The sequence below is a fragment of the Acinetobacter piscicola genome, assembly GCF_002233755.1.
GTDB lineage: Bacteria > Pseudomonadota > Gammaproteobacteria > Pseudomonadales > Moraxellaceae > Acinetobacter > Acinetobacter piscicola.
Map to the genome: position 1 here is coordinate 1 of NZ_KZ268705.1, position 57,671 is coordinate 57,671.

Here is a 57,671-nt window from a genome sequence, read left to right on the forward strand (position 1 = left end):
AAAATGGTGCAATAAAAATTCCAGCAATAAGCTGGTTTTTTTATGCCTAAAATTTATAGCTCCTATTCAGCTAAAATAATATTGAATGGACTTTTTAGCAACCATTATTTTACTGAATTTTCAACCAATTAGATTGACTATCGATCGAATATCTGCGTATTCCCCTTCCAAATCTTTCAGCAATAATTCAATGTATTATGCCAATAATATAAGCACTCACCTGAAATTTTAATGTGCGATAAATTTTGATCACAGATTCAAAAAATAAAGTAAATATCCATAGAAATTAGACTCGAAACTTTCAAGTAAAACATCACATAATGAATTCAATTGAATGAAGTATCTTTTGCTTGGAACAATAGATTTTTTTATTTGAACCACTCAAACACATTTTTATTTTTTAATTACGAAAGGTAAAAGAAGTCTTTTTATCATTTATCTATTTTATCTTTGCTTTCTATAATAATTGCGACTTCGCATATTTTTTAGATAAAAAAAGACCACGTTTTGGAACGTGGTCTATAAAAATGGTGGCTATGACGAGACTTGAACTTGTGACCCCCGCATTATGAGTGCGGTGCTCTAACCAACTGAGCTACATAGCCGAAAAACTGTGGGCGCATTATGTGATGTTATGTTTAGTACGTCAAGTACTTAATGCGCTTAATTGATCAAAATTTGTTGAAGTGAGCCGATAAGCCGGGTTCTGTCGAGAACGATCATTCCTCTAGGCGTACAATCACTCATACGCTCCAGCAACCTACCCGGATCCAGCATGGGCCATGCCTAAAGGATCCCTATTTGGTCTTGCTTCCGGTGGGGTTTACCATGCCATGAACTGTTACCAGCCATGCGGTGCGCTCTTACCGCACCCTTTCACCCTTACCTTCTATTTCTCCGAAAAGAAACGATATTGAAGGCGGTCTACTCTCTGCTGCACTTTCCGTCGGTTCACACCGCCCAGGCGTTACCTGGCACCTTGCCCGTTGAAGCCCGGACTTTCCTCCCCTGCTTCAATCACGGAGATTTCCACAGCAGCGATCGTCTAGCTCACTTCGGGGCGTATCCTAACAAATTTTACAGCTAATTGCTTGTGCTTTTTTGAGCAATCAGTTTTTTATACTTTTCCATCAACTCATCTTGGCTTTCCACATGATTGGGATCAAGCGGAATACAGTCGACTGGACAGAAAAGTGAGCATTGTGGTTGATCATGATGTCCAACACATTCCGTACATAGGTTTGGATTAATTTCATAAATCTCCTCACCCATATAAATAGCATCGTTTGGACATACAGGTTCACACACATCACAATTGATGCATTCATCGGTAATGATTAAAGACACGCTACCAACCTTGTTGATGTTTACGATCAAAGGCTTCCACAACACATTGCGGAACAAATTTAGTCACTTCACCATTTAATCGTGCAATTTCCCGAACCATCGTTGAGGAAATAAATGAAAATTGCTCTGAAGGTGTTAAGAATACTGTTTCAAAATGCTGATCTAATTGACGATTCATATTGGCAAGTTGAAATTCGTATTCAAAATCAGAAACCGCTCTTAAACCACGTAATACTGCCGTTGCATTTTGCTCACGGGCAAAATTAACCAGTAGCCCATCAAAACCAACAAACTCGACATTGGGTAAATGTTTGAGCGAAATTTTAGCTAAATCTACACGCTCTTCCAAACTAAAGACTGGGTTTTTATGATGTCCAATCGCAATTGCGACCACAACCTCATCAAACATTCTGGCGGCACGAGCCACTAAATCGACATGACCATTGGTAATTGGATCAAAAGTCCCCGGATAGATGACACGAGTTTTAGACATCCATTTATACTCTAGTTTATGAAGTAAGCACCTAGTTTAACAAAAACTGAAATATTAGCGAATAACCTCAACTCATTTACAATCAGGTTTTTAATTCTGAAATGACTTCACCTTGACTCAAGTTTGAGGCAAAATAAGACTATTCTTGGAATATTTGTATTATGTCGAAAAACATTGTTGTTAAAAAAAATAATAGTGGGACGATTGCGCTAAATAAACGTGCACGCCACGATTATTTCATTGAAGAAAAATTTGAAGCTGGTCTCTCTTTGCAAGGCTGGGAAGTGAAATCGTTACGTGCTGGACGTATGACGATCACTGAAAGCTATATTACCTTTAAAAATAATGAAGCTTTCCTGTTTGGCGCTCAGATTCAACCTTTACTTTCTGCATCATCACATGTCGTGCCAGAAGCAACACGTACACGTAAATTATTACTTTCCCGTCGTGAACTTGAAAAGTTGATGGGCGCTATTAATCAAAAAGGTTATACCTGTGTGCCTTTAGCCTGTTATTGGAAAGGTCCTCTTGCTAAGCTTGAAATTGCCTTGGTAAAAGGTAAACAGTTACATGATAAACGTGCAACAGAAAAAGATCGTGATTGGCAGCGTGATAAAGCACGCATCATGCATAAGTAATCAACAAAATAATCGATACGTAAAAAAACCTCCGCTTGGAGGTTTTTTACAATTAATCTCAACTCAATAAGTTACTTCATTCGATTCACTTGCAATGCCGTATATTCACCAAACCATATTGCTGTTTCTAAGTCACCTTTAGGGGGCGTGACCTCTACAGGTGCATTATCAGATTGAGTCATTAATCCTAAAAAGCTCGACATGCGATTTAAGTCATTCAATCCACGCCCAGTAGGCATCAGCGGTAAACCGCTCCATAGCATGCCATGTTGCATAGCAAACAGATTGATTTGTTGAAGCACAGCCAATTTATCGCCACTTAAGCCACCGCCATTGGTGAAACCCGCAGCCAATTTCCCTTGCCAAGTACGTGCTAACCAGCGCTTAGATGACTGTTCCATAAATAATTTTAATGCTGAAGTTAGGCTTCCCATATAAGTAGGACAGCCAAAAATAATTGCATCAGCTTGGTCTAATATATCCCAATCTACATGTTCAACATTCATCATATGTACAACAACACCAACTTGCTCTATACCTTGTGCAATAGATTGAGCAACTTTTGCGGTATGCCCATAGGGACTGTGATAAACAATTGCAATCGATTTAGAAGATAGGGACATAGCGATGAATAACAAACAATTTTAGTCAAGTTTAACAGCTTCAAGCCATAAACACGAATGTTGCCATACGGCCTGTTTTGGCATGACGACGATAAGAATAGTAATCTTGTTCTTGACGGTAAGAACATTGATCACCACCTAAAACTGTTGCAACACCCTGTTGATTTAAAATAAAACGCGCAATCGCATAGAGATCTGCATAATATTTGCCTGCTTGCTCACCCTCTTGAAAAGCTGTTGCCAATACAGCATATTTCGAACAAAAAGCATCTTTTACTTCTGTTTCAACTTCAAAGCAAGGCTGACTAATTGCAGCGCCTAACCATGCCCATGTTGGTTTTGAACGCATTTCTGCAATAGTATTTTCAACAATACCACCAGCTAAACCACGCCACCCTGCATGTAAATTAGCAACTTCGCTACCATCTGCATTGCCTAAAACCACAGGCAAGCAATCCGCAGTCATCATCATTAACGCATGACCCTTTTTTTGCGTCACCAAACCATCACCAATAAGTGCTACTAAGGGTATTTCTTCATTGATGGTATGGCAGATTGTGCTATGCGTTTGCGTCATCCAAGTGATTTTATTGACACCAAACTCTGCAAACTCATCTAATAAGGTCATGCGATGGCTTTGGACACGCTGCGGATCATCATTCACATGCAACGCCAAATTAAAACCATCAAGCTCAGATTGCTCCGAAGCCAAAGCTTTAGGATGCTGGATATGTGTCTGTCCGACAAATACACCTTGTGGTAATCCTTGAACAAATTGCATGTGCTTTCTGATCCTTTTATTCAATTCACTTTTTCAATTAATAAGCTTTATTTTCTGAACGTAAAACATCCAATAGATCAATAAAGTCTTGTGGCCACGGCGCTTCAAACATCATTTCTTGCTTAGTTTGCGGATGGATCAAACCTAGTTTTGAAGCGTGTAAAGCTTGACGTTTAAAACCACGTAAAGTGCTCGCTAATTTGTCAGAAGCTCCAGCGGGTACTTTGACACGACTCACATAAATAGGATCACCTACTAAAGGGAAACCAATATAAGTGAAATGAATACGGATTTGATGGGTACGCCCTGTCTCAAGTTGTGCTTGTACGCGAGTGAAATGTTGAAAACGTTCTTTTACATTGTAATGCGTTACAGCATCACGACCGCCCGGCAAAATCGCCATTTTCACACGATCTACAGGATGACGTTTAATCGGTTCATCAATTTTACCACCTGCAATCATCGTCCCATAACAAATTAAGTCATATACACGATAAACCGTTTTTTTAGCCAATTGCTTACTGAGTGAAAATTGTGCTTCTAAATTTTTAGCGACGACTAATAAGCCACTGGTATCTTTATCAATACGATGCACTAAACCTGCACGAGTCAATTCTGCTGATTTTGGATAATGATAAAGCAACGCATTGACCAATGTTCCATTCGGATTACCTGCACCCGGATGAACAACCATACCGACAGGTTTATTGATGACCATGATGTCATCATCTTCATAGATGATATCTAAAGGAATATTTTCAGGCTGTGCCGAAGTTTGAGCTTCAAGCTCAACCTCAAGCGCCAGCATTTCATTGCCTTCGCACTTATACTTTGGTTTGACAATGTTACCATTTACCAACAAATGGCCATCCTTCATCCACTGTTTAAGTTTTTCGCGAGAAAACTCATTCCAAACAGTTGCTGCAACTTGATCTATACGTTGCCCTAAATAGCTGTCATCCAGTTGAAATTGCAACGATAAACGTGTTGCAGTCGGCGCAGAATTATGATTATCTGCATCCTCAGAATCTTCAAGTAAATTGAAATCATTTTCTGAGAGATTAGAATTAGAAGAGTGTGCTGAAGTCATTTGCTCATTCGGACAAAAGTGGTTTAATAGCGCAATTGTAGCCTATTGCCCGTATAAACAGAGGAATTTTTATGTCGCTACCACGTTATAAAGTCACAATGCTTGCTTTAACTGTAGGCTTAGCAACAGCTTTTGTAGGTTGTAGCAGCAATCCTAAGAAAGATGTTGTGGATACAGGCCCTCAATCTAGCGAGCAAATTTATTTCAAAAAAGCGATGAAATCCCTAGATAATGGACAATATGGCGACGCTGCAAAATCTTTAGAGGCAATTGATACTTATTATCCAACTGGGCAATATGCGCAACAAGCTCAACTCGAATTGATTTATACAAAATTTAAGCAAAAAGATTTTGAAGGTACAATCACTCTTGCAGATCGTTTTATTCGTTTAAATCCGCAACATCCAAATTTAGACTATGCCTACTATGTTCGTGGTGTTGCGAATATGGAGCAAAACTATGACAGCATGTTGCGTTATACGTCATTAAAACAAGCGCACCGTGATGTAGGTTATCTGAAAGTTGCTTATCAAAACTTTGTGGATTTAATTCGTCGTTACCCATCGAGCCAATATTCTGTAGATGCAGCGCAACGAATGAAGTTCATTGGTCAAGAATTGGCTGAGAGTGAAATGAATGCAGCTCGCTTTAATATTGAACGTAAAGCGTATTTGGCTGCTGTTGAACGCTCTCAATGGGTAATAGAACATTATCCACAAACACCTCAAGTTCCTGAAGCTTTAGCAACCATGGCTTATGGTTATGAAAAACTAGGGGATAAAGCAACATCACAACAATATGTTGATGTTTTAAAGAAAAATTATCCAAATCTAGTTAAATCAAATGGTGAAGTAAATTTACGCGCTGCACGTAGAGAAGCAAGCTGGGTGAACCGTGCCACTTTAGGTATTTTTGGACGTAGTGACAATGCAGAAATTGCCAAAGAAGCGCCAACACAGGTAACCACTGAGCAAGAAGCAAGTTTATTAAATAAGGTTAGTTTTGGCTTATTGGATCGTCCAAATCGTCAAGTTTCAAGCGAGCCTGCACGTGCAGATGAAAGCTTATATGATGGTCAACGCAAATAACCATATATTAAGCGAACGATATAAACGAACGACAGATTAAGACGGGTTTTTACCCGTCTTTTTTATGCATAGATATTTTTCAATTTCAAACTAAGGTACACTTTGCCTTTGTAATTATGTATTCATTTTGGCTTTTCTATGGCAATTCCTCAACACACTATTGATCAAATTCTCGATCGCACAGACATTGTCGAGCTGATTGGTCAACGTGTGAAATTGAAAAAGACAGGACGCACCTATTCAGGCTGCTGCCCTTTTCATCAGGAAAAATCGCCTTCTTTTCATGTGTATCGTGACAAACAGTATTACCACTGCTTTGGTTGCCAAGCCAATGGTAATGCGATCCGTTTTCTTATGGATATTGATAATCGTAACTTTATCGACGTGATGAAGGAATTATCAAGTCATTCAGGTGTCGAACTTCCAAAAGATAATCACGACAATAAAAAATTGTCTTATAAACGCGAAGTAGTAAAACCTCAACCCAAACCTGAAATAAAAACACAGGATTCTCAGCCATCTAAAATAACCAATGAATCTGTAGTACCTGTCGATATTGATCCTTTTGAAGCATTTCAAAATTATTCAGAATTTGAAAACTTTGACCCGACACAATTCGGTGATGCAGGCTTTGATCAACCTCCCATTGATGGCAATCTCTATGATTTGCTCGAAAATATTGCCCAATTTTACGAGCGACAGTTACCCAACAGTAAAACTGCACAGCACTATTTTAAACATCGTGGATTGGGTAAAGAAACTATTCAATATTGGCGTTTAGGTTATGCGCCTGAAGACTGGCAACACTTAGAAAAAGCCTTTCCACAAGATATTGAAGGTTTAAAACTACTTGGTTTGATTCGTACCAGTGATAGTGGTCGTGATTTTGACCTTTTACGAGATCGAGTCATCTTCCCAATTCGAGACAGCAAAGGACGTGTTGTCGGTTTTGGTGGTCGTGCACTTAATGATGAAATTAAGCCTAAATATATCAACTCACCTGACTCTGAAGTCTTTCATAAAAACCAACTGCTTTATGGTCTATATGAAGGTCGTAAAGATCGAGCACAGAATTGGCTCATGGTTGAAGGATATATGGATGTCATCGCCCTACAACAAAACGGTATTTCAGGTGCTGTGGCAACATTGGGAACAGCCAGTAATGCAGATCATTTAAATATTTTATTTAAACAAAACAGCCAAATCACGATTGCCTTTGATGGCGATGCCGCAGGTCAAAAAGCGGCTCGTCGCACTTTAGAAATCGCCTTGCCTTTACTCAATGATGGTCGTGAGCTGAAGTTCTTTGTCTTACCTAAAGAACACGATCCAGACTCACTCATTCGTAAAGAAGGCTTAGAAATATTCAATCGTTTGTGGCAACAGTCGCCATTATTGTCTGATTTTGTGTTTGCTTTACTCAGTCAAAATTATGAAATTGGTACACCTGAAGGTAAAAGTCAGGTCATGGCAGAGTTGAATCAATTAACTGAATTGCTACCCAAACATGGTTCATATCGCTATTTATTACGTCAATTTTTTAAAGAAAAACTTGGATTCAATAAAAAATGGCAACCTCAAGTCAGTTTGGATGCGACCCTATCATTTAAACAAAATATGGGCAATGAAGAGTTTGCAATCGCAATTTTAATGCAACACCCTTTCCTTTATATCCATTTTGAAGTTTTACGAGCTTTTATCGATTCTAATGAGCTATTGGCACAAATTTTAGCTGTATTTGATCGTATCTTTGATGAATTACCTGATGATCAAGAACTTGCAACCTATTATATTTTAGGGGCTTGTAGTGCATACCATTTAGAATTATCAGACATTATGCAACGTACCAATATTCAAGCATTTACCGAAGCACCTGAAATGGCAGACAAGTTAGCATCTGATTATTCTTTAGCTTTACAAGAGAAATATCTAAAACAAAAACTTAAATCACCGATTTCTTTGAGTGAATCGCGTAATTTACGTAAGCAACTCAATGAGCTCACTCGACAAATCAGTTTAAAGTTAGTGCATAACTAGTGTTGTCTTTAAACTCAGTAGAGTTCTTTTAAGCGGAATTATTTGAAATAAAGTTCTTATAAACAAAGTTATTTAATACTTTTTGGTTTTCTTTCTTGTTCAAAAATATCGTGAATCCTTTCTTTAAGCCATTCAAAATGTGAAGGATCATCTTCCTGAGCAGCTTGGCGGAATATAATTGAAGTCGGATGGAGTAATTTTTGCGTTAAACGATGTGAAAAATCTTCCAAAACATGCTGTGGATCTTCACCTGCCTGAATTCGCTCTAAGGCATCGGCCAATTCAATCTGACTTTGTATTTCACCATGTTCACGAAACTGCTGAATTGTGCTGCCTGCTTGGTGAATTCGTTGATGGGTAATCAATTGAGTAACCAATTGATTGACCATGACTTCAGCTTCGACAGCCGCTTGACGACGATGTGCTAAATTCTCATCGATAACACCTTGTAAATCATCGACGCCATACAGATATACCCCATCCAAACTTTCTACTTTTGGGTCAATATCACGCGGTACAGCTAAATCAACCATAAGCATCTGTTGATAACGACGTTTTTTCAAAGCAGTTTTAACATCTTTATATGCAATCACTTGATGCAAGCTACCCGTGCAGCTTGAAATTACATCAGCACGATATAAATTTTCAGTAAGCTCCGCGAATGGGATAATTTCAACTTCAACACGATGTGCAATTTCTTGTGCTAAATGTTCTGCACGTTCAACGCTTCTGTTGCAAATCAAAATTTTAGCAACACCCATTTCCGCCAAATGTTTAGCAACCAAACTGTTCATTTCACCCGCAGCAACCACCATGACGGTCAGTTGATTGGGTTTACTAAAGACTTGCAACGCGAGCTGAGCAACAGCATAACCCATTGAAACAGCATGACTGCCTACCGCTGTTTCTGAGCGCACACGCTTCGCTGCGTAAAAAACATATTCAAAAATTTGGCTTAAATCTTGAGAAACAATGTCAGCATCTTTTGCTAAAGCTAAAGCTGTTTTAACTTGACCAAGAATTTGAGGTTCACCCAACATCAATGAATCTAAACCACTTGCTACTCGCATGAGATGCGAAACCGCATCGGTATTTTCATAACGATATACATGATTTGACAATTGCTTTACATCAATACCGTTGGTTTGGGCGAGCCAATGCAATACCATATCAGCATTTTCAGCCATGGCATAAACTTCAGTACGATTACAGGTTGAAACCACCACCATATCGTTTAAATTTTGTTGGTCATTTTGCTGAGCAAATAAATCTTTTAATCGTTCTGGATTAAAAGCCACTTGTTCGCGCAGCTCAACTGAAGCTGTTTGATGGTTGACACCCAATGCAAAGAAAGACATATCAGATCATCATTTCGCTAAATTTATGCTATTGTGCAATAACGGTGTCATAGAAAGCATTACTTGGATTCGGAAAAAAATTGCGTCAAATAAACAACCGCTTAAGCGGCTCGACAATTAAGCAATATTCTACCACATTCTTACTTGTAGGTAGCATGGCTTCTAGTGCTCATATTAGAGCATCTGGAGAATTTTATCATACAAAATATAATACTAATGCATTAAAACAAAGCATGATCGCTGAATTTTCACTGGCGTATCACGATAGCGCAACAGCCCTACATAATTATACCGTCCTTGCGATTCGCAGTAATTCAACCACCATTAAACAACGTGCGTTGAATATTGCAATTGAACAAAATGATTTACAAGCAGCTTTAGATATTGCGACACATTGGGTTGTTCAAGAACCTGAAGATGTCCCTGCAAAATTCTATTTAGCGCACATTGCGCTTAAATCGCATGAATATGAACTGGCTGCCGAAACACTCGATAGTATTTTAAATATCGATCAAAATGCTGATCTTGAAAAGATTTTAGAAGGTATTTCTCCTGAATCTGAAGAAGATCGTCAAAACCTACTCAACACATTAACAGCCAGTAAAGAAAAGAATAACCCTTCTGTTTTGATCCTAATCGCTGGTTTAGAAGCCCAAAATGACGAAGTTGAACAAGCTTTAAAAACCGTCAATAAAGCTTTGCGCAAACGTCCTAAAGTTACTGGTTTCATCCTGATGAAAGCCAATTTACTTGAAGCTTTAGGCGACCAAGAAGCAACCTTGGATTGGTATGCACGCAGTAGTAAAAAGAATAAATATAATTTAGATATTCGTTTGGCTGAAGTGAAGTATTTAATCAAAATACAACAGGATGAATTGGCCTTAGAAAAGCTAGAAAAAATCATTGAAAATTGGCCAGATGCAGAAGAAGCCCTATTTATTGCAGGATTGACTGCAATTGATTTAAAGAAACTTGATCAAGCTGAACAATATTTGGTTGAGTTACGTTATTCATCTCGTTATCAAAATGAAGCTTATTTTTACCTTGCTGTAAATGCTGAAAAAAAACAAAATGATGAAACTGCTAAAGCCTACTATCGTTTAGTCGATGGCAATTTATATACCGTCTCACGCCGTAACCTGATTTCGATTTATGAGCGACAAGGTAAAGTAAATGATGCTTTGCGCTTCTTAACACAAGAACGTGTAAATTACCCGCAACATGCAAGCTTTTTATACCAAGCTCAAGCTGAAATTTTAAAACGTATGGACAATAAAAAAGCAGCTTTGCGATTATTGAATGAAGCCGTTAAAAACCTGCCTGATGATCCTGAAATTTTATATTCAGAAGTATTACTGCTTGATCCCTTTGAAGACCGTGATCGTTTGGATAAAGCCTTAAAACAATTGTTAATTTTAGAGCCTAATAGCCCAACGTATTTGAATGCATACGCTTATACATTAGCTTTACAAAACAGACGCTTAAGTGAAGCCAGATCTTATGCTGAACATGCTTTAGAATTTGCTCCTGAACAGGCTTCAATTCTAGATACGCTAGGCTATATCACATTTCTACAAAATGACTTTGAAGCATCTTCGCAAATCTTAGCCAAAGCTTATCATTTGAGTCATAGCATTAATATTGGCGTACGTTATGCAAAATCTTTGTATATGCAAGGTTCTTTAGCGCAATTTAATGAAGTGTTACAACAACTCAAACAAAATCATCCAAATGATCCTCAATTAAATCAATTAGATTCATTAATATTACCGCAACATATTAAAAAGAGTTAATGGCCCTTTATGCGTAACTTCAAACAAATTGCTTTCCCTTTTATCATCATGACGAGTCTGGTATTTACAGGTTGTCAACAAGTGGTTAAACCGACACAGACCACAACCACTGTAGGCGCACCAGCCTCCACAGCAACCGACATCGTGATTGAAAAACCAACGAACCAATTCAGTTTAGAAGGCAAAATTGGTGTAAAAACACCGAAGCAATCGGGTAGCGCATTTTATACATGGGTACAAGACCAACAAGATTTTAATATTCAACTCAATGGAATTTTAGGCATTGGCAAAACCATTATTGAAGGAAAATCAGGTGAAGTGACGCTCAATAGTTCCAAAACAGGTTTAATTTCTGCTGAAAACCCTGAAGAATTGTTGGAAAAAGCAACGGGGTGGATTGCACCTATTACCCATATTGTCGCTTGGGTTCAAGCTGTTCCTGCGACTGAAAATGCAAAAATTTCCCGAGACAATACACAACGAGTTTCACAAATTATTGAAGATGGCTGGACTGTCGATTTTAATTATAAAGATCAGGCTAAATTGCCAAATAAGTTGATTTTAAAACAACAACTTGAAGCAGATCAGGAAAACCGTATTACAATGGTCATTCAAAATCGTTAATTCATTTAAGTTTTCAATCCTATGATTCGAGTCCCCTCACCTGCTAAATTAAATCTTTTTTTGCACATCACAGGGCGTCGTGAAAATGGCTACCATGAATTGCAAAGTATTTTTCAACTGATAGATTTGTTCGATTGGCTTGAATTTACTCAAACGGTAGATTCTGCAATTCACATTGATGGCTTAAATGATGTTGATCTAGAACAAAATTTAATCTACAAAGCGATACAAATTTTAAAGCCTTATGCACAAAACATATCAGGTTTAAAAGTTCGTATTGAAAAAAATATCCCAATGGGTGCAGGCTTAGGTGGCGGTTCATCCAATGCAGCAACGGCTTTAATTGTGGTCAACCAGCTGTGGCAATGTGGTTTAAATACTGAACAATTGGCTGAACTTGGTGTTAAACTGGGCGCAGATGTTCCAATCTTTGTACATGGTCGTAATGCATGGGCAGAAGGGATCGGCGAACACTTAACATTCATAGACTTAGATCAAAAACAATACATTGTGTTAAAACCTGATTGTTTTATCAGCACTCAACTACTTTTTTCGCAAAAAACATTGACAAGAGATACGAAGCCTACTAAATTTTGCGCCTATCAGCTAAAGCCATCTGATTTTAGAAATAACTTTGAGCCACTGGCAAGAAGTTTATATCCTGAAGTCGATGAAGCAATGCAATACTTAGATCAGTTCGGTAAAGCAAAGCTTACAGGTACAGGTGCTTGTGTTTTTGTTGAAGTCACTGAAAAAATGAAGATTGATGATATTTTAAATCATTCACCTTGCAAAGCCTATTTGGTTAGTAGTTTGAATGAATCACCACTTATTCATTTTAAAGTGTAATGATAGGGGCGTCGCCAAGTGGTAAGGCACCGGGTTTTGATCTCGGCATCCGTTGGTTCGAATCCAGCCGCCCCTGCCATTATTTTCATCTGTAGATCGTTGTATTTTAGGGGCGTCGCCAAGTGGTAAGGCACCGGGTTTTGATCTCGGCATCCGTTGGTTCGAATCCAGCCGCCCCTGCCATTATTTACAACATCAAATTAGGGGCGTCGCCAAGTGGTAAGGCACCGGGTTTTGATCTCGGCATCCGTTGGTTCGAATCCAGCCGCCCCTGCCATTTTTAAGTTCAAAAGACAGAATAAATTACTGACTTTTCTGCATTGGTTTTTTGTGAAAAAACCTTGACAGATAACAGTAAAAATATTAAAGTTCTGCCGCATTAGGGGCGTCGCCAAGTGGTAAGGCACCGGGTTTTGATCTCGGCATCCGTTGGTTCGAATCCAGCCGCCCCTGCCATTATTTACATCTGTAGATCGTTGTATTTTAGGGGCGTCGCCAAGTGGTAAGGCACCGGGTTTTGATCTCGGCATCCGTTGGTTCGAATCCAGCCGCCCCTGCCATTATTTACATCTGTAGATCGTTGTATTTTAGGGGCGTCGCCAAGTGGTAAGGCACCGGGTTTTGATCTCGGCATCCGTTGGTTCGAATCCAGCCGCCCCTGCCATTTAATACAACATCAAATTAGGGGCGTCGCCAAGTGGTAAGGCACCGGGTTTTGATCTCGGCATCCGTTGGTTCGAATCCAGCCGCCCCTGCCATTTAATTTTAAATTTCCAACCGCCAAGGGTGCTTCATGCCCAATCTTGTCGTTTTTAGTGGAACTGCACATCCACAATTCGCCCAAAAAGTCGTTAGCCACTTGCACATCCCTTTGGGAGCTGCTGCTGTAGGTAAATTTTCTGATGGTGAAATCACCGTCGAAATTACTGAAAATGTGCGTGGTAAAGACGTATTTATCGTACAGCCTACTTGTGCCCCGACGAATGATAACCTAATGGAAATCTTAGTTATGGCTGATGCTTTGCGTCGTGCAAGTGCTGGTCGTATTACGGCTGTGATTCCTTACTTCGGTTATGCACGCCAAGACCGTCGTCCTCGTTCAACTCGTGTACCAATCACAGCTAAAGTTGTTGCAGATATGCTAACAACTGTTGGGATTGACCGTGTTGTCATGATCGACTTGCATGCAGACCAAATCCAAGGTTTCTTCGATATTCCAGTAGATAACATCTACGGTACGCCTGCTTTGCTTGCTGACTTGCGTCAACAACAACATCATAACTTGATGGTGGTTTCACCTGACGTTGGTGGTGTTGTACGTGCACGTGCTGTTGCAAAACAAATGGGCGATATCGATCTTGCGATTATTGATAAACGCCGTCAAAAAGCGAATGAATCACAAGTGATGCATTTGATTGGTGACGTACGTGATCGTGACTGTGTTATTGTTGATGACATGGTTGATACCGCAGGTACTTTGTGTAAAGCTGCTGACGCATTAAAAACTTTTGGTGCTCGCAAAGTTGTTGCTTATGCAACACATCCAGTACTTTCAGGTAAAGCACTTGAAAATTTAAGCAAATCTGTAATTGATGAATTGGTTGTTACTGACACAATTCCATTATCAGATGAAGCTTTAAAGCTTGGTAAGATTCGCCAAGTTTCTGTAGCAAGTATGGTTGCAGAAACAATTCGTCGTATTAATAACGAAGAATCTATTAGCGCGATGTTCGATTCTTATCTATAATAGCGCAAATTTTCGAAGCCCTGCCCTTTGGTGGGGCTTTCTATCACTGAACTGGTCGAAAGTTCAGTCTAATTAAACTCAATGAGGAAATGTCATCATGGCAAACTTCGTATTAAATGCAGTAGCACGTGAAGAAGCAGTTCAAGGGAAAGGTTCGAGCCGCCGCCTTCGCCTGCAAAATAAAGTTCCAGCGATCATCTACGGTGGTTCTGCTGAACCTGTAGCTGTAACTTTAGAGCTTCGTGAACTTGTTAAAGCTTTAGAAAACAATGCTTTCTTTGAAGAAGTAATTGAAGTAAACATCGACGGTAAAGCTGAAAGCGTTAAAATCCAAGCTTTACAACGTCACCCAGCTAAAAATACTCCTATGCACGCAGATTTCAAACGCGCATAAGTATTTAATGGTGTAAATGAGTGAGTAAACTTTCACTGATTATCGGTTTGGGTAATCCCGGTTCGGAATATGCCCAAACCCGCCATAATGCGGGCTTCTGGTTTGTAGAACGCCTTGCAGAACGATATGGCATCCACTTAAAAACTGATTCAAAGTATAAAGGGATCAGTGGTCGTGGTAATATTGAAGGTCAAGACATTCGTCTGTTGTTGCCGACAACCTTCATGAATCTTTCTGGTCAAAGTGTTGTACCCTTTGCCAAATTCTATCAAATTAAACCTGAAGAAATTCTCATTGCCCATGACGAACTGGATATGGATCCGGGTATCATTCGTCTGAAAACAGGTGGTGGACATGGTGGTCATAATGGTCTACGAGACATTGTCCCACACATTGGTTCTAATTTTCATCGCTTACGTATAGGCATAGGACATCCAGGCGCGAAAGAAAAAGTTTCTGGGCATGTTTTAGGTAAAGCACCAAGCAGTGAACAAATTTTGATGGATGATGCAATTCATCATGCTTTGGGCAGAACAAAATTATTGGTTAATGGCGAGATTCAACAAGCAATGAATCAAATAAATGCTTACAAACCTTAATTTTGGATCCGTAAAAAAATATTCTTTGTTAAACAATTTTCCTTGCCATGATACATTTTTAAGAGCAAAATGCGCTTTCTAATGCATCCTCCCTATTGAAAATTGTTAAATAAACACCAAATAACAATCGTAAGGGCTACTCTGGAGACGCGAATCATGCTATCTCGTTTATTAAAAGCAAAAATCCACCGTTGTGTTGTTACACAAGCTGAACTTCATTATGAAGGTTCTTGCGCAATTGACGGTACTCTTTTGGATTTAGCTGGTATCCGCGAATATGAAGAAATTCACATTTGGAACGTGACTAATGGTAAGCGCTTTACAACTTACGCGATTCGTGGCGAAGAAGGTTCTGGCATCATTTCTGTAAATGGTGGTGCTGCACATCAAGCTGATGTTGGCGATTTATTAATTATTGCAACATTTGGCGATTTCAGCAATGCTGAAGCTGATGCACATAAACCGCGTTTGGTTTATGCAAACCCAAACAATACAGTCAACCACACTGCAAACTGTATTCCTGTTCAAGTTGCTTAATTTAAGTTGCTTATATTGTACAGTCGCAAAAAATCCGCTTAATGCGGATTTTTTATTGTGATAAATTTTTTAATGCCTTGATTAAGCATTGACCTTTATCGTATGAAAGCTTTGAAACCAATCACGTTTCGCTTCACAGCCTAAATCTTGTAGCTGATCACCTTTCAATGCGGTGAGTATAGCATTCCCCTGTTCATCGACCTTAAATTCAGCATATTTGGCTTGTTGATAGCAATCTGCTAAACCTTCTGCAAAAAGAAAACTGTTCGATGCAGGATATAGCATACTGTGCCGATTATTTGGGTTTTGGAGAATCAGTCGGTAAGTGCGAACTTTTTGGGGTAGCTCAAAACGGGTATGTATCACTCGCCTTTGTTGATCTAATTCAACATAAGTCACGATTGAAGACTTATTCTTAATGATTTGATCAAAATAATAACCCGAAAAAATATGATCTTCTGAATTGATATTGGGTTGATCTGTATTTTCAAGAGCTGAATTTTGAGGTGCAAAATACAGTTGATAATTCAAAGCCATATAATCTCCCTGAAGAATCGAACGCGGATCTACAGGTTGTAAACGTACATAGATGCTTTCGCTATTTTTCAAGTGCAGTTCATTTTTAAAAATCATACCTAAAAAAACAACAATACTGAATAATGCTAAACAAAGAGGAATCATTTTCTTCATACGCTTAACTCCTCTTTATTTTTAAATTTATTCAAGACCACAGTCAGTAATAACAATACCAAACCAGACATAAAAATACTTAAACTCTTAATCAGGAATGGGACATCTAATGAATAATATAAAAAACCTAAAATTAAGGCGAAAGTGACCAATGCAAAACTATATACAACTTTGTCTTGTTTCCTTAATGTCCATGAAAGTACAGCTAAGCAAATAAAAATATCGAAATAACCATAAAAAATTAACAAGGCGGCAAAAACAATTAAGATCAATTGCCCAAATAAATTAACCTGTTTCTGAATATGTAAAAATATAAAAAGAATGAGCCATAAGATCGGTAAGCCAAATACTAATATTGGAATATATTCAATTCTTGCCAATTCATATTTCCCAAATAAGGTATGCAAACCCATTGAAAATAAAATTATAACAAGAACGGCCAGTAATAAACTACGTTGATATTCATCTGGTTTAATCCATTTAATCGCAAGGATTACAAAATAGAATATATAGTTCCAAAGCACCAAATAGGCAAAATTTGTAAAAAGATTGATCCAGCTTAGATATGCATTATATTCCCAAATATAAGCAACACCAGCTGCATACAAACTCAAGATTTGGAGAAAGACAAAAAACCAATGTGTTCGCATAAAACAGCTTAAGATCAGCATTCCCAATTGTAACAATACAATAGGAAGTATTTGATCTATTAAATCAGCGGTATGAAAGATAACTGCGATTTGCCCAGCAACCCATATACAATAAGCAAACTGCCTTAAAAACAGACGTTGTGAAACTTTCAAAAGATAAGCTGCGACAGCAACAAAAACTACGCCCATAATCAAAGAAAAATTTCCCCAAAATGTCAGCATGAGCGATGCAAAAAAAGCGCCTGAAATCCAAGCACCAACAGCAAGTGGAATAGCATTAAATCGACTTTGAGGAATGAATTTAATCAACAGATAAGTAATTAAAGCAAACCACGCAAAAACAATCAGGGCTATAAAAAATAATTCAAAAATTTCATTATGACCCCCAAAATTAGCCACCACTTTAACAATAATTAAGGTGAATGTGACCCCCAGTCCAACTGATGAAAGCACACTACACAATGAATCTTTATTTTTATAATAATATGTCAATGAAATACCTAATGGTATGAAAGCCAGAATAAAATAAAGAAAGCCTTTGTGATCATATAAATACATCATCATGTGCCAAACAGAGAGCATGGCAAACCACAATAGGAATATATAACGTAATTTTGAATAGTACTTATTACAAAAATAAAATTGAATGAGCGCAAATAGGTTAATGCAAACTAGAAACAATTCAGGATATTGATCCCCAAAAAAAGTTTGGATAAAAAACATGAAAAGTGCAATCTGACTGACTATACATAATAAAAGGAAAACACCAATATTATGACGATATAGCCACGGTAAAAGTAAAACGGACCAAATCAGAAATAAGAGATAACTGTCAGCACCTGTTTGGTAAGTCTGCCCAATCACGGCCAAACTCAAACCAATCATCAAACCACATATGGTATGAAAACATTGCACTAAGAAATCATACTTTACGACCAGCAAACTACAAATTGCGCTCAGTAATAATAAAACTTGGGGGATAGCAAGCTGAATTATTTGTGGCAACAGCAACCAGTTGGCAGCAACCAAATACAACATACTTACAGCAAGCAATGTAAAACCAAAAACCTGTAAATGTTTGATGAATAATTCTGTATTCCAAGGATAGTACTGTGTTGGTATTTTTATCAATCTTCATTCCTCGCTGTCGTTTTTATTTCAAAAGTCGATATTAAAAACTCATTTCCTATTTAACCTGAGTTCGGGATAAGATATGTTCCCAACTATATGATACGCGGAAACGTCAGTCGCATTGTTTGAGGCAGGGCTGCACCTGTAATATACTGTTTTTGCAATATATTTGGTACTTGATAGTATCTGTCGAGTTGGCGACTGACAAATGGTTTTGCCTACTTTTCCCGAAAGAAAAGTAGGTCGAACCGAAGGTTAATCCTTACATTTGACTTTAAACGATAAGACTCCGCTGTGTATGATCTATCTTTTCAATAACTTACATCAAAGTTTATCCCGAACTGACGTTATTTATATTTGATACAGCAAACATTAATTTTTACACATGAATTCTATTCTAAGTCAAATACACACAAGAGATTGTTTCTGTTTGGCAAAGCTTTAGCAAAAATTGTTCTATACATAAAACTGATCATTCTATAAAACGCTCTACTTTTCTGATTATTTAGGACTATAATCATATGACATCGCTTCAGGGCGGGGCGTAATTCCCCACCGGTGGTAAATTGGTCTGATTTATAATTCCTTAAATCATGCGCCAACAGCCCACGAGCGGATCACTAGAAACAGTGATTCGCAGATTTGGTGAAATGCCAAAGCCGACGGTATAGTCCGGATGAAAGAAGACGACGTCACAGCTAAAGATTTCCAAAATGATCATTTTGGAAATGGTTTTGTAACGCCACTATTTCTCATGTCCTGAAATGTTCAACCGTATAATTTTTTTACGAGAGCGTTTCAATGTCTAGTTTAATTCAACCCGAAATTTTCTTTTCTACCCTTTCCCCTGCGGATCAACGCATCGAACAAGCTTTAGAAGATATGCGCCAAGGCAAACCTGTTTTGGTCATGGACGATTTTGATCGTGAAAATGAAGCAGATTTGATTGTTGCAGCAGAAACTTTAAATGTCGAAACGATGGCACGAATGATTCGTGATGGTTCAGGTATTGTTTGTTTAACCCTCAGCGCTGAACTTGCAGATCATTTAGAATTACCGCCTATGGTGAATGACAACTCCAGCCAATTTAAAACTGCATTTACCGTGACTATCGAGGCTGCGGAAGGTGTAACCACAGGTGTATCTGCAAAAGATCGCACCACAACCATTCACACAGCAATTAAAGATGGTGCTGTAGCGAGCGACCTCAATCGCCCAGGTCATGTCTTTCCACTCCGTGGGCGAGATGGTGGTGTACTCACTCGCCGAGGTCATACCGAAGGTTCTATAGATTTGGCACGTATGGCAGGTTTAAAACCCGCTGGTGTTTTATGTGAAGTCACAAATCCAGATGGAACAATGGCTTCGGGCATACAAGTTTTAGCTTATGCCCAAACCCATCATTTAACCTTAATCACCATTGAAGAAATTGTGCAATATCGTATAAAACACAATATCTAATTCATTTTATTTAAAAAATTGTTTAGCTCCAGTTCAGACCACTGAACTGGAGTTTTTTAATTTTTACTGCGCCACAACGCCAAACCGTAATTGGGCCATTTTTGAGAAGCCTTCACATTATTCACCCAATACGCCACAATCACTAAAGCAATTGATCCTGTGAGCACAGGAAATAGTAAAAATATCCAATCATAATGAATTGTATTTGCCGTCAATAAAATCACTAAAGGATTCGCACCTGCTGGCGGATGTACACAACGGAAATACATCATCAAAGCAATGGCTAAACCCACTGAAACTGCGACACTCAGAATATGGCTGCCAAACCATTTTAAAACACATATTCCGACCAAAGCCGAAATAAAGTGTCCTAAAATTACATTTCTAGGCTGTGCCAACGGAGATTGTGAAACTGCATAAAGAAGCACACAACTTGCGCCAAATGGCGCCATAATAAATGGATTATGCGAAAATTTACTTAATATCAATAAAATAAGAATACTAAGCGTACCTCCAATAAAACTTCTCATGATGTCTTGATTTCTCGCTCTCGGTGCGAGTTTTTCTTTTCCATTAAATAATGACATGGAATACCCTCTTGATTGATTTTTTATGTTTAGCGCGCTAAAATTAAAATAGTACAGATCTGTACTATTTTCAATCACCAATTTTGAGAATAATATAATGTCTAAATCAGCAATAAAAATTTTGACTACTGCGGAAGAACTTTTTAATAAAAATAGTTTTACCAGTGTCGGTGTAGATTTAATCCGTGATGAATCAGGTTGCTCTAAAACAACCATGTATACTTATTTCAAGAATAAACAACAGCTTGTTGCAGAAGTTCTCAAACAACGTGATTTACGATTTAGACAAAGCCTGATGGAATTTGTTGCAGATTCTGAAGGACTTGATGCACTCGAAAAAATTTATGACTGGCATATGCTTTGGTTTCAGCAAGATCATTTTAAAGGTTGTTTATTCGTCCGAGCTGTTGCTGAATCTTCTGTTCAAGATACTGAAATTAAAGAAATTTCAATTGCACATAAAACTTGGTTACGACAATTGATTCATCATTACTCACTACAAGTGAACCCAGATCAATTCATTGCTGATATTTTTTACAACCTGATTGAAGGCTTAATTAGCAGATTTCTCGTTGAAGGGTTTCATTCAGAAATTGCTCAACAGCAAAGAGCAATGATCTTTCAATTAATCGAAAGCTATGCTGGATTACATGTATCTTCCCATAAATGAATACATCTTAAGAAAAAAGGCTTTTCTTAAGATGTTAAAAATCAAGAGGCTAATTTATTTTGTAATGTATTTGAAACCAATTCTGCTGCAATTAAATGCCCCGAATCTTGCGGAAATTTGAATACCGAAAGCTGAATATTTGCCTGAGATAATTCAGGTGCAAGTTCACTGATAAGCTGTTGAATCGTAAAGGGAGTTGCTTTGAAATTTTCCCAATCCCCAACAGCATTGAACTCTGCAAAAGATTTATCCGACCAAACTGGAAACGCTTGAATACCTTGTGCATCATCTAAAAATGAAGCCCATCCTTCACCACATAATCCCCAAATCTCACCATTCTCAAGCACTTGTTCAATAAAAGATGCATATTTCTGTTCAGGTGTTAATTGTTTGCTTGCTTCTAATTGTTCCGGATCAATCATTTTCATTCTCTTTGACACATATTTATTTTGATATAGTTCACATTATATGTAGATTTAAACAACCATTTCAAATGAATTTTTAAATTTTAATATTGAATTGATATTTTCTTATCAACGTTTGTTGGCTTAAATCATGCCATTGTTGCTCAATGAAAGTATTTTCGTAGTCCTTAAAAACACTTTTACAGCACTTATTTTCAATAAAATTAAAGCGCTTCTAAATGTAAAATACTTTGTCGAATTCCGTCTGCTCTTAACCATGCAAAATCATAGCTTGCATTTGCCAATGCCAATACTCTGCGTTCAAATTCATCCCATAAAGGTTTAACTTGCTTAGATTCTATTCCGAGTCCGCTATCATGGGCCAAATTTCGATTTTTTTCACAGATTTTAAGGGCATGATAATACTTTCTACCTTTTGAAGCGGAGTCCAAAACACGTACTCGTTTACTATGAATAAACCCTTCTACGTGCTGTAAATCAGCTAAAGGCAATAAAGGCACAAGGATTTGATCAAGTTGTGCATCTAAACGCTTCCACACAGCCAGCCGCTGTTCAGATGAGTATGTATTCCACTGAATCACTTCATGATTAAAACGACGACAACCTCGACAAACTGAATCACCAAATACCGTTGAACAACGGCCTGCACAAGGCGTTAATGAAGGTATACGACGTTGGCTATTCAAAATAATATCCTCAAACAAACAATGTAGCACACATTTTCAATGCTGATTTTCAATTAAGCCATACTATATATGGTATATAAAAAATGTTAAAGCACTAGATTTAGTATTTAAACCCATAAAAATTGTCTGCCTTAAAAATTCACTACAATGTGTATGGATTTCTCGCATATTCCAATAAATCGCGCTAAAATATGCGCCTTAAATTTTATCCTATTATTATACATTTGGAGTTTTCCATGAACGCTACTGTAGAACAGCTTGCACCTGTAGAACAGCAAGCGACCTCTGGTTGGGTTGTTGCAGCGCTTTATCAATTCAAAGAAGTTCAAGATCCTAGCGATCTTCAACAACGTCTTTTAGACTTGGTAAAAACGATCAACCTTTGTGGGACTCTAATTGTTGCAGGTGAAGGAATTAACGGTACAGTTGCAGGTGATCGACAAGCAATTGACAGCATGAATCAATTCCTTTTAGGTGAAGGTTTCAATGCGATGGAATATAAAGAATCGCATAGTGATGAAAAACCTTTCCGTAAAATGAAAATTAAGCTTAAAACTGAAATTGTAACGCTCGGTGTTGAAGTAAAACCGCGCGATCTTGTGGGGCATTATCTTGACCCTAAAGAGTGGAACGAACTGATTGCACGTGATGACGTGATTTTGATTGATACACGTAATGACTACGAATACAAAGCAGGTACGTTTAAAGGGGCAATTGATCCTAAGACAGAAACGTTCCGTGAGTTTCCAGAATATGTAAAACAAAACCTAGAACAGCACAAAGACAAAAAAATTGCGATGTTCTGTACAGGTGGTATTCGTTGTGAAAAATCAACATCATTATTGCTTCAAGAAGGCTTCAACGAGGTTTATCACTTGAAAGGCGGTATTTTAAAATACCTAGAAGAAACCCCTGCTGAAGAAAGCATGTGGGAAGGCGAATGTTTTGTTTTTGATGGTCGTACAGCCGTTACACATGGCGTAGAAGAAGGTCTAAATACCAAATGCCACGCTTGCGGATGGCCTTTGCTTCCAGAAGAAGTTGAATTAACCAGTTATGAGCATGGCGTTTCATGTAAATACTGTATCGATAAGACTTCAGAAAAACAAAAAGCTGGCTTCCGTATGCGTCAATCTCAAATTGTCGCGGCAAAACGTAAACGTCTTTAATTTAAAAAACCTGAGTTCGGAATAAGATATGTTCCCAACTATATGATACGCGGAAACGTCAGTCGCATTGTTCGAGGCAGGACTACATCTGCAATATACTGTTTTTGCAATATATTTGGTACATGATAGTATCTGTCGAGTTGGCGACTGACAAATGGTTTTGCCTACTTTTCCCGAAAGAAAAGTAGGTCGAACCGAAGGTTAATCCATTCATCTGACTTTAAATGATAAGACTCCGTTGTGCCTGATCTATCTTTTCAACAATTTAAATCAGCGTTTATCCCGAACTGATGTTAAATATCTAATCAATAAAAATCTTTTCGTTGTTGATACTGCAATATTTCAAACCGTAGCCTTAAAACTACGGTTTTTTATTGCCAAATTTAAATCACAAAAAATAAACAAAGTTCACCAATCTTAGTGATTGCTTTTCACCACAACATTGCTAACTTACTTGTATAAACTTAAATAAAATCAGCTTTTTAACGCACCAAAAAAACCGTGACTCACCTATCAGTTGTAATAATTTTAGGAGTACCGCTATGCAAAAAGTGACTTCAAAATATTCACCTCATTTGACTATGACACCTCATCACGCTGTACTGCATAATTTGAATATGTTGCGCAAACGCGTTGATCCATTAAAACTTGAAAAAAGCTTAAATCAACAGCCGCATTTTTTAATCCTGATTTTAGGTTTAGTCACAGGTTCTACCATCGCTATGGCAATCGGATTCGGCCTCAAAGCCAATTTTGCCCTGTCGTTATTACTCATTCTTATTCCCATCGCTTTATGTTATCTACTACGTAAAGTGTATATTTATACCCTGTTGCATTATCAAGATTGATTTTCGCTATTTGCTACAATTTCATACTGTTCATTTATGAAATAAAATCATAGGATGTTTCTAACATCCTATTTTTATTTATAAAATGACCGATTGGATTATTTCTATTATGGAGCAATTGGGGTACTTCGGTATTGCTCTACTCATGTTTTTGGACAATGTCTTCCCGCCCATTCCATCCGAAATTATTATGCCTTCTGCGGGTTTTGCTGCATCACAGGGTCAATTAACCTTATTGGGCGTTATTGTTGCAGGAAGTATCGGTTCTTTAATTGCCGCTGCAGCGCTTTATTGGATTGGCCGTAAAATATCGCACGAAGCCCTTTTCAAATGGATTGATCGATATGGTAAATATCTTTTTATCAAATCTGATGATGTCAAAAAAGCGCTAGATTGGTTTGAGCATTATGGACATCGTGTGGTCTTCTTTGGGCGTATGGTTCCTGCTGTTCGTTCATTGATTAGTATTCCTGCGGGTATGAGTCGTATGCCTTTTTGGAAATTTATGACTTATAGCGCATTAGGAACGATTATTTGGACGACATTCTTGGCATACGTTGGTTTTTATTTTGGAAATAATACCGAACTGATGCAGCAGATTTTCAGCCGTGTGGGTTATGTCATTATTGCAATATGCGTAATCGTTTGTAGTATTTGGCTGTATAAAAAACTTTATAAAACAAAATAGTATATGAAAAAATATACTGTTGTCGCGACATATACCTACTGGATAATATATAAATTATAGGATTGATATGGATTACGAATTTTGGCATCAACGTTGGCAGGAAAATAGAATCGGTTTTCACCTACCTCAACCCAATCCATTATTAGTCAACAATTTGCAGTTCCTTGAGTTGGCGAAAGATGCGCGTATTTTTATTCCACTGAGTGGAAAGTCCTTAGACATTGGCTACTTACTTGTTCAAGGATTCCGTATCGTTGCAATTGAATTAAGTCAAAAAGCAGTCGATGCGCTCATTGATGAATTGCAGCTTGAATTCACGCAGCATCAAGTTGGTGATTTGATTCATTATCAACATGAACGACTCGACTTATTTGTGGGTGATGTTTTTCATCTCAACAAAAATCTACTGGGTCATATCGATGCAATCTATGATCGGGCAGCATTGGTTGCTTTGCCTGAAAAGACACGTATTCAATATGCAGCTCATCTGACTGAATTGGCGCATGTTCCTCAGTTAATCATCAGCTATGAATATGATCAAAATAGTTATGAAGGCCCGCCTTTTTCCGTCACTGAAGCTGAAATTCGTCAACATTATCAAAAGGCTTATCAGATTCTATTACTTGAACAAGTGGATTTATCGGACAGTTTCAAAGGGCAAAATGCGATGGAAAAAGCTTGGTGTTTAAAACCTAAAATTGAGTAATCAAAATACATATTAATCATACATAAAGTTCTTTTAACAAAAATATCATCAATCTACTCTCTAGGGCGGAGCACCGAGATAAACAGATCGAATAAAACCTTATCTATTTGCTCTGAGGGCAGTTATTGTTAAATCTCTTGTTGATTAGAAAGTGCCATAAACTTGGACTGGCTCACTCTCATTTCTTCAATTAACCAATTTTTAAAAAGCATTTTATCTACATCGTCTTCAAAAGGAGCGGTTGAAAGCAAATAGTAAGCAGAACCATCTGGGTCAATTGGTGTAAGCATTTCAAATAATTGAAAATCTAACTCTTTTTCAACCATATAGCCTGACACGACAGTTGCTCCTAAACCTGCTAAACAAGCCTCTATACATAAATAAAAATGCTCTAAAGTCAATTTTTGAAACCCTTTAAACTGACCTTTATATCGATCATTCAGTTGCGTCCATAATTTGGGTCGTGAGCTAGAAACAAAAAGCTGTTGGGTTAAATATGAATCATTTTTTCGTGCAATACAAAGCACATATTCGTCTGCTATTTTTTCACTATAAACAGCCTTCCCCCAATCAAAATCATTGCGTCTTAAAGCCAAATCAATCGCTTGGGTTTCAAAATCAACGTCACCACCATCGGTTAATAAACTGATCTCGATCTGTGGATGACGTTGCTTAAATTGAATTAATCGAGGAATAAGCCACTTCATCGCAATAGTTGGTTCACATGAAAGTGTCAGTGTTTTCTGAGACTGAGATTGTGCTTTTAACTGCGCCAAACACTGATCAATTTGTGGAAAGACCTGCTGACAACAGTCAAACAATACTTCACCATCACTCGTCAGTTGTAATTTCTTCCCCTCACGAATAAATAGTGTAAAACCAAGCACCTCTTCGAGGTTCTTTAATTGCTTACTAACTGCGCCCTGCGTCACAAACAGTTTTTTTGCAGCGATTGTTACGCTGCCATAACGTGCCACATAATAAAAAAACTTCAGGGAATTCAATGATAATCGCTCAATCATTCCAAAAACTCATCAATGAATAAGAATTAAATTCGATTTTAACTATAGCAAATATATGAAAAATATATAAATCCTTTAATTCAACCCAATCAAGGTAAAATGAGTGAATGAAATAATAATGATTGCAACAGTCACCTTACTTGCTGTCATCAGCCCAGGAGCAGACTTCGCATTGGTGAGTCGAAATAGCTATTTATATGGGCGTAAACAAGGCATTTATACCGCCTATGGTATTGCTTGTGCAGTGTGGATTCATATTGGTTATAGTTTGATGGGGCTTAGTTTTTTACAACACGTATTGCCTAGCTTATTGCATATTATTCAATATATTGGTGCGGGCTATTTGATGTATATCGGATACCAAACTTTTACGCAACAACAAATGAATGACAAAGAAAACAGCAGTTTCATTCGTCCGTGGCAGGCATTTAGACAAGGTTTTCTCACCAATAGTTTTAATCCTAAAACGACTTTATTTGTAATGAGTATCTTTGCACAACTTCTTAGCTCTGAAAATCATCTGCCAAAACTGATTGCTTATGGCTTTTTTATATCATTAAGTCATTTGATTTGGTTTTTAGCAATATCTGTATTTTGCTCTACTCCCACAATCAGAAATAAAATTCTAACCAAACAAATCATCATCAATCGTATGATCGGAATTATTCTCAGTACTTTGGGATTCTGTCTCTTTCTAACAAATTGAGAATTAATTTCTTCAATTTTCAGTCTCAATACTAAAACGCAAAACATAAAAAAGCACCTACGAAAGGTGCTTTTCAATACAATCAAATGATTAACTTGCTGTGTGATATATGAGCCGCAATTGTAGCAACACCAGAAATATCATTTCGCTGGTGTATGGTACATCAGATAGATTTCATTTAAATTGTCTGGAATTTCTTCCGCAATTTCATCCATCAATTGCCCATTGCGACGGAAAGACTCCATTTGAGGATCTTCATCATCGACACCGCTAAACACCATCATTGGTAGCGTTAAATCAACGACTTGCTCTTCGTATTCTGGTGCAAACCAAGCATCTTCATTCAGGAACATCGCGTCAACAAAACCAACGCTCCAATCGCCCAGACTTGATTCAACATCGGCTTCTTCAATTTCAAAAGGAAATTCAATCCCTTCTTCATTGGCTAAATTTTGGCGAATCGAATCTAGCCATGCTTTAATTTGTGCAATGATTTCAGCAGGTACTTTCTTTTGATTTTTATCAAATAACTCATCAAGCCATTGATCAAAAGTTGGGCCTACCGCAGTCGCACATAAAAATCCATGAGTCGCAGCAAAATCTAGACCATATTCATTTTGGTCACCATCTAAATAGTCACTTAACAGATCTAAATCTAAAGCACTCATTTTATTTCCAGTTCAATGTGTATCAGGGTGAAGCATAGCATTTTCCGACACTATGCCCAATGTATTTTTAATCTTCTTCATCGTCGTCTAGATCGTCATCATCAAGATCATAATCAAAATCTTTTAATTCGCGTTCTAAACGGCGTTGAGCAAGTAAGTCATCTATTAAACGACGCTTTTCTAAGGATTCTTTAGCGCTAATTTTGCTTGATGACTCATCAAAACTAACATCATCATCACCGTAGTTATCATCTAGTTCAAAATCTGTAGAAGACACTAAAACTACCTCATAATGAAAAAAAGTGAATGGGTCTAGCCGCTATTTATCCCGCTTCTAAAAACTTGTCAAGTTTTATTTACTTTTTTTGCAATTAAATCGGTTTGGGGGCTTTTTTTCTGACCAGTTTTTGTGGCATGATATAATCCACCCTGCGTCTTTCTGTTTTACTGCTAGTTCAAGGTCGAGACACGCATGGGATGAACTTGAAAATAACAATTTCACCCCCACCTATTTGTACTGAATTTAAATTTTTAATATTTCATCAGGCAGCTCTTTTCGCTGTATTTTGCTGATGGAATACGCAAACTATTCACAGATTTATTAATATGAATTGTGCTGTCATGCACGGTTTTTTACTGCCACTGATTCAACGAGAAGAGAGTAAAGATGAGCGAAATGCATTCCCCTACCTCACAAGTAGCGGCTCTTATTAGCCGAGGCAAAGAACAAGGTTACTTAACCTACGCTGAGGTTAACGATCATCTCCCAGACTCGATCACCGAAAGCGAACAAATTGAAGACATTATCCAAATGCTTCAAGACGTTGGTATTCCTGTACACGAACGTGCACCAGAATCTGACGATACAATGTTCGAAGGAAATAGCGAAGCTGCTGATGAAGTTGCAGAAGAAGAAGCTGCTGCCGTACTTGCTTCTGTAGAAAACGAACCTGGTCGTACCACTGACCCTGTACGTATGTATATGCGTGAAATGGGTACTGTTGAACTGTTGACACGTGAAGGCGAAATTAGCATTGCCAAACGTATCGAAGAAGGTATTCGTGACGTATTGCATTCAATCGCATACTGGCCAAATGCTGTAGAAGTTGTTTTACAAGAATATAAAGATTATGAAACAGGCGAACGTCGTCTTGCCGATATTTTGTCAGGTTACTTAGACCCTGAGTCAGACGAAGTCATTCCAGAAGTGATTGAAGAAGAATCTGAAGAAGCGTTAGAAGATGATGAAAGCGCATCGGCTAAACCGACTAAAGACGTCAAACTAGATGATGATGACGAAGAAGAAGAATCTTCTGAAGGCGATGATGATTCAGAAGGTGAATCAGGTCCAGATCCAGAAATTGCGAAAGCACGTTTTGATGAATTAACTTCAGTTTGGAATACAGCAAAAGAAACCCTCGCTAAACACGGTCGTAACAGTGCCGAAGGCAAAGAAGCGATTGAAGCGCTTGCTGCTGTCTTTATGATGTTTAAATTTACACCACGTTTATTTGATATTATTTCTGAAATGATTCGTGGTACGCATGAACAAATTCGTACCTCTGAGCGTGAAGTAATGCGTTATGCAGTACGTCGTGGTCGTATGGATCGTACTCAATTCCGTACATCGTTCCCAGGTCAAGAGTCAAATCCAGCTTGGTTAGATGAGCAAATTGCAAAAGCACCGACTGAAGCAAAAGCATATTTAGAAAAAGTTCGTCCAGATGTATTAGCTTTCCAACAAAAGATTGCGGATATTGAAAAAGAACTGAATCTGAATGTGAAAGAAATTAAAGACATTTCTAAACGTATGGCGATTGGTGAAGCAAAAGCGCGTCGTGCGAAAAAAGAAATGGTTGAAGCCAACTTACGTTTGGTAATTTCGATTGCGAAAAAATACACCAACCGTGGTTTGCAATTCCTTGACTTGATTCAAGAAGGTAACATTGGCTTGATGAAAGCCGTGGATAAGTTTGAATACCGTCGTGGTTATAAGTTCTCGACTTATGCAACATGGTGGATTCGTCAGGCGATTACTCGTTCGATTGCAGACCAAGCGCGTACCATTCGTATTCCAGTACACATGATCGAAACCATTAACAAGATCAACCGTGTGTCTCGCCAATTGCTTCAAGAAATGGGGCGTGAACCGACACCTGAAGAGTTAGGTGAACGTTTGGAAATGGATGAAGTTAAAGTTCGTAAAGTGCTTAAAATCGCGAAAGAACCGATTTCTATGGAAACACCAATTGGTGATGATGAAGATTCGCATCTTGGTGATTTCATTGAAGATGGCAACATCACCTCTCCAGTGGATGCTGCAACTTCAGAAGGCTTGAAAGAAGCAACTCGTGAAGTTTTGGAAAACCTCACCGAACGTGAAGCTAAAGTATTGAAAATGCGTTTTGGTATCGATATGCCAACAGATCATACTTTGGAAGAAGTGGGTAAACAGTTTGACGTAACACGTGAACGTATTCGTCAGATTGAAGCGAAAGCTTTACGTAAACTTCGCCACCCTTCTCGCTCAGAACATTTACGTTCTTTCTTAGAAAATGACTAATCTAAGATTACTTTAGGGACTTGAAAAACAATCGAGTATCCCCATTTAGTAATTAAGAGAAATACAAAGCCTGCATTCTCGCAGGCTTTGTTTATAAATTAGAGGTGAATCATGTTAGACCGCACTCCATCTCGCGAATTACAAGAAGATCTTTGGGTTTTTCCAATGGATTACCCAATTAAACTGATTGGCAATGCGGGTGAAGAACTCAAAGGTGCAGTTGTAGGAATTTTGGTAAAACATTTCCCAGAATTTGACGAAGCGACACTTGTTGTACAACCATCACGTACAGGCAAGTATCATTCGATTACTGCGCAATTACGTTTTGATGAGCTTGAACAAGTTCATGCCCTTTATGCTGATCTAGCTGCTTGTGAACATATTCGTACTGCTCTTTAATCTGCTATGATTAAAAATCTTTTTCTCAGTTATGTCCTAGCGAGTTTATGTATAACTCATAGTTATGCAGATAATCGCTTGGTCGGTAACTGGGAAATGATTTTTGAATACGGAAAAGAAAGACCTCTGCATGAAGTCATTTCTTTCTCTAAGAAAGGAATCGTTTCATTTTCTAATGGTATTTGTGCAAAATATAAAGTAGATCAAAATCAATTATTTTTTATAACCAACAAATTATCTCAAGACGTTAGTATTCCTTTATCGTGGAAAATTAACCAAGATGACACGTTATCACTTGGAGAAAATCTCGCAAAAGCCAATATTTATAAAAAAATATCCTCTATAGCAGACACGTGTGACTTGTTTAAAAATTGGCAAACAATTCAAAAAGATGATTTTGAATTTACAATACCGAAAGATTGGTCATATCAGACATCTGCTGAAAGAAATAATACGCATTATAGATTATTTATTGCCAATCCAAATGCCAATAAACAAGTTATGATCATGGCATCTAAATTAATAACTTATGATCAATTTCAACCTACATTTCTTAGCTATCTCAACACCATTGCTAAAAAATTTCCTTTTCCAATAATTTATCACTCAATAAAACACACGCAATTGTCTGATTATCAATTAAATCATGATGATATTTTTATTGCAGAAAGTCCAATGATTACAAGTTTAGCTTTTTTAGAAAAACATAATGATTGGACATCTGTGATCATAGCGACACAAAATAAAGACGATCTAAAAGAAATTCCAAAAATCGTTAAATCCATTAAATTTCAAAACCATACAATAGTTTCAGACTAAGAAAAAAACACGCTACAAGTGTGCATTTTTTACACCTCTAAAATTAATTAAAGATAAAGTTTTACTTAATCCCATCCTGATATTTCACCGAAGCATGTGCACCATTACAAAATGGTTTGTTCGATGATTTTCCACAACGGCACAATGCCTGACGGTTACGAATTTCATAAGACTGCCTATCTGCACTTTCTACACGCACTCCGCCACGTACCATTAATGGCCCACTACAACCAATTCCAGGATCTTCAATGGGGTAAATGCCCGCATCTTCAGCAGTTTCTATAGGCTGCAAAGTTTTCTTATCCCAAACCAATAAACGTCCTGCGGCGCAATTATGTACCATAAATTCAGTCAGTTGCTCGTGTTCTTTACCTTGCATTTGAACTTCATTCCAAACACGATTACCGTTGTCGCAAAATCTTGAGAATGCACAATAATTTTCATTATCCGTTAAAATTTGAGTAGGCCCATCAATTTCTGAAGAACCTTCGAGCAATGGTGCAAAGTTTTTTGCTTCAGTTAAATCTTCCCCTGCTTTTAAATGTGATCCATCGCAGAATGGTGCTTTTTTACTGTGTCCACAGCGACACAAATACATTTTATCTTGGGTTTCAAACGCTTTACCTTCACGATAGCGTCCTGAATTCCCCGTCTCATTTTTTTCAATAAAAACTTGTAAGAGTTTCGGGCTTCCATGAACTAAATACGGACCATCTTTGGTCACTTGAATATAGATTGTTTCTGGTGCAGCTGTTGAACCTGTTTGAATAATATAACGCGGTTGTGTGGTCATTCTTAATATCATCCATGTCATTGTTATCTTTTATAGAATGGATAAAAAATATTCTCATTTCTCTTTTGATGATCATTTTCAGGAATATCTTGATATCACCTCCTTAGACTTAGCCATCTTTGCTAAACTTCTTTATAATCTATTTTATTTGAATTTTTAAAGGACGCATGTCTGTGAATGATGCTGTTCTAAAACCCTCTCTTATTATTCGTCAATATCTCGAACTCACCCCTTATTCAGACCGTTTTCAAGAAATGAAAAACTATACTGAGCAGCGTGATGAACACTCCCCTGACCAACTGTGGATTTTGCAACATCCCGATGTACTCACCCAAGGGCAAGCAGGAAAACCTGAACACATTTTAATTCCGACAAATATTCCTGTCGTTCAGTCGGATCGAGGTGGTCAAGTCACGTGGCATGGTCCAGGTCAAATGGTCATTTATTTCATGTTTGATCTCAATCGTTTGAAATGGAATGTACGTACACTCGTAACTTATGCAGAGAATCTCATGATTAATCTGCTAAAAAAATACGATATCGAAGCCTATGCAAAACCAGATGCGCCTGGCGTCTATGTCAATGATCAAAAAATTGGATCACTTGGATTTAAGATTCGTAAAGGCCGCAGCTACCACGGTTTAGCTTTTAATATCGATTGTAATTTAGATGGTTTTCATACCATTAACCCATGTGGTTATGCAGGTTTGGAGATGGTTCGTATTTGTGATCTCGTTAAAAATTATCCCAATTACAAGCAATTATGTCATGATGTGATTGAATATTTGCAACAGAGCGGTTACTTTAATGACGTTAAAGTCATTTCCGAATAAATGACTTTCTTTTTGCATTAAAATAAATTAGAGTAATTACTCTAAAATAGAAATACAACTCATAAAAGGGACAAGCGTGTGATTTCAAGTAAATCTGTCAAACCCGCTTTAGAACAAGCTTATGTCAAAGTCATGATGGATGTGATTGGCAGAGGCTTAGTGATGGCGAGTCAAGTTGATGACGAAATAAAACATGAAGTATCAGTACTTCCTGTTGGTTTTACCCTATCAATGAAGGTATTTCCAAACGGTGCTGCTTTCATTGCTCGAGTTAAACAAAACCATCAGTTAGAACTGGTCAAATCTTTAGACACTAAACCTGATCTTTCAATCATTTTTAAACATGTTCATCATGCTTTTTTAGTTTTTTCATTCCAAGAAAGTACAGCACAAGCTTTTGCCAATGACCGTATGATCGCAGATGGTGATGTGGCTTATGCAATTCGTTTAGTGCGTTGTTTAAATAAAATGGAAGCTTTAATTTTACCAAAACTGGTCGCTGAACTCGCAGTGAAAGAATACCCTGCCGATTTGTCGTTAAAAGAAAAACTAACCAATGCTGCAAATATTTATCTAAAAGTTGCCCAATCATATTTAAAAGGGAGTGCATAACCCATGGCTAAACCATATTACGAATTTTTCTGTCCTGTAAAAGTGATTGCTGGCCATGCTGCACTCGAACATATTCCTTTTGAATTGGCTGTTTTAGGCTCAAAACGTCCAATGATCATTACAGACAAAGGTGTGCGTGCCAATAATCTTTTGGCACCGATTGAGGCATCTTTTGAATCAACTGATATTGAAATCGGTTTTATTTTTGATGATGTACCACCAGATTCAAGCTTAGAAGCAGTACGTGCAGCAGCTCAAGCTTATCGTACGAATAATTGTGATGCCATTATTGCCGTTGGTGGTGGTTCAGTCATTGATACTTCTAAAACTGCAAATATTCTCGTTTCTGAAGGCGGTGATGATCTTTTAAAATATTCAGGTGCGCATAATTTACCTAGACCACTTAAACCGTTTTTTGTGATTCCAACAACATCGGGTACGGGATCTGAAGTCACACTGGCTGCTGTGGTATCTGACAATCAGAAAAATGTGAAATTAGCATTTGCATCAAACTATTTAATGCCACATGCTGCAATTTTAGACCCTCGCATGACTCAAACATTGCCACCGCATTTAACCGCGATGACAGGTATGGATGCCATGACACATGCGGTTGAAGCCTATACGTGTATTGCAGCAAACCCGATCTCCGATGCTTATGCAACGGCTGCAATCAAAAAAATCAGCAATAATCTGTTCAATGTTTTAGAAAATCCAACAGATGCAAATGGTCGTCTTGAATTAGCACAAGCATCAACTATGGCAGGGATTGCTTTCTCCAATTCTATGGTCGGTATTGTTCATTCTCTAGGTCACGCTTTAGGTGCTGTTGCACATTTACCGCATGGTTTATGCATGAACTTATTCTTACCTTATGTTTTGGAATACAACAAAGATGTGAATGGCGACAAAATCGCAGATTTACTTTTACCACTTGCTGGACCTGACATTTATGCGCAGACGCCTGCAAATGAACGTGCTAATAAAACTATTGCAACGTTAAATGAAATTCGTGATCGTCTGCATGCTTTAACCAAACTTCCTCGTACTTTGAGCGAAACAGGTAAAATCACGAAAGAACAACTCGATGATGTTGCAGAAAAAGCCTTGAATGATGGTTCAATCATTTTTAATCCAAAAGAAGCAACACTGAAAGACTTAAGAGCTATTTTAGAAAAAGCATGGTAATTCCCTAACAATGCCCGAAGAATAGTGTCTGAAAAAGCCCAATGTTTGATCAACATTGGGCTTTTTTTATATTGAACCCAAAGTCATCTATTTTTTGGACAATTTGGTATATTTTCTGCTAAAAAAACTAACAAAGTTACTGACAAAAGCTACCTTTTTAGAGTAGATTGGCGAACTTTTGTTTTATTTGTAGGGGGGATCGTTCGTCTCAAACGATCCTTATAATATGACTGATCCTTGATCAACGATTAAGAGGACAACGCCGTTGACAAATATCCCTGGGACTCAATCGGCAGCTAAACTGCAAAAAACGCTTGGCTTTTGGCACATCATTATTATTGGTTTGGCATATATCCAACCCATGACCCTATTTGATACTTTTGGTTTAGTATCTGAAGAAAGTCATTATCACGTTCCAACGTCTTATATTATTGCACTGATTGCAATTTTATTTACATCCATTAGCTATGGTCATATGATCCGCCGTTATCCTTCGTCGGGTTCTGCATATACCTATGCGCAAAAATCTATTCACCCGAATGTCGGCTTTATGGTCGGTTGGTCATCTTGGTTAGATTATTTACTCTCACCAATGGTCAATATCATTCTTGCTGTGATTTATTTGGAAGCACTCTTCCCTGAAATCAACCATTGGGTTTGGGTGATTGGTTTAACTGTTGTAATGACTGTAGTGAATTTACGTGGTGCTAAATTCGTTGCAAACTTTAACAGTCTGATTGTCTTTGTACAGCTGGGTGTGATTGCTTACTTCACATGGATGGTTTATCAACTTCTTGCAAGTGGTGTCAATGCTGATGGTACTTTGGTCAACGCCAAATATCAGTTATGGAGTTTAGAGCCATTTTGGAATGAGATGACTGCATTAGGCCCACTAATCACTGGTGCAACATTACTGTGCTTCTCGTTCACAGGCTTCGATTCATTGAGTTCTCTTGCTGAAGAAACCAAAGATACTGAAAAGACATTACCACGTGCAATTTTCATGACTGCATTATTTGCTGGTGTGATCTTTATCATCAGTACTTACTTCATGCAAATTTACTTTCCGAATGATCCTAAAACCTACTTTGAAGATGTTGCTGCGACGCAACCAGATATTCTTCTAGCAGTGGGTGGTGCTGCCTTCAAAACAGTTGTGCTGTATTTTGCAATTGTGACTGTCATGGCTTCGGGGATTTCAGCACACGCCGGTGTATCACGTTTGATGTATGTGATGGGTCGTGATGGGGTGATTAATAAGAAAATCTTTGGTCATATTAGTCCAAAAAGCTTTACCCCTTCTTACAACATTTTGATCGTGGGTGCTGTAGCTTTAACTGCTGGCTTTATGGATCTTGATATTGTTATTTCAATGATCAGTTTTGGTGCTTTAACTGCATTTACATTTGTAAATTTATCGGTGATTTCACGCTATGCGCTGCGTGATGGCCGTACCAAAACATTTAAAGATATTTTAAGCTTTGTGATTATTCCTTTGCTTGGTTTTATTAGTATCTTTGCAATGTGGCTTGAAATTGAAGAAACCGCTTTAAAATTCGGTTTGTGGTGGGCGATGTTCGGTATCCTTTACTTGGGTTATAAAACCAAAGGTTTCCGTTACCCTGCTCCACAACATAATGAACATGAATAAGCTTTCGCTTGCATGATTCAAAATCGACAAAAGGCGCATTATGCGCCTTTTGTTTTTCATTCGATTTAGTGCTTAGCTTTAAGCTGAAAATTTATTCACAATTGCTTGAACACGTTTTGCATAAAGTTTCGCTGTTTCTAAATCACCTGAAGGAATTTCGCTTACACTTGCATCTGCTGGAGATTGAACCAGTAAGCCTACAGAACCACCCAGATTATTCACATCAGCACGCGTCGCGGCTTTGGTATTTGATGGCGCAAGACCTAAACTCACCCAAATACCACCGTGTTGTGAAGCCAGTGTTTGTAAGCTGATTAAAGTCACTTGTTTATCACCGTTCATACTTGCACTATTAGTAAAGCCAGCAAATACTTTATCTTTCCAACCTTGGGTAAACCAAATTTTAGACGTTGCATCAGCAAACTTTTTAAACTGCCAAGGCACGCCTGCCATATACGTTGGTGCACCAAAAACAATACCTTGAGCAGCATTCAGCTTGTCCCAAGCATCTTCAGCAATATTGCCCTCCTGATCAACCTCAATCAATTGCGCATCAATTTCATGTGCAAATGTTTCTGCAATGACTTTGGTATGACCATAACCTGAATAATAAACAACAGCGATATTTGACATTATGAATTCCTCATGGATAAACGTTTGGTTTTAAATAAATTTATTAAAATTAAATCTTTACATAACTTGGGATAACTGCGGTTAAATCCTGTTTTAATTTCTGAGTAGACTCTCCAACCAAAACCTCAAATGCATTTTGTTCAATTCCATCAAAAACTTGTTCTGCAACGGTCTTTGGTGAAATTTTTGGAATGTCCAAAGTCTGCGTTAAATCCGTATCGATAAAACCAACATGCACGCCCATCACATGTACATTCGACGGACTCAAAGCTTGTCGTGTCGAATTGGTATAAGACCACGCCGCAGCTTTAGAAATAGCATAACTTGCAAGAAATGTACTCGGTTCCCAAGACACATCAGACAAAATATTGACGATATAACTTTCACTATTTTTCTGCAAAATTGGAGAGAAATGTTGAGTACTACCGATAACACCATACAAATTGGTTTCTAAGACTTTGCGTGTTGTTGTGATTATTTCTGCATCTACTGGGCTTTGATTTAATCGTGCAATTCCTGCATTGTTAATGAGTACATTAACATCACCGCATTCTGCAACTGCTTTTTGAATAGATTCCGTATCTGTAACATCAATCTGAACTGGAATAATACCGTCTTGGTCAAAACCTACTGTACTACGCATACCTGCATATACTTTTTTAGCACCACGCTGTAATGCTTCTTGGGCTAATACCAATCCTAATCCACGATTAGCACCTGTAACAAAAACCACTGCATCTGTTATTTTCATTGGACTATGCTCAAAATTGAAGAGTCTTTATTTCATATTGAAGATCATTCGCTGAACTTCACTCGATTTGATTTAATTATGATATACTTTTGAAACCTAGTATCAATTAGTTACTAGTTGGTAACTGGTCTCTTTTTTGTATGAATTACATTAAAATTTTATGATCGAGGTAAATTTAAAATGACTAACGCTTTCAATTTTAATATTTTTCATCCGAATTGCCCTGCTCGATCTTTTTTTGAAAAATTTGCAGATAAATGGATTCTATTAATTATTTATTGCTTAGATCAACAGTCTCAGCATTTTAATGAGTTGAAAAAAAACCTTGTAGGAATTTCGCCAAAAGTACTTTCACAAAAATTAAAAGTCTTAGAAAGAGACGGTTTTATTTCACGTACCATTCACGAGAATAATGTCATTCGCGTTGAATACGCCCTCACCCCTTTAGGTTTGGAATTTGCTCAAACAGCATTGTCGTTCAAGATATGGGCAGAAGGAAATATGCAACACGTGATTCGTGCGCAAAGAAAATTTGATGCAGCTCAAATTGAACTTGAGCAAAAAACTGAAATAATGACCATAACTGAATAAGCAAGATGATAAATATTAATTGAGTGTTTAGTATCTACTGATTCAAGAGTATCAAAACTATTTTTATTGAAAAATTAAGAATTAAGAAAAATTAGAAAAGTTTTACTGTTATAGATTTAAGATACCAAAGCAAGTTTATGTTTGAACTTGCTTTGGTTTTATCGCAATATAAATTCAAGGAATTAAACCAATTCTTTAAACCCTTGCTGACGCCATGCTTCATATAAGATCACAGCTGTTGCATTGGATAAATTTAAACTACGAGAGTTTGGCGCCATCGGCAGACGAATCCAATGTTGTTGCGGAAACATCATACGAACATCTTCAGGTAAACCACGCGTTTCTGGCCCCATTAACAAAGCAATCGGACGATTTAAATCTGAGGTATGTGGTGTTTCAGTGCCTTTGGTCGTGAGCGGATAAATTGCGTTCTGGTCGATACCTTGCGCTTCTAAATGAGCCAAACATTCTGCAAAATTTTCCCAAACTTTCATATGCGCCCATTCATGATAATCCAAACCTGCACGGCGCAGTTTTTTATCATCCAACTCAAACCCCAGTGGTTTGACCAAATGTAATTGCGCACCAGTATTGGCACATAAACGGATGATATTCCCAGTATTTGCAGGAATTTCAGGTTCAAATAAAACAACATGAATCACAAGATATCTCTACTTTAAAATCTCCCCGAACCCCGCTTTCTTAAAGCGAGGAACTTCCCCATTTTTAATGGGAGCTTGGGAGGAATTGCCATTGCAACTGTTCGCGTAAATTCACCACTTCACCAATAATGGTCAAAGTAGGTGCTTGAATATGATTTTCTTCAACTTTTGAAGCAATATCTGCCAAAGTTCCTACCACCACTTTTTGGTCTGGCGTTGTACCTTTTGAAATAAGTGCAACAGGCATAGTTGGGCGCTGACCATGTGCAATAAGCTGTTCACAAATTTTTTCCAAGCCTACCAAGCCCATATAAAGGACAAGGGTTTGGTTTTCATAAACCAACTCATTCCAAGGTAGCTCAGGTGAACCCTCTTTCAAATGTCCAGTCAAAAAACGAACGCTTTGTGCATAATCACGATGAGTGAGTGGAATCCCGGCATAAGCAGAACAACCTGAAGCAGCCGTAATTCCTGGCACAACCTGGAAAGTCACTCCCGCTTCATAAAGCTCTTGAATTTCTTCACCACCACGCCCAAAGATAAATGGATCACCACCTTTCAAACGACAAACACGTTTACCTTCTGAAGCATATTGAACCAATAGTGCATTAATACCATCTTGAGGAACAGAATGATTTGAACGTGCTTTACCTACATAGATTTTAGTCGCATCACGACGACACAATTCTAAAATAGGCGCTGAAACAAGACGATCGTAAATAACCACATCGGCTTGTTGCATCAATCTGAGCGCTTTTAGGGTTAATAACTCTGGATCGCCCGGCCCTGCACCAATTAGATACACTTCGCCTTTTGGTTTTTTCCACTTCGTCAAAGCTTGTTCAATTAGATGATCAGCTTCAACGATATTGTCATTAAACACTTGTTCTTTTAGTGGACTTGCATACAAGTCTTCCCAAAAGATACGACGCTCATCAGGATTGATAATCTTTTCTTTAACAACCTTACGCCACTTCCCTGAAAAATCAGCAAGTTTCCCCATACCATGTGGAATAACAGCTTCTAATTGAGTACGGATTTGACGAGATAAAACAGGAGATGCACCATTGGTAGCAATTGAAACAACCAATGGCGAACGATCAATAATCGCTGGCACCATAAAGCGGCAATGCGGAGGGTCATCAACACTATTGACTAAGACATTTAAATCTTCGCACGCTTCAAAAACAGCTTGATTCACTGCACTATTATTGGTCGCAGCAATCACTAAACGATAGCTACTGAGGCTAATTTGATCATCAAATTCGGCCTGATGGAATTGTCCCTGAGTTGCATGAACAATTTCCAACAAGCTTGGTTCAATTTCAGGTGCAACCACATGAATGATTGCACCTGCTTTTGCAAGCAAAACTGCTTTACGATAGGCAATATGCCCACCACCGACAATCAGACAAGGTTGCCCTTGTAGCTTTAACGAGATTGGGAAAATTTCCACAGTGTTCCTCAAAAGTTCAAATCTGATTGTACTAAGCAATTTTTGTGCACAAAACTAAGTCATTTATCAACTTATTTATATTTAGTCGATAAAGGTTGCACCAGCCATGTACGGACGAAGTACTTCAGGCACTTCTATAGAGCCATCTGCACGTTGGTAGTTTTCCATCACTGCCAATAAGGTGCGACCTACAGCCAAACCTGAACCATTTAAGGTGTGTACCAGTTCAGTTTTCTTTTGATCTGCACGATAACGCGCCATCATACGGCGTGCTTGGAAATCCCACATATTTGAGCATGAAGAAATTTCACGATAAGTATTTTGGCTTGGTACCCAAACTTCTAAATCATAAGTTTTGCATGCACCAAAGCCCATATCCCCAGCACACAAGAGTACTTTACGATAAGGTAAGCCTAAAACTTGTAAGATGCCTTCTGCATGACCCGTTAATGCTTCTAACGCATCCATTGAATCTTCTGGTTTAACGATTTGCACCATTTCAACTTTGTCGAATTGATGTTGTCGAATCAAACCGCGTGTATCACGCCCATAAGAACCTGCTTCGCTACGGAAACATGGCGTATGCGCTGCGTACTTAAGCGGTAAACGATCTGCATCAATGATTTCATCACGGACAAAATTCGTTACAGGTACTTCTGCTGTTGGGATAAGGTAATATTCTTTTTCACCTTGTAATTTGAATAAATCTTCTTCAAATTTAGGTAATTGCCCTGTACCACGTAGTGAATCTGCATTCACCAAATAAGGCACATAAGCTTCGGTATAACCATTTTTAAGCGTATGCGTATCCAACATGAACTGCGTCAAAGCACGTTGTAAACGAGCCAAAGGGCCTTTTAAAACACTAAAACGAGTCCCCGTCAACTTAGTCGCAGTTTCAAACTCTAAGCCACCCATCATTTCGCCAAGATCTGTATGATCCTTAATCTCGAAATCAAATTGACGCGGTGTGCCCCATTTTAAAACTTCAACATTATCATTTTCATCTTTACCTTCAGGTACAGACTCATGTGGTAAGTTTGGAATAGATAAGAGTTTCGCTTCAAGTTCAGTTTGAAGTTCATTCAATTCAACTTCCGCAGCTTTGATTTCATCACCAATAGCACCCATGCGTGCCATGATTTCAGAAGCATCGCCACCTGATTTTTTGATTTGACCTACTTGTTTTGCACCCGAATTACGCTCAGCCTGCAAATTTTCAGTTCTAGACTGAATTTCTTTACGGCGAGCTTCTAGTGATGCCCATTCTTCAACGTTGAGTTGTACACCACGTTTTGCTAAGGCTAAATTTACAGCCTCAATATTATTTCTGAGTAATTTCGGGTCAATCATAGCCAATCTAAAGTAAGAAAAAAACTGACTATAGTGTAAGCTCTTCACTGGAAAAAATACAGTGACAGAGCATTACACAGACATGAATTGTGTGATTTGACAACAAATTATGGTGTTATAGGCTTTTCAACTACAGGTTCTACTTGCGGTAAGCTTGGTAAATATTCAGGTTTAATCAAATCTTTCGCCACTTGATACGGCAATTTGAGTTCTGGCATCCCATCTGCATAAGACGTTAATTCATATAATGGATACACAAAAACAATACCGTTTACACCGTAATAATAATTATCACTCAATTGTAACTTTTCACGAGTAATGTCTTTTTGAATCAACCAATTTGCATTGGCATCATAGAGTTGCTCTGCCACTTTTGCTTCGACATTTGGTTTTAAAATGTCTGTAAGCGCTAAACGCTTCTTGGTATTCAAATCAAAAGTTACATATTCATTGTGATACATGCCATGTGCAGCACCTGCTGAATAACTATAAGTTTGAATTACAAAAGTCGCTAAATTATTTTGCTGAGAAATAAAACGTACATAAATTGAATTTTGACTTAAACCTTTAGATGAAGACTCTGCTTCACTATTGACCTGAGCACTCGCATGACCTTGCTCAAAAGCATTCGGTATATCTTTTTTAATCCGAGTTAGGAAATAATCATCAATCCAAGCCACATTCGACTTCACTGTTTGTAAATCGTATTGAATACAACCGTCTTCATCGCAAAACTGTTTTTTGGGAATTTCAACACGTTCAACTTTAGCTTGAATCAGTGGAATCGCTTCTACTTGATGCTGAGTCGCTGCTTGCTCTGCTTGAGGTGCAGGCTTTTCTTGACATGCTGTAAGCATAAACATCGTCGATAAAAGAGATGAAAAAATCAAACCACTTTTAAAATTTACTTTCATTTCTATATCTTTAAAGCATATTAATTAATGAGCCTATCATAAAACTAGAAACCACAAATTAATATTCATAATTGTTAATTATTGAAATTCTGTTGATTTTTCCGACATATACAACATTTCATTTTTGATTTTCAAGCCTTTGTTTGAGCATAAAATCTCCTTCAATGTAAGGTATTTTATTTACGAATAAATATTCATCATCTCAAAAAATCATCACTTCGTAAGCTCTGCTGTTCTCCCAATGAGGTATAAAAAAAGCAATCCGAAGATTGCTCATTAAACAGATCAAAAACTTATTGATCAATAATATCTGTACCTTTAGGTGGTACAAAATTAAAGGTTGAGGCAGGAATCGATGCATTCACTTGGACATTGTTAAAACGCACTGTGGTTGTTTGCCCCAATGAATCTTGTAAGATCATTAAGGATGGTGCATTTTTCGCTCCAAAGCTAATCGTCAAACTTTGGAAAGCACCATCTTTTTGTTTTGGATACAAGGTGTAGTAAGTCTTAGCAGCATTGGGTTGAGTAATTCGATATGCTTTTTGAATCTGTTGTGTGTTACCACTCAATAACAATGCAGGTGTATTGGCAACTTGCTCATCTAAGCTTTGACGAACTGCTTGCTCTAAATCAGGATCATAAATCCAAACTGTTTTACCTGAAGTCACAATGGTTTGTTTTGCAGGTGTCGTTGTTTGCCAATAGAATTTACCAGGGCGCTCCACTTTCATCAAACCTTTAAAGGTCTGATTCATATGTTGTGCAGTCAAACCTTTCTTCTGAGCAACTTTACTTGATTGAGTAACTTTCGTACTTTGCTCAAAATCTGCTGTAAAGCTTTTTACACCACTTAATTGGCGTACTAAATTTGCAGTCGCTTGTTGCTCCGACGCAGCAGATGCTGCAAAAACTGTTGTGCTCATTACAGGTGCAAGCATAGTCGCACTGATTGCTACTGCACCCATCGTTTTACGAAGCATATTCATAAATTCACCTTTTATATATTTGCGTCATCGCAATTTGTAAGATGGTTCATCATAAACTAAATTTTAGCGCTAATATTAGAGAAAATAAGAGGTTTTGTATTGTTATTGGTGCAAAATGTAGAAAATATTCATCATGATGGAGATATGTTTTTAATTTTCAGACATAAAAAAACCCGCAATTAAGCGGGTCTTTTAGAACTCTTAAAACTTATGCAGTTTCAACAGTTACGTAGCGACGGCCAAACTGACCCTTCACTTCGAATTTGATTACGCCGTCAGCAGTAGCGAACAAAGTATGGTCACGGCCCATACCTACGTTTGCACCAGCGTGGAATTCTGTACCACGTTGACGAACGATAATGTTACCAGCAGTCACAGCTTGACCACCGTACATTTTAACACCTAACATTTTAGGGTTCGAGTCACGACCGTTCTTAGTCGAACCACCGGCTTTTTTAGTTGCCATGTCTATTTACTCCTAGTGATTAGCCTGCGATCGCAGTAATTTTCAACTCGGTATACCATTGACGGTGACCTTGTTGTTTACGGTAATGTTTACGACGACGCATTTTAACAATACGGATTTTGTCGTGACGACCATGACCAACCACTTCTGCAGTTACTTTTGCGCCAGCAACAACTGGAGCACCGATTTGAATGCTTTCGCCATTCACAACCATTAATACATCGTTAAATGTAATCGTTGCGCCAGTTTCAGCTTTCAACAATTCAACTTTAAGGGTTTCACCCTCAACAACACGGTGCTGTTTACCACCGCTTTGGATTACTGCGTACATATCGTACTCCAACTTACCCGTGTCGTCGTGCCGATAAAGGAATATACCGATCTTAATACGAACGCCACTGGGGGTTATACAAGGGCAAAGATTTTAAGTGATAATGAATTAAACAACAAGTCATTTTCATCAAATAATAGTATTGTGTGCTAAATAATCAAGCCTGAATATTCATTTTAAGACTCACCCATTGAATATATAGAATTTTTTTTGAAGTATTACAAAAATTGAAATAGATTTTTAAAACAAATCCGCTACTATGTAGCACAAAAGAATGACTGACTAAATGCGTGTTGTTTTACCTATACTTGGACATTTAAAGAACAAATCATTAGTATTCAGCACAATGACTGTTTTCTATAGCAACATTTATTGACGTTAATTGTTACACTCACACTTAAACGCATTTGCATGAGGCCTCCTCTCTATGACCATTGACTTTAAGCAAGATATTCTCGCTCCTGTTGCAACCGACTTCGCAGCAATGGACAAGTTTATTAATGAAGGGATCACTTCAAAAGTTGCATTGGTTATGGCCGTCAGTAAACATGTCGTTGAAGCAGGTGGAAAACGCATGCGTCCAATTATGTGTTTACTTGCTGCAAAAGCTTGTGGTGCAACAGATACGCAAATGGAAGCTTACCGCAAACTTGCTGCAATTATTGAAATGCTACATACAGCAACACTTGTTCATGACGATGTGGTTGATGAATCAGGATTACGTCGTGGTCGTCCAACGGCCAATGCGACATGGAACAATCAAACTGCGGTTTTAGTCGGTGATTTCCTCATTTCTCGTGCTTTTGATTTGTTGGTCGATCTCGACAATATGGTTTTGCTCAAAGACTTCTCAACAGGAACCTGCGAAATTGCAGAAGGTGAAGTGTTACAACTACAAGCACAGCATCAACCTGAGACAAGTGAACAAACTTACTTAGATATTATTCACGGAAAAACATCACGTTTATTTGAGCTTGCGACAGAAGGCGCTGCAATTCTTGCAGATAAACCTGAGTACCGTGAACCACTCCGTTTATTTGCTGGCCATTTTGGCAATGCCTTCCAAATTATTGATGATATTTTAGATTACACGTCTGATGCTGAAACATTAGGTAAAAATATTGGTGATGATTTGATGGAAGGTAAACCAACTTTACCTTTAATCTCTGCCCTAGCAAATACACAAGGCGAAGAGCACGAAATTATTAGAAAGAGTATTGCTACAGGCGGAACAGCAGATTTAGCACGTGTCATTCAAATCGTGCAAACATCTGGTGCTTTAGATTATTGTAGTCGCCGTGCGACCGAAGAAACTGAAGCCGCGATTCAAGCTTTAACAGCTTTACCTGAGTCTGAATACCGCCAAGCACTCTATAATTTAGCGCAACTTGCCTTACATCGAATTCAATAGAATCTCCCAAGGCTTATGCAGATACAATTTAATGATCTTTTTGTCCTCATGCAGGAACAGCTTGATAATATAAAAGCTGTTCCAAACCCAGATATTTTAATTACACTGATTAATCGTATCAGACCCAATGACAGTCATAATTTAGAAGAAACCCATTATAAATTCGATGCTTTAACGCAGGCTCTACTCCTCACCCCAAATGCTGCATCGGCATTACAAGGCTATTTACTCAAACTGATTAATCACTATAAACAAGCCAGTTTGTATGCAGACAGCGGTATTTTATCTTTAGATGGCTTTTGGAATCAGCTTGGACAGCGCTTAGGTGCTCATTTTCTTCCATTATTAGTCGATGGCGCTGAGCTGAAAGATTTGGTGGGTAAAGTTTTTCATCAACGTAGTGATAAATATTGGCTTGAAAATATTGAAGATGGACAATGGCACCTATTATTCCAACTGTTAAATCAAGGTCATCGCTATAAAGACGCGAAGCTTGGAATCAAAAGAGAAATTGTAAAAGCCATTACCGTTCTTTCTTATCGAATTAGTGGGATCGGGTTATATCCAGAATTTATCAATGCTCATCCTGAATTACAGGAATATGAATCACCTTTTTTAGTTCAAAACCGTGAAATTATTGAATTCATAGAATCTTATAAAAAAATACATCGCAGCCAAGATGAACCTGTGATGAGTATTCCACCAGATGCAGATCAAGCGCTGGTAATGATTGAACAATGTCGTGATGTGGTACAGAAAATCCGTCGTGCGACTAAACGTACTGGCGTGAGCCTCAGTTTGACCTATCTTGTGTCTTTATTAGAACAATGTTTAGACCGTATTGAATTGCTTTTAAATTTGATTGTTGACGATGACCAAATTCATTATCAAATCTATGGTGAATTACTTATCGATTTGGTTCATGCACATTATAGTGAAACCAGTGTGCGTGATTTGCTTAAAACCAATAGTGAACTGATTGCCTTACAAGTCACTGAAAATGCGAGCAAAACTGGTGAACATTATGTAAGTACCGATAAAAAGGGTTTTTGGGGCATGTACTATGCGGCGGCTGGTGCAGGTGTAATCATCGCCATCATGGCAACGATTAAAATCTTGACTGCACGACTCATCCTTGCGCCTTTTGTACAAGCTTTCTTATTCAGCATGAATTATTCACTTGGCTTTATACTCATCCATGTTTTGCATTTTACTGTTGCAACCAAACAACCCGCGATGACCGCGGCGGCACTAGCCTCTACCGTACAACATCAAAAAGGTTCAAAAACTGCACAAATTGCTGAACTTGCTGGTTTAATTATTAATATTATCAGAACGCAGTTTATTGCGATTCTGGGTAATATCTCGATCGCCATCCCCATAGCAGCCTTAGTCACCTTCCTTTGGCAATTTGCAATGCATGAGCCTTTACTCAATCATGCTAAGGCAACAGCTTTGCTACATAGTTTAAATCCATTCACCTCACTCGCTATTCCGCATGCAGCAATCGCAGGTGTTTGTTTATTTTTATCGGGATTAATCGCGGGATATTTTGACAATATGGCCATTTATCGCAAAGTTGGCCCTCGATTGAAAGCACATCTCAAATTAAAAAATCTGATGGGCCAAGAAAGACTGGATAAATTTGCCGCTTATATCGAAAGAAATTTAGGTGCTTTAGCTGGTAATTTTTTATTCGGAGTAATGCTCGGAAGTATGGGAACAATTGGGTTTATCTTAGGTTTACCTCTCGATATTCGCCATATCGCTTTCGCGTCTGCAAACTTTATTCAAGGTTTAATGACCGTCAATGGTTCTGCGGATATTGGCGTAATTATTGTCTCTTTTTTCGGCGTATTATGTATTGGGCTTACCAACCTCTTTGTTAGTTTTACATTAACAATTATTGTGGCATTACGAGCAAGACAGGTTCGTTTTGAACAGTGGAAACCGCTTGCAAAGCTTGTTTTTACTCACTTTTTTACTCGTCCTTTAGACTTCTTCTGGCCCCCTAAACAACCTTTACAAGTTGAAGAACAAAACAACACTCAAAACAAAACAAATCACTAAAGATTTTGTTATTTTTTTGTTCAAATTGTTATTTTTTTTTGCAAAAAGAAATTAGTATAAATTAACTAATCCTACTCACTTGAAAAAAAGTGTACTGACTAGTACACTTTGGCGCATTAGTTAAACTCAACGAGTGAGATTAATAATAATACTCTAGGTCATCTTATGCCTTATGTACTTATCTTGATTGGCTGTATAGGTTTACTTTTTAGTAGTATTAGTTTAAATATTAATGAGATACAACAGCTTGATTTATCAAGTGTTAAATGGATGAGCTCGCATCGTTCTAGCATTACGAATGGTCTTGCGATCACGCTTTCTTATTTAGGTGGTTTACCACCAATGATTGTGGTTGTAGCAATAAGTAGTTTGTATTTTTTGCGGCTAAAACAATATGCAAATGTCTTTATGCTCACAATTGGATTGCTCGGTGCAACAACGATTGGTTGGATAATTAAATATGCAGTCAACCGTCCACGACCAGATGAAGTGTATCAAATGGTGCAAACCTACGGTGCCTCATTTCCAAGTGCTCACAGTATTTATGCTGCTCTTTTAAGTTGCTCAATTGTTTTTATATTTCGTAAACATAGGCGAGCTAAGCTGATTTGCTTAGTGTGCTGCTTTTGGTTTTTAAGCATGGGAATTTCTCGAGTTTATCTAGGCGCACACTTCCCAACAGACGTACTTGCTGGCTGGAGTATAGGCTTTATATGGACTGCGGTTCTATGGTTCATATTGTCATCAAAGACGTTGAGTAGAAACAAATTATTTTTAAATAAAAAACTAAACGAGGTGGAATAATGATGTCGGCAAAGCTTTGGGCTCCTGCCCTTACTGCTTGTGCTCTCGCAACAAGTATTGCACTTGTGGGTTGTAGCAAAGACTCTAAACAAGCTGAGCAAGCTGCTGCTACCCAAAAAATGCCACCGACTGAAGTTGGTGTTATTGTTGCTCAACCACAAAGCGTTGAACAAAATGTTGAACTTTCAGGTCGTACAGCAGCGTATGAAATCTCTGATGTTCGTCCACAAACAAATGGTGTGATTTTAAAACGTTTGTTTACTGAAGGTAGTTTTGTTCGTGAAGGTCAACCTCTTTATGAGATTGATTCAAGTACAAACCGTGCAAACTTGGACAATGCGAAGGCAGCTTTGGTTCGCCAACAAGCAAATTTAAATGCATTGCAAGTAAAAGCAAATCGTTATCGCCAACTTGTTGGAATTAATGCTGTTTCTAAACAAGAGTATGATGATTTAGTTGCGCAAATTAAACTTGCTGAAGCAGATATTGCAGCTTCAAATGCTGTAGTTAAAAATGCGCAAATTGACTTAGGTTACTCTACCGTTCGTTCGCCTATTTCAGGTCAATCTGGACGTTCATCTGTAACTGCTGGTGCTTTGGTTACAGCAAACCAAGCCAATGCCTTGGTCACAATTCAACAACTTGATCCAATTTATGTCGATATTAATCAATCAAGTGCTGAATTATTACGTCTGCGTCAGCAATTGAGCCAAGGCAGTATTGATCGTAGTAACAATACAAAAGTTCGCTTAAAACTTGAAGATGGTAGCACTTACCCGATTGAAGGGAATCTTGCTTTCTCTGATGCAAGTGTAAACCCAGATACAGGCTCTGTGACTTTACGTGCTGTGTTCTCTAACCCAAATCATTTGTTATTGCCAGGTATGTTTGCCAATGCGCAAATTGTTCAAGGCGTGATTCCAAATGCTTACCTCGTTCCACAAGCTGCAATTACACGTACCCCTACGGGTCAAGCGATGGCAATGTTGGTCAATGCAAAAGGTCAAGTGGAACCTCGTCCTGTAACAACTTCTGGCGTTCAAGGTGCAGACTGGATTGTGACTCAAGGTCTACAAACAGGTGATAAAGTCATTGTAGACGGTATTGCCAAAGTAAAACCTGAACAAGCTGTGGTTGCTAAACCTTACCAGCCTCAAGCGGCTACACCACAAGCTGGTGCTAAGCAAGGTTCAACACAACCGGCTCAACAAAATAAGTCTAGTGAACAAAAAGCTACTTCAAATACATAAGGGGTAGACGAATATGGCTCAATTTTTTATTCATCGCCCTATTTTTGCTTGGGTGATTGCACTGGTCATTATGTTGGCGGGTATTCTTACGCTAACACAAATGCCCGTTGCTCAATATCCGACCATTGCACCACCTGTGGTGACAATTTCTGCAACTTATCCTGGTGCTTCTGCACAAACTGTTGAAAATACGGTAACCCAGATCATTGAACAACAAATGAATGGTCTAGATGGTTTGCGTTACATTTCGTCAAACAGTGCAGGTAATGGTCAGGCATCAATCAACTTGAATTTCGAGCAAGGGGTTGATCCTGATATTGCTCAAGTACAAGTACAGAACAAATTACAATCTGCAACAGCACTTTTACCTGAAGATGTTCAACGTCAAGGGGTAAAAGTGACCAAATCTGGTGCGAGCTTTATGCAAGTTCTTGCATTCTACTCTCCAGATGAAAGCCTTTCAGGGGCAGACATTAAAGACTATGTAAACTCAAATATTTCTGAACCGCTTAGTCGTGTTGCAGGGGTAGGTGAACTCCAAGTCTTTGGTGGTTCTTATGCAATGCGTATCTGGTTAGATCCAGCAAAAATGACCAGTTTACAAGTCACTCCGAGTGATATTGCTGCTGCAATTCGTGCTCAAAACTCGCAAGTGGCTGTAGGTCAATTGGGTGGCGCACCAGCTGTACAAGGTCAGGTACTCAATGCGACTGTCAATGCTCAAAGCATGTTGCAAACACCTGAACAATTTAAGAATATCTTCCTCAAAAATACAGCTTCAGGTGCTCAGGTTCGCTTGAGTGATGTTGCTCGTGTTGAATTAGGTTCAGATAACTATCAATTCGACTCTAAATTCATGGGTAAACCTGCTGGTGGTGTTGCGATTAAACTTGCAACAGGTGCAAACGCACTAGATACCGCAGCTGCTGTAGAAAAACGTCTTAGCGAACTTCGTAAAAACTATCCCGATGGTTTGAAAGATCAACTTGCTTACGACACAACCCCATTTATTCGCCTTTCAATTGAAAGTGTAGTACATACACTCGTTGAAGCTGTAGTTTTAGTATTTATCGTCATGTTCTTGTTCCTACAAAACTGGCGTGCAACAATTATTCCGACACTCGCAGTTCCTGTTGTTGTGCTTGGAACATTTGCTGTTATTAATATTTTTGGCTTCACGATTAACACGCTAACCATGTTTGCCATGGTCTTGGCGATTGGTCTATTGGTCGATGATGCAATTGTTGTAGTCGAAAACGTCGAACGGGTTATGCAAGAAGAACATGCAGGTCCTGTTGAAGCCACAGAAAAATCGATGCAACAGATTTCTGGTGCGTTGGTGGGTATTACCAGTGTATTAACAGCGGTATTTGTACCGATGGCATTCTTTGGTGGTACAACAGGTGTAATTTACCGTCAGTTCTCCATTACCTTAGTTACAGCAATGATTTTATCGCTCATTATTGCCTTAACTTTTACCCCTGCTCTCTGTGCAACATTGTTAAAACAACACGATGCCAATAAGCCTGAAAGTAATAATATTTTTGCGCGCTTCTTCCGTTGGTTTAACCGTAGTTTTGATAAGCTCGCTGAAAAATACCAAGGTGGTGTCAATCGTATGACCCACAATAGGCTATTCTCTGGCGTAGTTTATATTGCTGTTATTGCTGCCTTAGTTGGTCTGTACAAAATGCTACCCTCTTCTTTCTTACCAGAAGAAGACCAAGGTGTGGTTATGACTCTTGTTCAGTTACCACCGAGCGCCAGCCTTGAGCGAACAGATAAAGTCATCACCACCATGACTGATTACTTCCTAAATAAAGAGAAAGCCAATGTAGAGTCTATCTTTACTGTTTCTGGTTTCTCATTTACAGGTGTGGGTCAAAATGCGGGTCTTGCCTTTATTAAACTGAAAGATTGGGGTGAACGTACTTCGCCTGAGTCACAAATTGGTGCCATCATTCAACGTGGTATGTCACTAAACATGATCAAAGATGCATCTTACATCATGCCATTGCAGTTACCTGCAATGCCAGAATTGGGTGTTTCTTCAGGTTTTGACATTCAGTTAAAAGATGCGAGTGGTCAAGGACATGACAAGTTAATTGCTGCACGTAATGCTATTTTAGGAATGGCTGCTCAAGATAAACGTCTTGCGGGTGTTCGTCCAAATGGTCAGGAAGATACGCCACAATACCAAATCAACATTGATCAAGCGCAAGCGGGTGCAATGGGTGTAAGTATTGCTGATATTAACTCGACGATGAGCATGGCGTGGGGTGGTTCTTATATCAATGACTTCGTTGACCGTGGTCGTGTGAAAAAAGTTTATGTTCAAGGTGACTCAAATACTCGCATGATGCCTGAAGATTTGAACAAATGGTACGTACGTAATAGTAGTGGCACCATGGTTCCTTTCTCTGCATTTGCAACAGGTGAATGGAAATATGGTTCACCTCGTCTAGAGCGTTATAACGGTGTTGCTTCGGCTAACATTCAAGGTACACCAGCACCAGGCGTTAGCTCGGGTGATGCAATGCTCGCTATGGAAGAAATTATTGCTAAGTTACCATCAATGGGCTTAACAGGTTTCGACTATGAATGGACAGGTTTATCTTTAGAAGAGCGTGAATCTGGTAGCCAAACGGTGCCTTTATTGATTCTTTCTCTACTCATTGTATTCCTTTGTCTTTCTGCTTTATATGAAAGCTGGTCAATTCCTGCTTCTGTATTGCTGGTTGTGCCATTAGGTATCCTTGGAGCATTCGCGTTAACGTGGTTAGGTATGGTCATCAAAGGTGATCCAAACTTATCATTTAACATCTATTTCCAAGTCGCTATTGTTGCTGTAATTGGTCTTTCTGCGAAAAACGCAATTTTAATTGTAGAGTTTGCGAAAGAACTCCAAGAGCAAGGTCAAGAACTGTTCGAAGCTACGCTACATGCAGCTAGAATGCGTTTGCGTCCTATCATCATGACCACCCTTGCTTTCGGCTTTGGTGTACTTCCTCTTGCGCTTTCTAGTGGTGCAGGTGCAGGTAGCCAACACTCGGTAGGTTATGGTGTACTTGGTGGCGTAATCAGCTCAACACTTTTAGGTATTTTCTTTATTCCTGTATTTTTTGTATGGATTCGTAGTATCTTTAAGTACAAACCTAAAAACCAAAATATTCAGGAGCATAAATCGTGATGCAAAAAGTATGGTCTATTTCAGGTCGTAGCATTGCGGTATCTGCACTTGCGCTTGCTTTGACAGCTTGTCAAAGCATGCGTGGCCCAGAACCGGTAGCACAGGCAAATTTACCAACAAGTTATCTTTCAAATGCGTCTGGTACTTCTATTGCTGAACAAGGCTATAAAGACTTTTTTGCTGATCAACGCTTACTTCAAGTTATTGATCTTGCATTAACCAATAACCGTGATTTACGTACTGCAACATTGAACATTCAACGTGCTCAGCAGCAGTACCAAATCGCAGAGAACAACCAACTTCCAACCATTGGTGCAAGTGGCGGTATTCTTCGTCAAGATACGTTAAGTACGAATAAACCAATCACTTCATACAATGTTGGCTTAGGTGTTACTGCTTACGAACTTGATTTTTGGGGTCGTGTAAAAAGCTTAAAGGACAATGCACTTGATAGCTATTTAGCAACTGCAAGTGCTCGTGATGCAACACAAATTAGCTTGATTGGTCAAGTTGCTCAAGCATGGTTAAATTATTCATTTGCCACTGCACAATTGAAGCTTGCTGACCAAACGTTAAAAGCTCAACTTGACTCTTATAATCTGAACAAGAAACGTTTTGATGTGGGTATTGACAGTGAAGTTCCTGTACGTCAGGCTCAAATTTCTGTAGAAACTGCACGAAACGATGTTGCCAATTATAAGACTCAAATTGCTCAAGCCCAAAACTTGCTCAACCTCCTTGTTGGCCAACAGGTGCCAGATAACTTATTGCCTAAACAACGTGTTACACGTATTAGCAATAGTTCTGCATTTGCTTCAGGCTTACCAAGTGATTTGTTGAATAACCGTCCAGATGTTAAGGCGGCTGAATATCAACTTTCAGCAGCTGGTGCCAATATTGGCGCAGCGAAGGCTCGTTTATTCCCATCAATCAGTTTGACGGGTTCTGCAGGTTATGCTTCAACGGATCTAAGTGACCTATTTAAATCAGGTGCTTTTGTTTGGTCTCTTGGCCCAAGCCTCGACATTCCTTTATGGGATTGGGGTACACGTAAAGCAAATATTAAGATTTCAGAAACAGATCAACAAATTGCGTTGTCTGATTATGAAAAATCTGTTCAATCTGCTTTCCGTGAAGTGAATGATGCATTGGCGACTCGTGAGAATATTGGCGATCGCCTTTCTGCTCAAAGACGTTTGGTGGATGCAACCAATACAACCTATAAGCTTTCAAATGCCCGCTTCCGTGCTGGTATTGATAACTTCTTATCTGTATTAGATGCGCAACGTTCTTCTTATACGGCTGAACAAGGTTTATTGCTTTTAGAGCAAGCAAACTTGAACAACCAAGTGGAAGTGTATAAAACATTAGGTGGTGGTATTAAAGCCAATTCATCTGATCAAATTGTACAACCACCATCATCATCTGAATTGAAATATCATGCAAATGATCAGAAATAAAATCGATTGATGACACATCATGAAAAGCTCACTTCGGTGAGCTTTTTTATTGCTTTTTCAAACATAATTTCCAATGTCCATATAAGTACTGTTCAATTTAAACTTAGCACCTAAATGATTTATGAATTATCATCAAAACCTAAAACCTATTGAAAGAAATACAATGAAATTAAGTAATTTAGAAAGCGTGCCTGCACATCAGATTATCAAACAACTGGATGTGGTTTATGGAAGCACCGTCCGCAGTAAACATGCAGGACGAGACCTTTTGGCTGGATTGAAAAATATTGTCGGTGGTGAACTTACCGCTTATACAGAATTACTAGAAGAATCTCGCCAAGAAGCCATGAATCGTATGATTGAAAAAGCACAAAGTTTAGGTGCCAATGCGATTGTCGGTATTCGCTTTTCTACTTCAAATATTGCGCAAGGTGCTTCTGAAATTTTTGTTTATGGAACAGCTGTTATCATTGAAGCAAACTCAGTTGCAACAAAGTCGGTGAAACTACCCGATCCTTTTTCGAATTAGGCGAACAAAATGGATGCTTTAATTTTAAAAATTGTGATTACACTGGTTCTATTTTTTATCGGTTGGGGGTTTGGACGTTTTATTGAACAAAAGCACTTAAAAGAGTTAGAGGAAAAGGAACGACATTTATTGCATATACGTATCGATACCAATAAGTTCCAAACGTCTGAAGACCAAGGGCAACTGATTAGTAGTAATGTAGTGATTTCCCATGATTATTTTAAATACATCATTGCACAAATTCAGAATTTCTTTGGGGGTCGCTTAACCACCTATGAAAGTGTGGTTGAACGTGCACGTCGTGAAGCCATTGTCAGACTCAAACAAGAAGCTGAAAAAGTGGGTGCAAAGCAAATTATGGGTTTGCGTTTAAGTACGACTGAGTTAGGTATGCAAGGTGGCATGGTTGAGGTCTTTGCTTATGGTACAGCTATTTACACTTGTTAGTTTTATTGCCTGATCATGGATAATCTCGATTTTCTATATTCTGACAACATGGGCTTTTAGATCATTGCTCATGTGCCTTTTATTCTTATCGTCCAAATACCAAACATATGTTGCATAACTCGTTAACAATAATTCACTAAACTGTAATTAGCAGAAAAGTTAATATCGTATATTCATAAATAGGTTATATATATGATGAAATCCTTAGCACTAAAAACAAGTATGGCTTTAATCTCTATGCTTCCATTTGTAGCAAAAGCAGAATTAATTGTATTGGCTTCTCCTCAAAGTGATGATGCCTACTATGCAGAAATGATTGATGACATTTTTGAATTTCATGTCGATTATGCAAAAAAAATTATTAAAAATGGCGACAATGTCGTTATTTTGACGGATAAAGAACTTTACCCTGATTATGTAAAAGAACTGGGTGAAGATCATGTCGCAATTGCACCTATGCAAGATATTTGGATGCGTGACTTTACCAGTGCAAACCCTGCTCAACCTGTATTATTCCGTTATACTGCCGCTGGACAAGGTGGTTCTAAAAAAGGTCAGTCTATTTCAGATGACGTACAAGCAGAATTTAAATACTACGGTAAAAAAGCAGGTTTACAATATACCAATACTCAGCTGTTAAATGATGGTGGTAACTGGGTAGAAGATGGCTATGGCAATGTTGTCGTGAGTACAAAATTTTTAGCCGATAATCGACTAACAGAAAATGAAGCTCGACAAAAGTTAATTGCTTTAACGGGTGCTAAAAACATTGCTTTTATCGAAGCAGATGAGCAAGGTGGATTAGAACATGCTGATGGTGTTGTTAGCTTTGTAGATCAAAATACTTTAGTGATTAACTCTTATCCTGAAGATCCTGATTATGCTAAGCAATTAAAAGCTGATTTAAAGCGTGGACTTCCCAATGTCAAAATTCGTGAAATCATAACACCTTATGATGGCAGTCAAATTTATGACGCAAAATTCGGCTCTGCCTGTGGTTTATATACCAATATGCTCGTCACACCTGAGCGTATTTATTTCCCACAATTTGGCATAAAAGAAGATGCTGTTGCCTTACAGCAAATTCGTAGCGCGACCAAACGCACAGTGGTTCCTGTACAGTCTGCAAGTGTCTGTCATATGGGCGGTGGTGTTCGTTGCATGTCATGGCAAGTACGTGGAGAAAATGCTGAATTATTTTTAAATTATTTAGATGAAATCAGTGAGTAAATTTTAATACAGATAAAGTCAAAATCTTGGATTTTGACTTTATGAAATAAGTGATTCTAAACAATAAAAATAGTATTTAATATTCAACAACCTATATCATTTCAATATTGATAGTCATCTTTAAGTTTTTTCGGAAATTGATAACGTTGACCATCAAATTTCAAAACAAAA

59 protein-coding genes, 8 tRNA genes, 1 other RNA gene and 1 riboswitch (1 of these 69 running past the window's edge) are annotated in these 57,671 nt (G+C 38.2%); of the genes, 41 read left to right on the forward strand and 27 right to left on the reverse strand.

Translation table 11 applies throughout. The features are described from left to right. Window positions 1-528: 528 nt before the first annotated feature. The 4 genes from CDA10_RS01580 to coaD all read right to left on the reverse strand — a co-directional run bounded on the left by CDA10_RS01580 (window position 529) and on the right by coaD (window position 1,840). Window positions 529-605, reverse strand: a tRNA-Met gene (locus tag CDA10_RS01580). Between the two features lie 74 nt (window positions 606-679). Beyond that, window positions 680-1,057, reverse strand: an RNA gene (rnpB, locus tag CDA10_RS01585) — RNase P RNA component class A. 26 nt (window positions 1,058-1,083) lie between these two features. Next, window positions 1,084-1,347 (reverse strand): YfhL family 4Fe-4S dicluster ferredoxin, encoded by a 264-nt coding sequence (locus tag CDA10_RS01590; RefSeq protein WP_089603783.1) that lies wholly within the window; start codon window positions 1,345-1,347, stop codon window positions 1,084-1,086. Between the two features lies 1 nt (window position 1,348). After that, window positions 1,349-1,840 carry a pantetheine-phosphate adenylyltransferase gene (coaD, locus tag CDA10_RS01595; RefSeq protein WP_089603784.1) on the reverse strand — a complete coding sequence of 164 codons (492 nt, stop codon included), beginning with the start codon at window positions 1,838-1,840 and terminating at the stop codon, window positions 1,349-1,351. Between the two features lie 161 nt (window positions 1,841-2,001). Between coaD and smpB the strand changes: the two genes are divergently transcribed. Then, window positions 2,002-2,478 (forward strand): SsrA-binding protein SmpB, encoded by a 477-nt coding sequence (gene smpB / locus CDA10_RS01600; protein WP_010113174.1) that lies wholly within the window; start codon window positions 2,002-2,004, stop codon window positions 2,476-2,478. 71 nt (window positions 2,479-2,549) lie between these two features. Here smpB and CDA10_RS01605 read toward each other — a convergent pair whose 3' ends face one another. Genes CDA10_RS01605 through rluD form a run of 3 tightly spaced genes read right to left on the reverse strand, consistent with a single transcriptional unit; the run spans window position 2,550 to window position 4,972 of the window. Continuing rightward, a complete protein-coding gene (locus CDA10_RS01605) occupies window positions 2,550-3,101 on the reverse strand; it encodes a flavodoxin family protein (RefSeq protein WP_089603785.1) in 552 nt (183 codons plus the stop codon). 40 nt (window positions 3,102-3,141) lie between these two features. Then, window positions 3,142-3,882 (reverse strand): peptidoglycan editing factor PgeF, encoded by a 741-nt coding sequence (pgeF, locus tag CDA10_RS01610; protein ID WP_089603786.1) that lies wholly within the window; start codon window positions 3,880-3,882, stop codon window positions 3,142-3,144. 37 nt (window positions 3,883-3,919) lie between these two features. Continuing rightward, on the reverse strand, window positions 3,920-4,972 hold the full coding sequence (gene rluD, locus CDA10_RS01615) for a 23S rRNA pseudouridine(1911/1915/1917) synthase RluD (RefSeq protein ID WP_089603787.1): 1,053 nt from the start codon (window positions 4,970-4,972) through the stop codon (window positions 3,920-3,922). Window positions 4,973-5,043: 71 nt separating this feature from the next. On the opposite strand from rluD, the gene CDA10_RS01620 reads away from it, so the two are divergent. Next, window positions 5,044-6,060: an outer membrane protein assembly factor BamD gene (locus CDA10_RS01620; protein ID WP_089603788.1), complete on the forward strand. Its 1,017-nt coding sequence runs from the start codon at window positions 5,044-5,046 to the stop codon at window positions 6,058-6,060. A gap of 138 nt (window positions 6,061-6,198) precedes the next feature. After that, window positions 6,199-8,097: a DNA primase gene (locus CDA10_RS01625; RefSeq protein WP_089603789.1), complete on the forward strand. Its 1,899-nt coding sequence runs from the start codon at window positions 6,199-6,201 to the stop codon at window positions 8,095-8,097. Between the two features lie 68 nt (window positions 8,098-8,165). Here the strand turns inward: CDA10_RS01625 and hemA are convergent, their stop codons facing one another. Continuing rightward, window positions 8,166-9,455: a glutamyl-tRNA reductase gene (gene hemA / locus CDA10_RS01630; protein ID WP_089603790.1), complete on the reverse strand. Its 1,290-nt coding sequence runs from the start codon at window positions 9,453-9,455 to the stop codon at window positions 8,166-8,168. Between the two features lie 80 nt (window positions 9,456-9,535). Between hemA and CDA10_RS01635 the strand changes: the two genes are divergently transcribed. The 14 genes from CDA10_RS01635 to panD all read left to right on the forward strand — a co-directional run bounded on the left by CDA10_RS01635 (window position 9,536) and on the right by panD (window position 15,998). Then, window positions 9,536-11,248, forward strand: a complete 1,713-nt coding sequence (locus tag CDA10_RS01635) for a tetratricopeptide repeat protein (protein WP_089603791.1) — start codon at window positions 9,536-9,538, stop codon at window positions 11,246-11,248. 9 nt (window positions 11,249-11,257) lie between these two features. Further along, window positions 11,258-11,872 (forward strand): lipoprotein insertase outer membrane protein LolB, encoded by a 615-nt coding sequence (lolB, locus tag CDA10_RS01640; protein WP_089603792.1) that lies wholly within the window; start codon window positions 11,258-11,260, stop codon window positions 11,870-11,872. A gap of 21 nt (window positions 11,873-11,893) precedes the next feature. After that, window positions 11,894-12,721, forward strand: a complete 828-nt coding sequence (gene ispE / locus CDA10_RS01645) for a 4-(cytidine 5'-diphospho)-2-C-methyl-D-erythritol kinase (protein WP_089603793.1) — start codon at window positions 11,894-11,896, stop codon at window positions 12,719-12,721. A 4-nt stretch (window positions 12,722-12,725) separates the two neighbouring features. Beyond that, window positions 12,726-12,800, forward strand: a tRNA-Gln gene (locus CDA10_RS01650). A gap of 29 nt (window positions 12,801-12,829) precedes the next feature. Beyond that, window positions 12,830-12,904, forward strand: a tRNA-Gln gene (locus CDA10_RS01655). A gap of 19 nt (window positions 12,905-12,923) precedes the next feature. Next, window positions 12,924-12,998 (forward strand) — tRNA-Gln (locus CDA10_RS01660). Between the two features lie 104 nt (window positions 12,999-13,102). Next, a tRNA-Gln gene (locus CDA10_RS01665) sits at window positions 13,103-13,177 on the forward strand. Window positions 13,178-13,206: 29 nt separating this feature from the next. Continuing rightward, window positions 13,207-13,281, forward strand: a tRNA-Gln gene (locus CDA10_RS01670). Window positions 13,282-13,310: 29 nt separating this feature from the next. Next, a tRNA-Gln gene (locus tag CDA10_RS01675) sits at window positions 13,311-13,385 on the forward strand. Window positions 13,386-13,404: 19 nt separating this feature from the next. Beyond that, a tRNA-Gln gene (locus tag CDA10_RS01680) sits at window positions 13,405-13,479 on the forward strand. A 35-nt stretch (window positions 13,480-13,514) separates the two neighbouring features. Continuing rightward, complete coding sequence (locus tag CDA10_RS01685; RefSeq protein ID WP_004722497.1) at window positions 13,515-14,468, forward strand: ribose-phosphate pyrophosphokinase; 954 nt, start codon at window positions 13,515-13,517, stop codon at window positions 14,466-14,468. A gap of 97 nt (window positions 14,469-14,565) precedes the next feature. Further along, window positions 14,566-14,862: a 50S ribosomal protein L25 gene (gene rplY, locus CDA10_RS01690; protein ID WP_089603794.1), complete on the forward strand. Its 297-nt coding sequence runs from the start codon at window positions 14,566-14,568 to the stop codon at window positions 14,860-14,862. Between the two features lie 20 nt (window positions 14,863-14,882). Then, complete coding sequence (gene pth, locus CDA10_RS01695; RefSeq protein ID WP_089603795.1) at window positions 14,883-15,461, forward strand: aminoacyl-tRNA hydrolase; 579 nt, start codon at window positions 14,883-14,885, stop codon at window positions 15,459-15,461. 156 nt (window positions 15,462-15,617) lie between these two features. After that, window positions 15,618-15,998, forward strand: coding sequence for an aspartate 1-decarboxylase (panD, locus tag CDA10_RS01700; protein WP_089603796.1), 381 nt, complete (start codon window positions 15,618-15,620; stop codon window positions 15,996-15,998). 81 nt (window positions 15,999-16,079) lie between these two features. On the opposite strand, the gene CDA10_RS01705 is transcribed toward panD, so the two are convergent. Both CDA10_RS01705 and CDA10_RS01710 read right to left on the reverse strand, forming a co-directional pair. Further along, window positions 16,080-16,688 (reverse strand): GDYXXLXY domain-containing protein, encoded by a 609-nt coding sequence (locus CDA10_RS01705; RefSeq protein WP_089603797.1) that lies wholly within the window; start codon window positions 16,686-16,688, stop codon window positions 16,080-16,082. Continuing rightward, a complete protein-coding gene (locus CDA10_RS01710) occupies window positions 16,685-18,469 on the reverse strand; it encodes a DUF2157 domain-containing protein (RefSeq protein ID WP_089603798.1) in 1,785 nt (594 codons plus the stop codon). The genes CDA10_RS01705 and CDA10_RS01710 overlap by 4 nt, the downstream gene beginning before the upstream one ends. A 525-nt stretch (window positions 18,470-18,994) precedes the next feature. Continuing rightward, window positions 18,995-19,161: riboswitch (FMN riboswitch) on the forward strand. A 109-nt stretch (window positions 19,162-19,270) separates the two neighbouring features. On the opposite strand from CDA10_RS01710, the gene ribB reads away from it, so the two are divergent. Next, window positions 19,271-19,930: a 3,4-dihydroxy-2-butanone-4-phosphate synthase gene (ribB, locus tag CDA10_RS01715; protein WP_089603799.1), complete on the forward strand. Its 660-nt coding sequence runs from the start codon at window positions 19,271-19,273 to the stop codon at window positions 19,928-19,930. 56 nt (window positions 19,931-19,986) lie between these two features. Here the strand turns inward: ribB and CDA10_RS01720 are convergent, their stop codons facing one another. Next, a complete protein-coding gene (locus CDA10_RS01720) occupies window positions 19,987-20,517 on the reverse strand; it encodes an HPP family protein (protein WP_089603800.1) in 531 nt (176 codons plus the stop codon). A 97-nt stretch (window positions 20,518-20,614) separates the two neighbouring features. Between CDA10_RS01720 and CDA10_RS01725 the strand changes: the two genes are divergently transcribed. Next, window positions 20,615-21,187, forward strand: coding sequence for a TetR/AcrR family transcriptional regulator (locus CDA10_RS01725; protein WP_089603801.1), 573 nt, complete (start codon window positions 20,615-20,617; stop codon window positions 21,185-21,187). 41 nt (window positions 21,188-21,228) lie between these two features. Here the strand turns inward: CDA10_RS01725 and CDA10_RS01730 are convergent, their stop codons facing one another. Next, window positions 21,229-21,609, reverse strand: a complete 381-nt coding sequence (locus tag CDA10_RS01730; RefSeq protein WP_157909334.1) for a DUF2750 domain-containing protein — start codon at window positions 21,607-21,609, stop codon at window positions 21,229-21,231. Window positions 21,610-21,815: 206 nt separating this feature from the next. Next, complete coding sequence (locus CDA10_RS01735; RefSeq protein ID WP_089603950.1) at window positions 21,816-22,298, reverse strand: DUF1289 domain-containing protein; 483 nt, start codon at window positions 22,296-22,298, stop codon at window positions 21,816-21,818. A 236-nt stretch (window positions 22,299-22,534) separates the two neighbouring features. On the opposite strand from CDA10_RS01735, the gene trhO reads away from it, so the two are divergent. The 4 genes from trhO to tmpT all read left to right on the forward strand — a co-directional run bounded on the left by trhO (window position 22,535) and on the right by tmpT (window position 25,709). Continuing rightward, a complete protein-coding gene (gene trhO / locus CDA10_RS01740) occupies window positions 22,535-23,467 on the forward strand; it encodes an oxygen-dependent tRNA uridine(34) hydroxylase TrhO (RefSeq protein WP_089603803.1) in 933 nt (310 codons plus the stop codon). A gap of 542 nt (window positions 23,468-24,009) precedes the next feature. Then, entirely contained in the window at window positions 24,010-24,315 is a 306-nt protein-coding gene (locus CDA10_RS01745) for a hypothetical protein (protein WP_089603804.1), read from the forward strand. 109 nt (window positions 24,316-24,424) lie between these two features. Further along, a complete protein-coding gene (locus CDA10_RS01750) occupies window positions 24,425-25,003 on the forward strand; it encodes a DedA family protein (RefSeq protein ID WP_089603951.1) in 579 nt (192 codons plus the stop codon). A 67-nt stretch (window positions 25,004-25,070) separates the two neighbouring features. After that, window positions 25,071-25,709 (forward strand): thiopurine S-methyltransferase, encoded by a 639-nt coding sequence (gene tmpT, locus CDA10_RS01755; RefSeq protein WP_089603805.1) that lies wholly within the window; start codon window positions 25,071-25,073, stop codon window positions 25,707-25,709. A gap of 128 nt (window positions 25,710-25,837) precedes the next feature. Here tmpT and CDA10_RS01760 read toward each other — a convergent pair whose 3' ends face one another. Continuing rightward, complete coding sequence (locus tag CDA10_RS01760) at window positions 25,838-26,731, reverse strand: LysR family transcriptional regulator (RefSeq protein WP_089603806.1); 894 nt, start codon at window positions 26,729-26,731, stop codon at window positions 25,838-25,840. Window positions 26,732-26,834: 103 nt separating this feature from the next. Between CDA10_RS01760 and CDA10_RS01765 the strand changes: the two genes are divergently transcribed. Beyond that, window positions 26,835-27,437 carry a LysE family translocator gene (locus tag CDA10_RS01765; protein WP_089603807.1) on the forward strand — a complete coding sequence of 201 codons (603 nt, stop codon included), beginning with the start codon at window positions 26,835-26,837 and terminating at the stop codon, window positions 27,435-27,437. Window positions 27,438-27,577: 140 nt separating this feature from the next. On the opposite strand, the gene CDA10_RS01770 is transcribed toward CDA10_RS01765, so the two are convergent. Both CDA10_RS01770 and CDA10_RS01775 read right to left on the reverse strand, forming a co-directional pair. Beyond that, window positions 27,578-28,105 (reverse strand): YecA/YgfB family protein, encoded by a 528-nt coding sequence (locus CDA10_RS01770; RefSeq protein WP_089603808.1) that lies wholly within the window; start codon window positions 28,103-28,105, stop codon window positions 27,578-27,580. A gap of 67 nt (window positions 28,106-28,172) precedes the next feature. Then, window positions 28,173-28,382 (reverse strand): PA3496 family putative envelope integrity protein, encoded by a 210-nt coding sequence (locus CDA10_RS01775; RefSeq protein WP_010113136.1) that lies wholly within the window; start codon window positions 28,380-28,382, stop codon window positions 28,173-28,175. A gap of 390 nt (window positions 28,383-28,772) precedes the next feature. On the opposite strand from CDA10_RS01775, the gene rpoD reads away from it, so the two are divergent. From rpoD to CDA10_RS01790, 3 genes are all read left to right on the forward strand, one after another. Continuing rightward, a complete protein-coding gene (gene rpoD, locus CDA10_RS01780; RefSeq protein ID WP_089603809.1) occupies window positions 28,773-30,668 on the forward strand; it encodes an RNA polymerase sigma factor RpoD in 1,896 nt (631 codons plus the stop codon). 111 nt (window positions 30,669-30,779) lie between these two features. Beyond that, window positions 30,780-31,067, forward strand: coding sequence for a YbeD family protein (locus CDA10_RS01785; RefSeq protein ID WP_089603810.1), 288 nt, complete (start codon window positions 30,780-30,782; stop codon window positions 31,065-31,067). Between the two features lie 6 nt (window positions 31,068-31,073). Beyond that, a complete protein-coding gene (locus CDA10_RS01790; RefSeq protein WP_089603811.1) occupies window positions 31,074-31,886 on the forward strand; it encodes a hypothetical protein in 813 nt (270 codons plus the stop codon). 61 nt (window positions 31,887-31,947) lie between these two features. On the opposite strand, the gene CDA10_RS01795 is transcribed toward CDA10_RS01790, so the two are convergent. After that, complete coding sequence (locus CDA10_RS01795; RefSeq protein WP_089603812.1) at window positions 31,948-32,679, reverse strand: CDGSH iron-sulfur domain-containing protein; 732 nt, start codon at window positions 32,677-32,679, stop codon at window positions 31,948-31,950. A 173-nt stretch (window positions 32,680-32,852) separates the two neighbouring features. Between CDA10_RS01795 and lipB the strand changes: the two genes are divergently transcribed. From lipB to CDA10_RS01815, 4 genes are all read left to right on the forward strand, one after another. Beyond that, entirely contained in the window at window positions 32,853-33,512 is a 660-nt protein-coding gene (gene lipB, locus CDA10_RS01800) for a lipoyl(octanoyl) transferase LipB (protein ID WP_089603952.1), read from the forward strand. A gap of 78 nt (window positions 33,513-33,590) precedes the next feature. Beyond that, a complete protein-coding gene (locus tag CDA10_RS01805; RefSeq protein ID WP_089603813.1) occupies window positions 33,591-34,124 on the forward strand; it encodes a hypothetical protein in 534 nt (177 codons plus the stop codon). Between the two features lie 3 nt (window positions 34,125-34,127). Next, on the forward strand, window positions 34,128-35,312 hold the full coding sequence (locus CDA10_RS01810) for an iron-containing alcohol dehydrogenase (protein WP_089603814.1): 1,185 nt from the start codon (window positions 34,128-34,130) through the stop codon (window positions 35,310-35,312). A 265-nt stretch (window positions 35,313-35,577) separates the two neighbouring features. Continuing rightward, window positions 35,578-36,963 carry an APC family permease gene (locus CDA10_RS01815; RefSeq protein ID WP_089603815.1) on the forward strand — a complete coding sequence of 462 codons (1,386 nt, stop codon included), beginning with the start codon at window positions 35,578-35,580 and terminating at the stop codon, window positions 36,961-36,963. A gap of 78 nt (window positions 36,964-37,041) precedes the next feature. Here the strand turns inward: CDA10_RS01815 and CDA10_RS01820 are convergent, their stop codons facing one another. Continuing rightward, complete coding sequence (locus CDA10_RS01820) at window positions 37,042-37,596, reverse strand: flavodoxin family protein (RefSeq protein ID WP_089603816.1); 555 nt, start codon at window positions 37,594-37,596, stop codon at window positions 37,042-37,044. A gap of 49 nt (window positions 37,597-37,645) precedes the next feature. Then, window positions 37,646-38,347 (reverse strand): SDR family oxidoreductase, encoded by a 702-nt coding sequence (locus CDA10_RS01825; protein WP_089603817.1) that lies wholly within the window; start codon window positions 38,345-38,347, stop codon window positions 37,646-37,648. Between the two features lie 180 nt (window positions 38,348-38,527). On the opposite strand from CDA10_RS01825, the gene CDA10_RS01830 reads away from it, so the two are divergent. Next, window positions 38,528-38,938, forward strand: a complete 411-nt coding sequence (locus tag CDA10_RS01830; protein ID WP_089603818.1) for a winged helix-turn-helix transcriptional regulator — start codon at window positions 38,528-38,530, stop codon at window positions 38,936-38,938. A gap of 182 nt (window positions 38,939-39,120) precedes the next feature. Here CDA10_RS01830 and CDA10_RS01835 read toward each other — a convergent pair whose 3' ends face one another. The 7 genes from CDA10_RS01835 to rplU all read right to left on the reverse strand — a co-directional run bounded on the left by CDA10_RS01835 (window position 39,121) and on the right by rplU (window position 45,109). Next, window positions 39,121-39,600 carry a tRNA (cytidine(34)-2'-O)-methyltransferase gene (locus CDA10_RS01835; RefSeq protein WP_089603819.1) on the reverse strand — a complete coding sequence of 160 codons (480 nt, stop codon included), beginning with the start codon at window positions 39,598-39,600 and terminating at the stop codon, window positions 39,121-39,123. A gap of 64 nt (window positions 39,601-39,664) precedes the next feature. Continuing rightward, entirely contained in the window at window positions 39,665-41,056 is a 1,392-nt protein-coding gene (gene cysG / locus CDA10_RS01840; RefSeq protein ID WP_089603820.1) for a siroheme synthase CysG, read from the reverse strand. An 81-nt stretch (window positions 41,057-41,137) separates the two neighbouring features. After that, window positions 41,138-42,409: a serine--tRNA ligase gene (gene serS / locus CDA10_RS01845; protein WP_089603821.1), complete on the reverse strand. Its 1,272-nt coding sequence runs from the start codon at window positions 42,407-42,409 to the stop codon at window positions 41,138-41,140. Between the two features lie 107 nt (window positions 42,410-42,516). After that, complete coding sequence (locus CDA10_RS01850) at window positions 42,517-43,323, reverse strand: RsiV family protein (protein WP_089603822.1); 807 nt, start codon at window positions 43,321-43,323, stop codon at window positions 42,517-42,519. A gap of 293 nt (window positions 43,324-43,616) precedes the next feature. Next, window positions 43,617-44,312: an outer membrane lipoprotein periplasmic chaperone LolA gene (gene lolA, locus CDA10_RS01855; RefSeq protein ID WP_089603823.1), complete on the reverse strand. Its 696-nt coding sequence runs from the start codon at window positions 44,310-44,312 to the stop codon at window positions 43,617-43,619. 208 nt (window positions 44,313-44,520) lie between these two features. Continuing rightward, window positions 44,521-44,778, reverse strand: coding sequence for a 50S ribosomal protein L27 (gene rpmA / locus CDA10_RS01860; RefSeq protein ID WP_010113104.1), 258 nt, complete (start codon window positions 44,776-44,778; stop codon window positions 44,521-44,523). 19 nt (window positions 44,779-44,797) lie between these two features. Then, window positions 44,798-45,109, reverse strand: coding sequence for a 50S ribosomal protein L21 (gene rplU, locus CDA10_RS01865; RefSeq protein WP_089603824.1), 312 nt, complete (start codon window positions 45,107-45,109; stop codon window positions 44,798-44,800). A gap of 427 nt (window positions 45,110-45,536) precedes the next feature. Here rplU and sdsA point away from each other — a divergent pair, with 427 nt between their 5' ends. The 9 genes from sdsA to CDA10_RS01910 all read left to right on the forward strand — a co-directional run bounded on the left by sdsA (window position 45,537) and on the right by CDA10_RS01910 (window position 57,500). Continuing rightward, window positions 45,537-46,520: an All-trans-nonaprenyl-diphosphate synthase gene (gene sdsA / locus CDA10_RS01870; RefSeq protein WP_089603825.1), complete on the forward strand. Its 984-nt coding sequence runs from the start codon at window positions 45,537-45,539 to the stop codon at window positions 46,518-46,520. A 15-nt stretch (window positions 46,521-46,535) separates the two neighbouring features. Continuing rightward, complete coding sequence (locus CDA10_RS01875) at window positions 46,536-48,590, forward strand: site-specific recombinase (protein WP_167374939.1); 2,055 nt, start codon at window positions 46,536-46,538, stop codon at window positions 48,588-48,590. Window positions 48,591-48,755: 165 nt separating this feature from the next. Then, entirely contained in the window at window positions 48,756-49,394 is a 639-nt protein-coding gene (locus CDA10_RS01880; RefSeq protein WP_089603827.1) for a phosphatase PAP2 family protein, read from the forward strand. Further along, window positions 49,394-50,644, forward strand: coding sequence for an efflux RND transporter periplasmic adaptor subunit (locus CDA10_RS01885; protein ID WP_089603828.1), 1,251 nt, complete (start codon window positions 49,394-49,396; stop codon window positions 50,642-50,644). The genes CDA10_RS01880 and CDA10_RS01885 overlap by 1 nt, the downstream gene beginning before the upstream one ends. Window positions 50,645-50,657: 13 nt before the next feature. Continuing rightward, window positions 50,658-53,834 (forward strand): efflux RND transporter permease subunit, encoded by a 3,177-nt coding sequence (locus CDA10_RS01890; protein ID WP_089603829.1) that lies wholly within the window; start codon window positions 50,658-50,660, stop codon window positions 53,832-53,834. Then, a complete protein-coding gene (gene adeK / locus CDA10_RS01895) occupies window positions 53,834-55,294 on the forward strand; it encodes a multidrug efflux RND transporter AdeIJK outer membrane channel subunit AdeK (RefSeq protein ID WP_089603830.1) in 1,461 nt (486 codons plus the stop codon). The genes CDA10_RS01890 and adeK overlap by 1 nt, the downstream gene beginning before the upstream one ends. Before the next feature lie 163 nt (window positions 55,295-55,457). Beyond that, on the forward strand, window positions 55,458-55,823 hold the full coding sequence (locus CDA10_RS01900; RefSeq protein WP_089603831.1) for a YbjQ family protein: 366 nt from the start codon (window positions 55,458-55,460) through the stop codon (window positions 55,821-55,823). Between the two features lie 9 nt (window positions 55,824-55,832). Then, complete coding sequence (locus CDA10_RS01905; RefSeq protein WP_089603832.1) at window positions 55,833-56,270, forward strand: YbjQ family protein; 438 nt, start codon at window positions 55,833-55,835, stop codon at window positions 56,268-56,270. Between the two features lie 195 nt (window positions 56,271-56,465). Next, on the forward strand, window positions 56,466-57,500 hold the full coding sequence (locus CDA10_RS01910) for an agmatine deiminase family protein (RefSeq protein ID WP_089603953.1): 1,035 nt from the start codon (window positions 56,466-56,468) through the stop codon (window positions 57,498-57,500). Between the two features lie 101 nt (window positions 57,501-57,601). Here the strand turns inward: CDA10_RS01910 and CDA10_RS01915 are convergent, their stop codons facing one another. Beyond that, on the reverse strand, window positions 57,602-57,671 hold the 3' portion of the coding sequence (locus tag CDA10_RS01915) for a PA3715 family protein (protein WP_089603833.1). Its footprint extends 683 nt past the window's final position; 70 of the gene's 753 nt are visible here — the last part of the coding sequence; the start codon falls outside the window, past its right edge; the stop codon is at window positions 57,602-57,604.

What these genes read in the sequence shown, in the direction of transcription:
- adeK (WP_089603830.1), top strand. Translation starts at nt 53,834, where the DNA reads ATGCAAAAAGTATGGTCTATTTCAGGTCGTAGCATTGCGGTATCTGCA.
- rplU (WP_089603824.1), bottom strand. Translation starts at nt 45,109, where the DNA reads ATGTACGCAGTAATCCAAAGCGGTGGTAAACAGCACCGTGTTGTTGAG.
- CDA10_RS01730 (WP_157909334.1), bottom strand. Translation starts at nt 21,609, where the DNA reads ATGATTGATCCGGAACAATTAGAAGCAAGCAAACAATTAACACCTGAA.
- rpoD (WP_089603809.1), top strand. Translation starts at nt 28,773, where the DNA reads ATGAGCGAAATGCATTCCCCTACCTCACAAGTAGCGGCTCTTATTAGC.
- rluD (WP_089603787.1), bottom strand. Translation starts at nt 4,972, where the DNA reads ATGACTTCAGCACACTCTTCTAATTCTAATCTCTCAGAAAATGATTTC.
- CDA10_RS01900 (WP_089603831.1), top strand. Translation starts at nt 55,458, where the DNA reads ATGAAATTAAGTAATTTAGAAAGCGTGCCTGCACATCAGATTATCAAA.
- serS (WP_089603821.1), bottom strand. Translation starts at nt 42,409, where the DNA reads ATGATTGACCCGAAATTACTCAGAAATAATATTGAGGCTGTAAATTTA.
- CDA10_RS01830 (WP_089603818.1), top strand. Translation starts at nt 38,528, where the DNA reads ATGACTAACGCTTTCAATTTTAATATTTTTCATCCGAATTGCCCTGCT.
- ispE (WP_089603793.1), top strand. Translation starts at nt 11,894, where the DNA reads ATGATTCGAGTCCCCTCACCTGCTAAATTAAATCTTTTTTTGCACATC.
- CDA10_RS01875 (WP_167374939.1), top strand. Translation starts at nt 46,536, where the DNA reads ATGCAGATACAATTTAATGATCTTTTTGTCCTCATGCAGGAACAGCTT.
- CDA10_RS01685 (WP_004722497.1), top strand. Translation starts at nt 13,515, where the DNA reads ATGCCCAATCTTGTCGTTTTTAGTGGAACTGCACATCCACAATTCGCC.
- CDA10_RS01770 (WP_089603808.1), bottom strand. Translation starts at nt 28,105, where the DNA reads ATGAGTGCTTTAGATTTAGATCTGTTAAGTGACTATTTAGATGGTGAC.
- CDA10_RS01825 (WP_089603817.1), bottom strand. Translation starts at nt 38,347, where the DNA reads ATGAAAATAACAGATGCAGTGGTTTTTGTTACAGGTGCTAATCGTGGA.
- trhO (WP_089603803.1), top strand. Translation starts at nt 22,535, where the DNA reads ATGAACGCTACTGTAGAACAGCTTGCACCTGTAGAACAGCAAGCGACC.
- CDA10_RS01880 (WP_089603827.1), top strand. Translation starts at nt 48,756, where the DNA reads ATGCCTTATGTACTTATCTTGATTGGCTGTATAGGTTTACTTTTTAGT.
- pgeF (WP_089603786.1), bottom strand. Translation starts at nt 3,882, where the DNA reads ATGCAATTTGTTCAAGGATTACCACAAGGTGTATTTGTCGGACAGACA.
- CDA10_RS01625 (WP_089603789.1), top strand. Translation starts at nt 6,199, where the DNA reads ATGGCAATTCCTCAACACACTATTGATCAAATTCTCGATCGCACAGAC.
- lolA (WP_089603823.1), bottom strand. Translation starts at nt 44,312, where the DNA reads ATGAATATGCTTCGTAAAACGATGGGTGCAGTAGCAATCAGTGCGACT.
- tmpT (WP_089603805.1), top strand. Translation starts at nt 25,071, where the DNA reads ATGGATTACGAATTTTGGCATCAACGTTGGCAGGAAAATAGAATCGGT.
- CDA10_RS01885 (WP_089603828.1), top strand. Translation starts at nt 49,394, where the DNA reads ATGATGTCGGCAAAGCTTTGGGCTCCTGCCCTTACTGCTTGTGCTCTC.
- panD (WP_089603796.1), top strand. Translation starts at nt 15,618, where the DNA reads ATGCTATCTCGTTTATTAAAAGCAAAAATCCACCGTTGTGTTGTTACA.
- CDA10_RS01850 (WP_089603822.1), bottom strand. Translation starts at nt 43,323, where the DNA reads ATGAAAGTAAATTTTAAAAGTGGTTTGATTTTTTCATCTCTTTTATCG.
- CDA10_RS01785 (WP_089603810.1), top strand. Translation starts at nt 30,780, where the DNA reads ATGTTAGACCGCACTCCATCTCGCGAATTACAAGAAGATCTTTGGGTT.
- lolB (WP_089603792.1), top strand. Translation starts at nt 11,258, where the DNA reads ATGCGTAACTTCAAACAAATTGCTTTCCCTTTTATCATCATGACGAGT.
- CDA10_RS01810 (WP_089603814.1), top strand. Translation starts at nt 34,128, where the DNA reads ATGGCTAAACCATATTACGAATTTTTCTGTCCTGTAAAAGTGATTGCT.
- hemA (WP_089603790.1), bottom strand. Translation starts at nt 9,455, where the DNA reads ATGTCTTTCTTTGCATTGGGTGTCAACCATCAAACAGCTTCAGTTGAG.
- CDA10_RS01910 (WP_089603953.1), top strand. Translation starts at nt 56,466, where the DNA reads ATGAAATCCTTAGCACTAAAAACAAGTATGGCTTTAATCTCTATGCTT.
- CDA10_RS01725 (WP_089603801.1), top strand. Translation starts at nt 20,615, where the DNA reads ATGTCTAAATCAGCAATAAAAATTTTGACTACTGCGGAAGAACTTTTT.
- coaD (WP_089603784.1), bottom strand. Translation starts at nt 1,840, where the DNA reads ATGTCTAAAACTCGTGTCATCTATCCGGGGACTTTTGATCCAATTACC.
- CDA10_RS01790 (WP_089603811.1), top strand. Translation starts at nt 31,074, where the DNA reads ATGATTAAAAATCTTTTTCTCAGTTATGTCCTAGCGAGTTTATGTATA.
- sdsA (WP_089603825.1), top strand. Translation starts at nt 45,537, where the DNA reads ATGACCATTGACTTTAAGCAAGATATTCTCGCTCCTGTTGCAACCGAC.
- CDA10_RS01760 (WP_089603806.1), bottom strand. Translation starts at nt 26,731, where the DNA reads ATGATTGAGCGATTATCATTGAATTCCCTGAAGTTTTTTTATTATGTG.
- CDA10_RS01705 (WP_089603797.1), bottom strand. Translation starts at nt 16,688, where the DNA reads ATGAAGAAAATGATTCCTCTTTGTTTAGCATTATTCAGTATTGTTGTT.
- rpmA (WP_010113104.1), bottom strand. Translation starts at nt 44,778, where the DNA reads ATGGCAACTAAAAAAGCCGGTGGTTCGACTAAGAACGGTCGTGACTCG.
- CDA10_RS01745 (WP_089603804.1), top strand. Translation starts at nt 24,010, where the DNA reads ATGCAAAAAGTGACTTCAAAATATTCACCTCATTTGACTATGACACCT.
- CDA10_RS01605 (WP_089603785.1), bottom strand. Translation starts at nt 3,101, where the DNA reads ATGTCCCTATCTTCTAAATCGATTGCAATTGTTTATCACAGTCCCTAT.
- CDA10_RS01795 (WP_089603812.1), bottom strand. Translation starts at nt 32,679, where the DNA reads ATGACCACACAACCGCGTTATATTATTCAAACAGGTTCAACAGCTGCA.
- ribB (WP_089603799.1), top strand. Translation starts at nt 19,271, where the DNA reads ATGTCTAGTTTAATTCAACCCGAAATTTTCTTTTCTACCCTTTCCCCT.
- CDA10_RS01890 (WP_089603829.1), top strand. Translation starts at nt 50,658, where the DNA reads ATGGCTCAATTTTTTATTCATCGCCCTATTTTTGCTTGGGTGATTGCA.
- CDA10_RS01750 (WP_089603951.1), top strand. Translation starts at nt 24,425, where the DNA reads ATGGAGCAATTGGGGTACTTCGGTATTGCTCTACTCATGTTTTTGGAC.
- CDA10_RS01620 (WP_089603788.1), top strand. Translation starts at nt 5,044, where the DNA reads ATGTCGCTACCACGTTATAAAGTCACAATGCTTGCTTTAACTGTAGGC.
- rplY (WP_089603794.1), top strand. Translation starts at nt 14,566, where the DNA reads ATGGCAAACTTCGTATTAAATGCAGTAGCACGTGAAGAAGCAGTTCAA.
- CDA10_RS01720 (WP_089603800.1), bottom strand. Translation starts at nt 20,517, where the DNA reads ATGTCATTATTTAATGGAAAAGAAAAACTCGCACCGAGAGCGAGAAAT.
- CDA10_RS01820 (WP_089603816.1), bottom strand. Translation starts at nt 37,596, where the DNA reads ATGTCAAATATCGCTGTTGTTTATTATTCAGGTTATGGTCATACCAAA.
- CDA10_RS01905 (WP_089603832.1), top strand. Translation starts at nt 55,833, where the DNA reads ATGGATGCTTTAATTTTAAAAATTGTGATTACACTGGTTCTATTTTTT.
- smpB (WP_010113174.1), top strand. Translation starts at nt 2,002, where the DNA reads ATGTCGAAAAACATTGTTGTTAAAAAAAATAATAGTGGGACGATTGCG.